The sequence below is a fragment of the Paenibacillus sp. EB106-05-06-XG162 genome (assembly GCF_058791655.1).
This window is the reverse complement of the sequence record NZ_JBYTDT010000003.1, coordinates 1-57,671: the sequence shown is the minus strand read 5'-3', so window position 1 is coordinate 57,671 and position 57,671 is coordinate 1. Positions and strand designations below refer to the sequence as shown.

57 protein-coding genes, 1 pseudogene, 2 CRISPR repeat arrays and 1 other annotated feature are annotated in these 57,671 nt (G+C 42.6%); of the genes and pseudogenes, 50 read left to right on the top strand and 8 right to left on the bottom strand.

The window, feature by feature from the left end; translation table 11 throughout:
* Positions 1-15 precede the first annotated feature (15 nt).
* A CRISPR array of direct repeats spans positions 16-2,901; the repeat unit is 32 nt; unit sequence GTCGCTCCCTACGCGGGAGCGTGGATTGAAAC.
* A gap of 307 nt (positions 2,902-3,208) precedes the next feature.
* From cas3 to AC3WU2_RS08880, 12 genes are all read left to right on the top strand, one after another.
* Positions 3,209-5,401, top strand: a complete 2,193-nt coding sequence (gene cas3, locus AC3WU2_RS08935) for a CRISPR-associated helicase Cas3' (protein ID WP_492453330.1) — start codon at positions 3,209-3,211, stop codon at positions 5,399-5,401.
* Between the two features lie 16 nt (positions 5,402-5,417).
* On the top strand, positions 5,418-6,065 hold the full coding sequence (cas5c, locus tag AC3WU2_RS08930; RefSeq protein WP_492453328.1) for a type I-C CRISPR-associated protein Cas5c: 648 nt from the start codon (positions 5,418-5,420) through the stop codon (positions 6,063-6,065).
* Positions 6,062-7,906, top strand: a complete 1,845-nt coding sequence (gene cas8c / locus AC3WU2_RS08925) for a type I-C CRISPR-associated protein Cas8c/Csd1 (RefSeq protein WP_492453327.1) — start codon at positions 6,062-6,064, stop codon at positions 7,904-7,906. Before cas5c ends, cas8c begins: the two co-directional genes overlap by 4 nt.
* Entirely contained in the window at positions 7,903-8,784 is an 882-nt protein-coding gene (gene cas7c / locus AC3WU2_RS08920; RefSeq protein ID WP_492453325.1) for a type I-C CRISPR-associated protein Cas7/Csd2, read from the top strand. The genes cas8c and cas7c overlap by 4 nt, the downstream gene beginning before the upstream one ends.
* Positions 8,785-8,802: 18 nt before the next feature.
* Positions 8,803-9,498: a CRISPR-associated protein Cas4 gene (cas4, locus tag AC3WU2_RS08915; protein WP_492453323.1), complete on the top strand. Its 696-nt coding sequence runs from the start codon at positions 8,803-8,805 to the stop codon at positions 9,496-9,498.
* Positions 9,483-10,514, top strand: a complete 1,032-nt coding sequence (cas1c, locus tag AC3WU2_RS08910; protein ID WP_492454019.1) for a type I-C CRISPR-associated endonuclease Cas1c — start codon at positions 9,483-9,485, stop codon at positions 10,512-10,514. Before cas4 ends, cas1c begins: the two co-directional genes overlap by 16 nt.
* A gap of 12 nt (positions 10,515-10,526) precedes the next feature.
* The gene (gene cas2 / locus AC3WU2_RS08905) at positions 10,527-10,817 is read left to right on the top strand and encodes a CRISPR-associated endonuclease Cas2 (RefSeq protein ID WP_492453321.1); all 291 of its coding nucleotides are present in this window, start codon (positions 10,527-10,529) and stop codon (positions 10,815-10,817) included.
* Positions 10,818-10,991: 174 nt separating this feature from the next.
* Positions 10,992-13,151: a CRISPR direct-repeat array (repeat unit 32 nt; unit sequence GTCGCTCCCTACGCGGGAGCGTGGATTGAAAC).
* A gap of 818 nt (positions 13,152-13,969) precedes the next feature.
* Positions 13,970-14,140: a hypothetical protein gene (locus AC3WU2_RS08900; RefSeq protein WP_492453319.1), complete on the top strand. Its 171-nt coding sequence runs from the start codon at positions 13,970-13,972 to the stop codon at positions 14,138-14,140.
* A gap of 114 nt (positions 14,141-14,254) precedes the next feature.
* Entirely contained in the window at positions 14,255-15,154 is a 900-nt protein-coding gene (gene aepX, locus AC3WU2_RS08895; RefSeq protein ID WP_492453317.1) for a phosphoenolpyruvate mutase, read from the top strand.
* On the top strand, positions 15,151-16,281 hold the full coding sequence (gene aepY, locus AC3WU2_RS08890) for a phosphonopyruvate decarboxylase (protein ID WP_492453315.1): 1,131 nt from the start codon (positions 15,151-15,153) through the stop codon (positions 16,279-16,281). Before aepX ends, aepY begins: the two co-directional genes overlap by 4 nt.
* Positions 16,282-16,309: 28 nt before the next feature.
* Positions 16,310-17,428, top strand: a complete 1,119-nt coding sequence (locus AC3WU2_RS08885; protein WP_492453313.1) for a 2-aminoethylphosphonate aminotransferase — start codon at positions 16,310-16,312, stop codon at positions 17,426-17,428.
* Complete coding sequence (locus AC3WU2_RS08880; protein WP_492453311.1) at positions 17,428-18,162, top strand: YheC/YheD family protein; 735 nt, start codon at positions 17,428-17,430, stop codon at positions 18,160-18,162. The genes AC3WU2_RS08885 and AC3WU2_RS08880 overlap by 1 nt, the downstream gene beginning before the upstream one ends.
* A 130-nt stretch (positions 18,163-18,292) precedes the next feature.
* Here the strand turns inward: AC3WU2_RS08880 and AC3WU2_RS08875 are convergent, their stop codons facing one another.
* Positions 18,293-19,174 (bottom strand): helix-turn-helix domain-containing protein, encoded by an 882-nt coding sequence (locus AC3WU2_RS08875; protein ID WP_492453309.1) that lies wholly within the window; start codon positions 19,172-19,174, stop codon positions 18,293-18,295.
* Positions 19,175-19,316: 142 nt separating this feature from the next.
* On the opposite strand from AC3WU2_RS08875, the gene AC3WU2_RS08870 reads away from it, so the two are divergent.
* Together AC3WU2_RS08870 and AC3WU2_RS08865 are read left to right on the top strand one after the other, a co-directional pair.
* A complete protein-coding gene (locus AC3WU2_RS08870) occupies positions 19,317-20,048 on the top strand; it encodes a ThuA domain-containing protein (RefSeq protein ID WP_018757266.1) in 732 nt (243 codons plus the stop codon).
* 270 nt (positions 20,049-20,318) lie between these two features.
* Entirely contained in the window at positions 20,319-21,515 is a 1,197-nt protein-coding gene (locus AC3WU2_RS08865; protein ID WP_492453306.1) for a Gfo/Idh/MocA family protein, read from the top strand.
* A 146-nt stretch (positions 21,516-21,661) separates the two neighbouring features.
* On the opposite strand, the gene AC3WU2_RS08860 is transcribed toward AC3WU2_RS08865, so the two are convergent.
* Together AC3WU2_RS08860 and AC3WU2_RS08855 are read right to left on the bottom strand one after the other, a co-directional pair.
* Positions 21,662-23,263, bottom strand: coding sequence for a response regulator transcription factor (locus AC3WU2_RS08860; RefSeq protein ID WP_492453304.1), 1,602 nt, complete (start codon positions 23,261-23,263; stop codon positions 21,662-21,664).
* A gap of 21 nt (positions 23,264-23,284) precedes the next feature.
* The gene (locus tag AC3WU2_RS08855) at positions 23,285-25,003 is read right to left on the bottom strand and encodes a sensor histidine kinase (protein ID WP_492453302.1); all 1,719 of its coding nucleotides are present in this window, start codon (positions 25,001-25,003) and stop codon (positions 23,285-23,287) included.
* A gap of 307 nt (positions 25,004-25,310) precedes the next feature.
* On the opposite strand from AC3WU2_RS08855, the gene AC3WU2_RS08850 reads away from it, so the two are divergent.
* The 6 genes and pseudogenes from AC3WU2_RS08850 to AC3WU2_RS08825 all read left to right on the top strand — a co-directional run.
* Entirely contained in the window at positions 25,311-26,930 is a 1,620-nt protein-coding gene (locus tag AC3WU2_RS08850) for an extracellular solute-binding protein (protein ID WP_492453300.1), read from the top strand.
* Positions 26,931-27,040: 110 nt separating this feature from the next.
* Positions 27,041-27,949, top strand: coding sequence for an ABC transporter permease (locus tag AC3WU2_RS08845; RefSeq protein ID WP_492453298.1), 909 nt, complete (start codon positions 27,041-27,043; stop codon positions 27,947-27,949).
* Positions 27,950-27,965: 16 nt separating this feature from the next.
* On the top strand, positions 27,966-28,880 hold the full coding sequence (locus tag AC3WU2_RS08840) for a carbohydrate ABC transporter permease (protein WP_492453296.1): 915 nt from the start codon (positions 27,966-27,968) through the stop codon (positions 28,878-28,880).
* 299 nt (positions 28,881-29,179) lie between these two features.
* The gene (locus tag AC3WU2_RS08835) at positions 29,180-30,256 is read left to right on the top strand and encodes a lactonase family protein (protein WP_492453294.1); all 1,077 of its coding nucleotides are present in this window, start codon (positions 29,180-29,182) and stop codon (positions 30,254-30,256) included.
* Positions 30,257-30,280: 24 nt separating this feature from the next.
* Positions 30,281-30,550: a hypothetical protein gene (locus AC3WU2_RS08830; RefSeq protein WP_492453292.1), complete on the top strand. Its 270-nt coding sequence runs from the start codon at positions 30,281-30,283 to the stop codon at positions 30,548-30,550.
* 242 nt (positions 30,551-30,792) lie between these two features.
* A pseudogene (locus AC3WU2_RS08825) lies at positions 30,793-30,990 on the top strand (RNA polymerase subunit sigma-70); the annotation flags it as partial.
* Positions 30,991-31,537: 547 nt separating this feature from the next.
* Here AC3WU2_RS08825 and AC3WU2_RS08820 read toward each other — a convergent pair.
* The gene (locus AC3WU2_RS08820) at positions 31,538-31,702 is read right to left on the bottom strand and encodes a hypothetical protein (RefSeq protein WP_492453290.1); all 165 of its coding nucleotides are present in this window, start codon (positions 31,700-31,702) and stop codon (positions 31,538-31,540) included.
* A 265-nt stretch (positions 31,703-31,967) separates the two neighbouring features.
* On the opposite strand from AC3WU2_RS08820, the gene AC3WU2_RS08815 reads away from it, so the two are divergent.
* The 16 genes from AC3WU2_RS08815 to AC3WU2_RS08740 all read left to right on the top strand — a co-directional run bounded on the left by AC3WU2_RS08815 (position 31,968) and on the right by AC3WU2_RS08740 (position 43,773).
* Positions 31,968-33,503 (top strand): hypothetical protein, encoded by a 1,536-nt coding sequence (locus AC3WU2_RS08815; protein WP_492453288.1) that lies wholly within the window; start codon positions 31,968-31,970, stop codon positions 33,501-33,503.
* A 165-nt stretch (positions 33,504-33,668) separates the two neighbouring features.
* Positions 33,669-34,166 carry a hypothetical protein gene (locus AC3WU2_RS08810; RefSeq protein WP_492453286.1) on the top strand — a complete coding sequence of 166 codons (498 nt, stop codon included), beginning with the start codon at positions 33,669-33,671 and terminating at the stop codon, positions 34,164-34,166.
* Positions 34,163-34,435: a hypothetical protein gene (locus tag AC3WU2_RS08805; protein ID WP_492453284.1), complete on the top strand. Its 273-nt coding sequence runs from the start codon at positions 34,163-34,165 to the stop codon at positions 34,433-34,435. Before AC3WU2_RS08810 ends, AC3WU2_RS08805 begins: the two co-directional genes overlap by 4 nt.
* 70 nt (positions 34,436-34,505) lie before the next feature.
* Positions 34,506-34,640, top strand: a complete 135-nt coding sequence (locus AC3WU2_RS08800; RefSeq protein WP_492453282.1) for a hypothetical protein — start codon at positions 34,506-34,508, stop codon at positions 34,638-34,640.
* A gap of 147 nt (positions 34,641-34,787) precedes the next feature.
* Positions 34,788-35,078: a hypothetical protein gene (locus tag AC3WU2_RS08795; protein WP_492453280.1), complete on the top strand. Its 291-nt coding sequence runs from the start codon at positions 34,788-34,790 to the stop codon at positions 35,076-35,078.
* 3 nt (positions 35,079-35,081) lie between these two features.
* Entirely contained in the window at positions 35,082-36,746 is a 1,665-nt protein-coding gene (locus AC3WU2_RS08790) for a recombinase family protein (RefSeq protein ID WP_492453278.1), read from the top strand.
* 13 nt (positions 36,747-36,759) lie between these two features.
* Positions 36,760-37,125: a hypothetical protein gene (locus AC3WU2_RS08785; protein WP_492453276.1), complete on the top strand. Its 366-nt coding sequence runs from the start codon at positions 36,760-36,762 to the stop codon at positions 37,123-37,125.
* A gap of 130 nt (positions 37,126-37,255) precedes the next feature.
* The gene (sigK, locus tag AC3WU2_RS08780; RefSeq protein ID WP_018757275.1) at positions 37,256-37,957 is read left to right on the top strand and encodes an RNA polymerase sporulation sigma factor SigK; all 702 of its coding nucleotides are present in this window, start codon (positions 37,256-37,258) and stop codon (positions 37,955-37,957) included.
* A 384-nt stretch (positions 37,958-38,341) separates the two neighbouring features.
* Positions 38,342-38,812: a hypothetical protein gene (locus AC3WU2_RS08775; RefSeq protein ID WP_492453273.1), complete on the top strand. Its 471-nt coding sequence runs from the start codon at positions 38,342-38,344 to the stop codon at positions 38,810-38,812.
* A gap of 115 nt (positions 38,813-38,927) precedes the next feature.
* On the top strand, positions 38,928-39,410 hold the full coding sequence (locus AC3WU2_RS08770; RefSeq protein WP_492453271.1) for a GNAT family N-acetyltransferase: 483 nt from the start codon (positions 38,928-38,930) through the stop codon (positions 39,408-39,410).
* A 141-nt stretch (positions 39,411-39,551) separates the two neighbouring features.
* Positions 39,552-40,079: an HIT family protein gene (locus AC3WU2_RS08765; protein ID WP_492453269.1), complete on the top strand. Its 528-nt coding sequence runs from the start codon at positions 39,552-39,554 to the stop codon at positions 40,077-40,079.
* A gap of 240 nt (positions 40,080-40,319) precedes the next feature.
* A complete protein-coding gene (locus AC3WU2_RS08760) occupies positions 40,320-40,937 on the top strand; it encodes a GNAT family N-acetyltransferase (RefSeq protein WP_492453266.1) in 618 nt (205 codons plus the stop codon).
* A 263-nt stretch (positions 40,938-41,200) separates the two neighbouring features.
* Positions 41,201-41,677, top strand: coding sequence for a GNAT family N-acetyltransferase (locus tag AC3WU2_RS08755; RefSeq protein ID WP_492453264.1), 477 nt, complete (start codon positions 41,201-41,203; stop codon positions 41,675-41,677).
* 143 nt (positions 41,678-41,820) lie between these two features.
* Positions 41,821-42,345 carry a DUF6886 family protein gene (locus AC3WU2_RS08750; RefSeq protein WP_492453262.1) on the top strand — a complete coding sequence of 175 codons (525 nt, stop codon included), beginning with the start codon at positions 41,821-41,823 and terminating at the stop codon, positions 42,343-42,345.
* An 81-nt stretch (positions 42,346-42,426) separates the two neighbouring features.
* Positions 42,427-43,269 (top strand): tyrosine-type recombinase/integrase, encoded by an 843-nt coding sequence (locus AC3WU2_RS08745; RefSeq protein ID WP_492453260.1) that lies wholly within the window; start codon positions 42,427-42,429, stop codon positions 43,267-43,269.
* 168 nt (positions 43,270-43,437) lie between these two features.
* Positions 43,438-43,773, top strand: a complete 336-nt coding sequence (locus tag AC3WU2_RS08740; protein ID WP_492453258.1) for a hypothetical protein — start codon at positions 43,438-43,440, stop codon at positions 43,771-43,773.
* A 467-nt stretch (positions 43,774-44,240) separates the two neighbouring features.
* Here AC3WU2_RS08740 and AC3WU2_RS08735 read toward each other — a convergent pair whose 3' ends face one another.
* Entirely contained in the window at positions 44,241-44,618 is a 378-nt protein-coding gene (locus AC3WU2_RS08735; RefSeq protein ID WP_492453256.1) for a VOC family protein, read from the bottom strand.
* A 426-nt stretch (positions 44,619-45,044) separates the two neighbouring features.
* On the opposite strand from AC3WU2_RS08735, the gene AC3WU2_RS08730 reads away from it, so the two are divergent.
* The 3 genes from AC3WU2_RS08730 (at position 45,045) to AC3WU2_RS08720 (ending at position 47,354) form a co-directional block, all read left to right on the top strand.
* Positions 45,045-45,935, top strand: coding sequence for a putative RNA methyltransferase (locus AC3WU2_RS08730; RefSeq protein ID WP_492453254.1), 891 nt, complete (start codon positions 45,045-45,047; stop codon positions 45,933-45,935).
* 219 nt (positions 45,936-46,154) lie between these two features.
* Positions 46,155-46,562, top strand: a complete 408-nt coding sequence (locus AC3WU2_RS08725) for a YciI family protein (RefSeq protein ID WP_492453252.1) — start codon at positions 46,155-46,157, stop codon at positions 46,560-46,562.
* Between the two features lie 213 nt (positions 46,563-46,775).
* Positions 46,776-47,354 carry a beta-class carbonic anhydrase gene (locus AC3WU2_RS08720; RefSeq protein WP_492453250.1) on the top strand — a complete coding sequence of 193 codons (579 nt, stop codon included), beginning with the start codon at positions 46,776-46,778 and terminating at the stop codon, positions 47,352-47,354.
* Between the two features lie 152 nt (positions 47,355-47,506).
* Here AC3WU2_RS08720 and AC3WU2_RS08715 read toward each other — a convergent pair whose 3' ends face one another.
* On the bottom strand, positions 47,507-47,830 hold the full coding sequence (locus tag AC3WU2_RS08715; protein WP_492453248.1) for a 2Fe-2S iron-sulfur cluster-binding protein: 324 nt from the start codon (positions 47,828-47,830) through the stop codon (positions 47,507-47,509).
* 286 nt (positions 47,831-48,116) lie between these two features.
* On the opposite strand from AC3WU2_RS08715, the gene AC3WU2_RS08710 reads away from it, so the two are divergent.
* From AC3WU2_RS08710 to AC3WU2_RS08695, 4 genes are all read left to right on the top strand, one after another.
* The gene (locus AC3WU2_RS08710; protein ID WP_492453246.1) at positions 48,117-48,635 is read left to right on the top strand and encodes a GrpB family protein; all 519 of its coding nucleotides are present in this window, start codon (positions 48,117-48,119) and stop codon (positions 48,633-48,635) included.
* Between the two features lie 262 nt (positions 48,636-48,897).
* Complete coding sequence (locus AC3WU2_RS08705) at positions 48,898-49,176, top strand: hypothetical protein (RefSeq protein ID WP_492453244.1); 279 nt, start codon at positions 48,898-48,900, stop codon at positions 49,174-49,176.
* Between the two features lie 156 nt (positions 49,177-49,332).
* On the top strand, positions 49,333-49,968 hold the full coding sequence (locus tag AC3WU2_RS08700; protein ID WP_492453243.1) for a hypothetical protein: 636 nt from the start codon (positions 49,333-49,335) through the stop codon (positions 49,966-49,968).
* Between the two features lie 135 nt (positions 49,969-50,103).
* Positions 50,104-50,308 (top strand) — a binding site (T-box leader).
* Positions 50,309-50,349: 41 nt separating this feature from the next.
* The gene (locus AC3WU2_RS08695) at positions 50,350-51,120 is read left to right on the top strand and encodes a nucleotidyltransferase domain-containing protein (RefSeq protein WP_281478805.1); all 771 of its coding nucleotides are present in this window, start codon (positions 50,350-50,352) and stop codon (positions 51,118-51,120) included.
* Positions 51,121-51,283: 163 nt separating this feature from the next.
* Here AC3WU2_RS08695 and AC3WU2_RS08690 read toward each other — a convergent pair whose 3' ends face one another.
* Positions 51,284-51,781, bottom strand: coding sequence for a hypothetical protein (locus AC3WU2_RS08690; protein ID WP_492453240.1), 498 nt, complete (start codon positions 51,779-51,781; stop codon positions 51,284-51,286).
* Between the two features lie 254 nt (positions 51,782-52,035).
* Complete coding sequence (locus AC3WU2_RS08685) at positions 52,036-52,422, bottom strand: winged helix-turn-helix transcriptional regulator (RefSeq protein ID WP_492453238.1); 387 nt, start codon at positions 52,420-52,422, stop codon at positions 52,036-52,038.
* Between the two features lie 201 nt (positions 52,423-52,623).
* Here AC3WU2_RS08685 and ahlS point away from each other — a divergent pair, with 201 nt between their 5' ends.
* From ahlS to AC3WU2_RS08650, 7 genes are all read left to right on the top strand, one after another.
* Entirely contained in the window at positions 52,624-53,472 is an 849-nt protein-coding gene (ahlS, locus tag AC3WU2_RS08680; RefSeq protein WP_492453236.1) for an AhlS family quorum-quenching N-acyl homoserine lactonase, read from the top strand.
* A 175-nt stretch (positions 53,473-53,647) separates the two neighbouring features.
* Positions 53,648-53,998, top strand: a complete 351-nt coding sequence (locus AC3WU2_RS08675) for a hypothetical protein (protein ID WP_492453234.1) — start codon at positions 53,648-53,650, stop codon at positions 53,996-53,998.
* 142 nt (positions 53,999-54,140) lie between these two features.
* On the top strand, positions 54,141-54,527 hold the full coding sequence (locus AC3WU2_RS08670) for a YkvA family protein (protein WP_492453232.1): 387 nt from the start codon (positions 54,141-54,143) through the stop codon (positions 54,525-54,527).
* 127 nt (positions 54,528-54,654) lie between these two features.
* On the top strand, positions 54,655-55,044 hold the full coding sequence (locus tag AC3WU2_RS08665) for a hypothetical protein (protein ID WP_492453230.1): 390 nt from the start codon (positions 54,655-54,657) through the stop codon (positions 55,042-55,044).
* Positions 55,045-55,338: 294 nt separating this feature from the next.
* Positions 55,339-55,692 (top strand): hypothetical protein, encoded by a 354-nt coding sequence (locus AC3WU2_RS08660; RefSeq protein WP_492453228.1) that lies wholly within the window; start codon positions 55,339-55,341, stop codon positions 55,690-55,692.
* A 145-nt stretch (positions 55,693-55,837) separates the two neighbouring features.
* Complete coding sequence (locus AC3WU2_RS08655; RefSeq protein ID WP_492453226.1) at positions 55,838-56,872, top strand: hypothetical protein; 1,035 nt, start codon at positions 55,838-55,840, stop codon at positions 56,870-56,872.
* A 548-nt stretch (positions 56,873-57,420) separates the two neighbouring features.
* The coding region (locus tag AC3WU2_RS08650) for an IS110 family transposase (protein ID WP_492453224.1) at positions 57,421-57,671 on the top strand (251 nt) is incomplete at its 3' end.

Sequence of the window (57,671 nt, the reverse complement as noted above, 5' to 3'; positions counted from 1 at the left end):
GTTTTCGTTGGTACAGTCGCTCCCTACGCGGGAGCGTGGATTGAAACGTACTAAAACATTAACGTTAGTGGGTACAGCGGAGTCGCTCCCTACGCGGGAGCGTGGATTGAAACGCAAATAGTATGGACGCCGCGGGTAGTGTACCCGTCGCTCCCTACGCGGGAGCGTGGATTGAAACACCTACCAGTGTTGCTGTTTTATAGAAGAACTCGTCGCTCCCTACGCGGGAGCGTGGATTGAAACTTAAAGGTGATCGTGCAGTGAATCGTAATCTAGGTCGCTCCCTACGCGGGAGCGTGGATTGAAACTTGAAGCAAAACAAGCGTAAAGCGGTGATTACACGTCGCTCCCTACGCGGGAGCGTGGATTGAAACGTCACAGCATACATTGGCTGCAAAAATCCCTCGTCGCTCCCTACGCGGGAGCGTGGATTGAAACAATGGTCGTACAAGCAACAGTATTTTGGAAGGGAGTCGCTCCCTACGCGGGAGCGTGGATTGAAACGCCGTCCAACTCAATCTAATCAATCGATTAAATCCGTCGCTCCCTACGCGGGAGCGTGGATTGAAACAGCTAGGCGTTAAGCATACGGAGAAGATCGGCTTGTCGCTCCCTACGCGGGAGCGTGGATTGAAACGTTCAGAAGCTTGTGAAGAAAGGATGCAGTGATCGTCGCTCCCTACGCGGGAGCGTGGATTGAAACTATGATCAGGTCACGCTGTCCAATCTTCGCCGCCAGGTCGCTCCCTACGCGGGAGCGTGGATTGAAACTAGGTCATCCGTCATTCGCGTAACCTGCCCGCGCTCGTCGCTCCCTACGCGGGAGCGTGGATTGAAACAAAGTCCTGTTTCTTAGCGTTACCCCCGAACACGTCGCTCCCTACGCGGGAGCGTGGATTGAAACACCCCGTCGACAATGGCTTTCGTGTACTCACGCGGTCGCTCCCTACGCGGGAGCGTGGATTGAAACTTTTCTACGTCGCAGGGATTGTCGTTAGAAACTTGTCGCTCCCTACGCGGGAGCGTGGATTGAAACGTTAAACCCGTTATATGATCTCTCCCATGACTCAGTCGCTCCCTACGCGGGAGCGTGGATTGAAACTGTCCAGTCCGCCTAATGCTAATGTCCGTTACGTCCGTCGCTCCCTACGCGGGAGCGTGGATTGAAACGTCTACGTTTGGCATGTGCTACACCTCCCTTTTAGTCGCTCCCTACGCGGGAGCGTGGATTGAAACACCCTGTAAGATAAAAGCCGATCCGCCATAGAGTCGCTCCCTACGCGGGAGCGTGGATTGAAACTTTTTTAATTTAAAATTATGGAGGTAATGCGAAATGAGTCGCTCCCTACGCGGGAGCGTGGATTGAAACTCTTTAGCTGCAAGCCCGCTTTGAAGCGCTTGAGTCGCTCCCTACGCGGGAGCGTGGATTGAAACACTTAAGGCAAAGTATCCTGATTTTGAGCAAGTTGTCGCTCCCTACGCGGGAGCGTGGATTGAAACCTTCGGGACGTTTACTGTAATGGACACTGTTTTGTCGCTCCCTACGCGGGAGCGTGGATTGAAACTCCTTAAGATACGTCAAGTGGTGCTCGGGTAAGATGGTCGCTCCCTACGCGGGAGCGTGGATTGAAACGAATTCAGCTTCGTGTCCTCGACAGGAGTACCGAGTCGCTCCCTACGCGGGAGCGTGGATTGAAACTAGATACTTTTCTATTGTGTATACCTTTTGTTCGAGTCGCTCCCTACGCGGGAGCGTGGATTGAAACAATAAATCTATAACAAGCTGTGCCTCTTTCGTCGGTCGCTCCCTACGCGGGAGCGTGGATTGAAACATGTATTGATCATCAGCAAATTGAACCCATTGATTGTCGCTCCCTACGCGGGAGCGTGGATTGAAACACCCCCGTAGACCGCAGTCTTGTCGCCACTCGTTCGTCGCTCCCTACGCGGGAGCGTGGATTGAAACGATGAGTTGTCGAGGAAATATCGTTAATGTTGACGTCGCTCCCTACGCGGGAGCGTGGATTGAAACGCTAAAGAACGGGATTGAGTCGTATATCGACTTGCGTCGCTCCCTACGCGGGAGCGTGGATTGAAACTTGGTCCGACATGGATTACTTTGATTACGACGAGTCGCTCCCTACGCGGGAGCGTGGATTGAAACGACCGTCCTCTAGCATGGCAGGGATTTTATACGTCGCTCCCTACGCGGGAGCGTGGATTGAAACATAAGTACATACGTTCGGTTCATGCGCCGTAATAGGTCGCTCCCTACGCGGGAGCGTGAATTGAAACTTAATCGCGCTTGTATCACCGTAAAAGACATTAGTCGCTCCCTACGTGGGAGCGTGGATTGAAACACACTGGCACCAGCGGTCAGGCACTGCAACTATTAAGTCGCTCCCTACGCGGGAGCGTGGATTGAAACTACATTGAATAACTTTGGTGTCTCTATCCGCTTAAGGTCGCTCCCTACGCGGGAGCGTGGATTGAAACCTAGCAGAGGCCACAGATTTATTTGTACGTAAGAGTCGCTCCCTACGCGGGAGCGTGGATTGAAACTTGTCAATGCGTTTGTGGGCACTGTCCGTGCTGTGTCACTCCCTACGCGGGAGCGTGGATTGAAACCATTTGGAGTGAACCCTATATACGCCGTGCTTGCGCGTCGCTCCCTACGCGGGAGCGTGGATTGAAACTGAACTTGAACTCAAGAGAGTATGTCACAATATTTATAAGTCGCTCCCTACGTGGGAGCGTGGATTGAAACGGCATCCACGTGCCATGGTAGCATATGTAGATGATGTCGTCCCCCACTCGGGAACGTGGATTGAAACTTTCAGTCTCTTTACTTCATCCCATGCAGTTTGCTGTCGTTCCCCACGCCGGAGCGTGGAATGAATCCTTTTATTCAGTGCCGCCTAGAACTACCGAGGATACTAAGGAAGGAGAAATATCTTAGTGAAGGGTCGTCGATGGCGGCTCTTTTTCTATTTCTACATTCCTATATAAGAAAATTCACAATATCGAGATTAATTTTTGTTGAAAATCATCAAATTTTGTTGCTTATTGGTTGGTAAAAACAGGGACCTAGATTATAATTATACATATTATATAACTGCTAGAGTACGGAAAGGAGCGAGATGCAATCTTCTATGCACATAGCAAAGAATCTAATGGTATTACAGAATATCAGCTGTTAAAAGATCATTTGGAAGGGGTAGCAAAGCGATGTAAGAGCTTTGCGGACGTGTTCGGAGCCGGAGATCTAGCGTACTTAGCAGGAATTCTGCATGACATTGGTAAGTATTCAGCTGAGTTTCAGGAGAGAATTCGTGGGAGCAGCATTCGTGCGGATCATTCGACGGCAGGTGCTCAATGGATTATGCGGACAGAAGTACATAAGAAGGTGATCGGGAGCAAATTTGATATGTTTTTTGCTCGCCTTGTCGCTTACGTGATTGCTGGGCATCACGGCGGGCTTCGTAATTATGGAACGACCGATGAGGAAGGCACATTGAAACACCGATTGTCAAAGTCATCGGAGCTTATTCCAGAATGGGCAAAGGCTTGGGATGAGATTGACATTGCTCCAGCTCAGCGATGGAACATTCCCTTGTTTCAAGTGAAGGGACTAACGAATTATGACGTCGCTTGGAAGTATAGCTTTTTTGGTAGGATGCTATATTCCTGTTTGGTAGACGCGGATTCAATCGATACAAGAGATTATTGCAATGATGATGATCGGATGTTAATGAGTGAGAAAACGGCCCCGTCTATGGAGCAATTACTAATAAAATTCAATGAATATATGCGTCGAAAAATGGAGCATACCGAAGATACCGTGGTGAATCGTTATCGTCGACTAATTTTGGAGGCATGTGATCGGCAAGCCGAATCGAAGCTAGGACTCTTTACGTTATCGGTTCCAACGGGTGGAGGGAAAACGTTATCCTCGTTATCTTTTGCCCTGCACCATGCGAAAAAAAATGGATTACATCGAATCATTTATGTGATTCCATTCACGAGTATCATTGACCAGACGGCTAAAATTTTTCGCGAGGCTTTGGGTGCAGAGGTGATTCTGGAACATCATAGTAATTTTGACGAAGAGGAATACCAAGAAAATTACGGACCTGACGAAGTGAAACGGTTAAAGCTAAGCACAGAAAATTGGGATGCATCAGTGATCGTAACGACTTCTGTACAATTTTTTGAATCACTTTTTTCGAATAAAAGAAGCAAATGCAGAAAGCTGCATAACATTGCAAATTCAGCCATTATTATTGATGAGGCACAGAGCATTCCAAGAGGATATGTCACGCCTTGTATACGAGCGATGGAAGAACTGGTGCAATCATATGGATGCTCGGTTGTACTGTGCACAGCTACACAGCCAACGTGGAAAGAACTCGGTACGTCGCCAATTGAAATGATGGATCAACCGACACCCGATCAACTGTTAAAGGTATTTAAGCGTGTCGAAGTCACTGTTCATGGGAACGCTTCCGAAGTGGTATCAGATACGAATGTCATCGAGTGGATGACACAATCAGAACAAGTGTTATGTATCGTAAATACACGTAAACATGCGAAGTTGCTACTTGATCAATTGGAAGAGGAGCAACTATCAGGTGTCTATCATTTGAGCGGACGTATGTACGGCAAGCATCGTATGGGAATAATTGAGGAAATTAAAGATAGGCTTAAGAATTCTCTCCCTTGTCGAGTGATCTCTACACAATTGATTGAGGCTGGCGTAGATGTTGATTTCCCGTTGGTGCTGCGTTCCATGACAGGACTCGATTCGATTGCGCAAGCTGCAGGCAGATGCAACCGTGAGGGTCGAATGGCGATGGGAGAAGTTCGTGTATTCTATCCAGATAAGCATGGGATGCCATCTAAAGGTTGGATGAAGGAAACGGCTATTGAGGCGCAACATGTGCTCCAATATGAACAAGAAAGTCCATTATCTATCACAGCGATGCAACGATACTTTGATCGTATTTATGGTATTTGTGATGGGAATGTGGCTCAAGTCACCGATTCAAAAAACATTATGGCGCTAAGTAAGTCAACAAATCTCGAAATTCCTTATGAGGATATCGCTAAAGGGTTTGAATTTATTGAAGGCAACACACACGCCATTGTTATTCCACATGATGATAAAGCACGTGCACTTATCGATAAACTTGAGGTAACGAAATACCCAATGCAGCTCATGCGACAATTGCAACCGTATACCGTTCAGGTGTATTCCTATGAGCTAATAGAATTCAAGCAGAAGAACTTACTTGCCTCATCTGGAGGCGTCCTCTATTTGCTAGATTTAGCCTACTATAGTGAACGAGCAGGACTATTGCAGCCTGATGGGTTCGTTGAACATGAGGTTTTCATATTTTAATAGAGGAGAGGGTCCTATGGGCTATGGTATCAAGTTAAGGGTGTGGGGTGATTACGCATGCTTCTCACGTCCTGAAATGAGAGTGGAGCGAGTAAGCTACGATGTAATGACACCGTCGGCTGCGCGAGGGATCTTAGAAGCTCTGCACTGGAAACCCGCCATCAAATGGGTTGTTGATCGCATTCATGTGATCAACCCGATTCAATTCGAGAATATTCGGAGAAATGAAGTAGAATCCAAAGCATCGAAAAAGAAAGTGAATATTTATGCCGCAGAAGAGAGGCAGCAGCGCGCTGCATTGGTCTTGAGAAATGTTCAGTACATTATCGAAGCTCATTTTGAGATGACAGACCGTTGTGGAGAAGAAGATACCCCAGAGAAACACTATAACATTTTTTTGCGTCGTGCAAGGCAAGGACAATGTTTTCATCAACCGTATTTTGGAACGAGAGAATTTCCCGTGAAATTTGAGCTCGTAGAGTCTGAAGATGGCATAGGAAAGAGTGTTCACTCGGGAATAGTTGATCTCGGCTACATGTTATTAGACCAAGTGTATAAATTTGATGCGAAGGGGGAGGTCAAGCAAATAACACCATATTTTTTTCGCGCACAGATGGTTGATGGTGTGATCGATGTTCCGGCGTGGAAGGAGGTAAGGCAGTGATTCTGCAGGCATTGCATGCTTATTATCAGATTTTGCTTGAACAGGAAGGGGATCATATGCCGCGAGAAGAGTATTCTTCAGCGGACATAACCTTCGAAATATACTTAGATGAGACTGGCCGTGTAGCCTCGGTTACCCCCTTTGTGAACGACCTCGGGAAAAATATGAAGCGTACCATGATTGTTCCTAAGCAGCCAAAGCGTTCAGGATCAGGGATATACCCTTATTTCATTTGTGAGAAGGCTGAATATCTATTCGGATCGGCGTTGTCGATGCGAGAAGCATGTCGAGACGGGATGATAAGCTTATGGCGTGCTGTTCTAAGTTATGATACATCGAGCTCATATGAGATTCGTGCATTAGAAGCCTTTTTGGATCATCCTGTAGATTCACTTGCGAATCAGTTGCAACAAGTGCTTGGAGAAGATGTGATGGAAGCACTAGGTAAGGGTGGATTGTGCGTTCTAAAATATGCTCCGACAGGGAAGTATTTTCACCAAGATCGCTACGTCCAACAAGCATGGGAGCGTTATTATCGAAACTTGCAGGTAGAGCCAGATGCGGAAGAGCAAATGTGCCTGATTACAGGTGATATGACACCAATGAACCAGATTGCTAGACTTCACCCAAGTATCAAAAATGTCATTGGAGCTCAGTCGTCTGGTGCAACCATCGTATCTTTTAATATCCCATCGTTCTGTTCCTACGGCAAGGACCAATCATACAATGCGCCCACCTCTCAAAAGGCTGCAGATGCCTATGGTTATGTATTAAACCGACTATTAGCAGATCCGAAGCATCGCGTGCGTATGAATGATGCGACAGTTGTTTTCTGGGCAGATACGGCTGCAGAACGGGAGCAGGATTTACTTGCTAACCTATTTGAAGCCTATAGCGATGAAGAGGATGCCGCGGATACGGGCAAGGAAATACAAGATGCAGTAAGTATACGAACACGGTTAAAAGGTGCCTTGGAGCGGGTGCGTCAAGGGCAGGAATTTAGAGATGCTTTCGATGATTTGAAAGTAGATACGAAATTTTATATTTTGGGGCTGTCTCCGAATGCTGCACGATTATCAATTCGCTTCTGGTATACAGGAACGCTAGAGGAAATCGGGGGTAAAGTGTGGCAGCATTATAAGGATTTATCCGTTATCGGGCTTGAGAAGACACCGACCATTCGCCAATTATTGCGCGAAATAGCAGTAGCGCGTGATTGGAAGAATGTCCCGCCGAATATGGAAGGGCAGATTTTTCGATCGATTATGCTCGGGGTACCTTATTCAAGAGCGGTATTTGCTCAGTTGATGAACCGTATTCGTGCGGAGTCGGATGATCCGAAGAAAGGATTATATAAAATCAGCGCCGTTCGGGCAGCGATTATTAAAGCTTATCTTACACGGAATGCGCGATTGAATCAGGATAAGAAAACGGAAGGAGAATTGACTATGGCATTAAATGAACAATCGACTTGTGTGCCGTATCATTTAGGTCGGCTGTTTGCTTGCTTGGAGAAGACACAAGGTGATGCTCTAGGGAAAGGAATTAATGCGACGATTCGAGATCGTTTCTGGGGGGCAGCTTCAGCGACGCCTGCTACAACATTTCCACGTCTCATTAGTGTTTCTAGGCACCATATAGCGAAAGATGATCAGTGGGGATGGAAGAACGATCAGTTAATACAGCAAGTGATCGATGCACTACCAGAGAAATTTCCAAGAAGATTATCGCTTGAAGAACAAGGCATGTTCGCACTAGGCTACTATCATCAGAAACAAAACTTTTATTCGAAAAAAACAAGTGACAACCAAAATGAAGAAGAAAGAGGGATAGAACAATGAGCGAAAAGCTGCCTTTGACTCAAAGATATGAATTTGTATTGTTATTTGATGTAGAGAATGGAAATCCAAATGGGGACCCGGATGCTGGGAATTTGCCACGTCTTGATCCAGAAACGGGCTGTGGTCTGGTTACAGATGTATGTATGAAACGAAAAGTCCGTAACTATATTGAACTCGCAATGGAGAATGAAGCATCCTACGAGATCTACGTGAAAGAAGCAGCGGTACTAAACAATTTAAACAAAGAAGCGTTTTTGAATAATCCCGATATAGATTTGAAGGAAAATAAAGCAGATAAAATGGAAGCGAAGAAAAAAGAAGATCAACAGACGCTCGCGAGATGGATGTGCGATAAGTATTATGATATTCGAACATTTGGTGCGGTTATGACGACGGGGGTTAACTGCGGTCAAGTTCGAGGTCCTGTACAATTCACTTTCTCGAAAAGTATCGACCCGATCTCTCCTCATGATGTGACCATCACGAGGATGGCGGTTACGAATGAGAAGGATGCTGAGAAGGAACGTACTATGGGACGCAAGAGTATTGTTCCTTATGGACTTTACCGAATGGAGGGCTTCGTATCTGCTCCACTAGCGAACCAAACGCAATTCGGACAGGAGGACTTGGAGTTGCTGTGGTCTGCTCTTATGAATATGTTCGATCATGACCGGTCGGCTTCGCGAGGCAAAATGGCAGCACAGAAATTAATCGTATTTGAGCATGAGAGTAAATTAGGCAACGCTCCAGCGCATAAGTTATTTAATCTTGTAGAAGTGAAGCGTAAGCCGGAAGTGGAGATCGCTCGTTCTTTTCAAGATTATGACTGGTCGATTGGACAAGCACCTGCAGGCGTATCTATCAAGGAATTGTTGTAAGGGCGTGGATTGCAAGTGGTGAATGAGGCTGACGATTATTTGATGCTATCGGGTATTCAGCACTATGCTTTTTGTCCAAGGCAATGGGCACTTATTCATATTGAGCAGCAATGGAAAGAAAATGTGTTAACGACAGAAGGTAATCACGTGCATCGGCGAGTCGATGATGTTAATTTTGACGAGACACGTAGGGATTTGCGAGTTGTTCGTTCTGTTCCGGTAGTCTCAGAGCAACTGCGGATCCGCGGTGTCGTGGATATGTTAGAGCTGCGCAGTCAAGAAGAATGTTCGGCGGATACGATGATATTAGAAGGACGGCAAGGACATTGGAAGGTCACACCTGTGGAATATAAACGTGGAAAGCTGAAATCGGATGATCGAGATGAAGTTCAGCTATGTGCACAAGCGATGTGTCTTGAGGAGATGCTCGATATCACGATCTCATCGGGTACGATTTATTACAATGAGGTAAGGAAACGAGAAGAAATTGATTTTTCCACGGAACTTCGGGAACGTGTTCGTATGCTAGTTACAGATATGCATAAAATCTATGAGGAATCTCGTACACCACGAGCTGTGTATAAGAAACATTGTCAACAGTGCTCGTTAGTAACACTTTGTAAGCCCAAGTGGAGCAGTCAAGGTAATAAATCAGCTGCGGCTTATGTGAGACGTTGGATCCTGGGAGGTGAAGAATCATCAGAAGGATGCTAAATACACTGTATATTACGTTGGACAATGTCTATCTGAGCTGCAAAGGAGAGACATTAGTCGTTCGAGCTGAAGGCGTCAAAGAGATACAAGTACCTATTCTTAATCTTGAATCAATTGTTGTATTTGGATATAAGGGTGTAAGTCCTGAAGCGATGAATCTCTGTGTGGAGAATAATGTGTCACTTGTTTTTCTGACGCCTAGTGGAAGATTTAAGGCTCGAGTTACTGGTGAAACCACTGGGAATGTCCACTTAAGACGAACACAGTATCGTTGGAGTGACCGAGAGGATCAGTCGTTACTGCTAGCTAAGCGGTTTTTATATGCGAAAATCGTAAATGCCAGAGTGTCCATTAAGCGTACTTTACGAGATCATCCGGACAAAATCGATATAGATCATTGTAAGACTGCATCATCTTTTCTAGAGAGGCAACTGCAAGAGGTGACAATAAGTCAATCGCTTGATGAACTCCGTGGTGTTGAAGGATTAGCAGCAAGGCGCTATTTCTCGGTCTTACCCGAACAAATTCTTGTGAATAAGCAGTATTTTCAATTCACGGGTCGCGTAAAAAGGCCACCGAAAGATCGCGTGAATGCGTTGCTGTCATTCTTGTATACTTTATTAGCAAATGATGTGACGCATGCTCTGGAGACGGTTGGACTCGACCCGCAAGTAGGTTTCCTGCATCGAGATCGACCAGGGAGAAATAGTCTGGCTTTGGATTTAATGGAGGAATTCCGCGTATACATTGCGGATCGAATGGTATTAACACTTATTAATCGACAGCAAATCTCTCATGATGATTTCATCGAAAAAGAATCAGGTGCGTTTATTCTAACCGATGACGCGCGGAAAATCGTGTTAACCGAGTGGCAGCAGCGAAAGAGGGATCAGATTCACCATCCTTATTTCGATGAGAAAATCGAGATCGGCTTATTGCCTTATTCACAGGCGATGTTACTAGCTAGGTATATGAGAGGGGACTTGGATGATTACCCTCCATTTTTCTGGAAATAGAGGTGAGGGCTTATGATGGTATTGATCACGTATGATGTAAATACGATTACTCCCGAAGGACAGCGTAGATTGAGGCAAGTCGCAAAGACTTGTGAAAATTACGGTCAGCGCGTTCAAAATTCCGTGTTTGAATGCTTACTTGATCCACAGCAATTCAAAGAATTACAATTGACTTTACAACAAATTGTTGACCCTAAGACAGATAGTTTAAGATACTACCGATTAGGTGCCAAATGGCAGGGGAAAGTTGAGCACTATGGTGCCAAGCAGGGTTATAATCCTGAAGGTTTTTTGCTAATTTAGCGTATGCGAACCTGAGGTACACATCAAAACCCAGGGAGGTTCGCAAACCCTTAATGGGATTGGGGTTTCAGTGATTTATTAGGAGGAATGAAGAGGAAATAGCAGCTGGTTTTTAGGGGTTCGCGGAAACCCCCTTGAAAACCTGCGCTGTGTAAGGTTTTATTATGTGTACAGGTCGCTCCCTACGCGGGAGCGTGGATTGAAACTTGATGTAGTCGAATATCACAACGCATTCCCCGGTCGCTCCCTACGCGGGAGCGTGGATTGAAACTTGAATGCCGCAAGCTTGATTTTCGCTAGCCACTGGTCGCTCCCTACGCGGGAGCGTGGATTGAAACTAAAACGTGTATATACTTTACACAATATGTGAAGGTCGCTCCCTACGCGGGAGCGTGGATTGAAACATCATACTACTAGTCTTGATCATAGGTGCCATGTGGTCGCTCCCTACGCGGGAGCGTGGATTGAAACAAGGTGGAGGAACAGTAACTTATCGTGTTGCCGGGTCGCTCCCTACGCGGGAGCGTGGATTGAAACTTGGTTAAGCCATCTCACAACGGGGCAAGAATGACGGTCGCTCCCTACGCGGGAGCGTGGATTGAAACTGCAAGCTGTCGACATAAGGGTATAGCGCAGCTGGGTCGCTCCCTACGCGGGAGCGTGGATTGAAACAACACCAAAGTTGCGACGGATGCAAGGCTGCAATGGTCGCTCCCTACGCGGGAGCGTGGATTGAAACTTTAGACACGCCTATGCCCTCGTATGGCTCTAAGGTCGCTCCCTACGCGGGAGCGTGGATTGAAACCATACGAACGCGGTTCGTCAAGCGGGTCTTATTGGGTCGCTCCCTACGCGGGAGCGTGGATTGAAACGTTACCTCGTACTCTGCAACCGAGCTCACATTACCGTCGCTCCCTACGCGGGAGCGTGGATTGAAACACTAGCGTTCCCGTTTACCGCTGTAGCTTCTCTGGGTCGCTCCCTACGCGGGAGCGTGGATTGAAACCGCAATAGGAGGGGTTAAACATGGCAACAAGGGCGGTCGCTCCCTACGCGGGAGCGTGGATTGAAACATTTTCGTAGGCGATCCGCACGCAAGGGGTACAGGTCGCTCCCTACGCGGGAGCGTGGATTGAAACCCTGGTAGTAAATTTCATAGGATACTGCGTCAATGAGTCGCTCCCTACGCGGGAGCGTGGATTGAAACTACGTGGCCGGACGTGTCAAAGGTTTGTTTGCGGTCGCTCCCTACGCGGGAGCGTGGATTGAAACTATAGAAGGGGAGGAGTAAGTACATGAATCAATTAGTCGCTCCCTACGCGGGAGCGTGGATTGAAACCGGTACAGCCGAACAATCAAGCTATACCGGTTTAAGTCGCTCCCTACGCGGGAGCGTGGATTGAAACAGCGTAAAGGACGCACTGAAGATGACTCAGGGTAGTCGCTCCCTACGCGGGAGCGTGGATTGAAACATATCCAAGATGACATTAAAGTAAGCCCTGTTAGGGTCGCTCCCTACGCGGGAGCGTGGATTGAAACACTGCAGTACCGAGTGAAATCCCAAACCCGTAGGTCGTCGCTCCCTACGCGGGAGCGTGGATTGAAACGGTCTACTATCCAAATGCTGCTCAATCAAATAAGTCGCTCCCTACGCGGGAGCGTGGATTGAAACAAGACGCTCGAACCCCATTCCCGCCATTACCAGTCGCTCCCTACGCGGGAGCGTGGATTGAAACTACGATTTGATTGTTATCTTTTACAATCTGTTGGTCGCTCCCTACGCGGGAGCGTGGATTGAAACTAGCGTTTTGTATTGCCATTCCACTATCATTTTATGGTCGCTCCCTACGCGGGAGCGTGGATTGAAACATCCATACCGTACAACCTCCCAGATCCACTTGAGTCGCTCCCTACGCGGGAGCGTGGATTGAAACCGGAAGAGTACGTTAAGGCGCCGCAGCCGACGGAGGTCGCTCCCTACGCGGGAGCGTGGATTGAAACGATCAACTGTTGCTTAACAAGGTTGAAGTATACGTCGCTCCCTACGCGGGAGCGTGGATTGAAACTTGAATGTGTTTATTGTGTCGTCTTTCAGGTTGTACGTCGCTCCCTACGCAGGAGCGTGGATTGAAACTCAATCGCATTGGATTCTAAAGGAAATGTTTATGTAGGTCGCTCCCTACGCGGGAGCGTGGATTGAAACATGAATGTTGGCTCGAAGTTCAAGCCTAAAATGGTCGCTCCCTACGCGGGAGCGTGGATTGAAACGAAAGAGGAGTTACAGCAAGGGATTAACGACCTCGTCGCTCCCTACGCGGGAGCGTGGATTGAAATTTATGTCTTCGGTGGTCTGGGGGTTAATTAATTTGGTCACTTTTTACGGTAAGCATGTGTCATATATGTAATTACAAGAGGACAACCCTTCCAATGCATCCATCGAGGATACGCCAATAAGCTCACGAACATAGGAATGCAATTTTCTCTGTTCTCTTTGCAGCAGTCTTCCTGGAGAATTTTCCAGACCGTCTTGCTTCGCATGAACAATTGGAGAAGAGTGATCAGATTTATCAATCGATGGTCAACCTTCATGAGACGAATCTATCAAAACTTAATATGCTAGAGACCGACCTGATTTATGATTACCATAAACGTTTATGGCAGGACTAGGGCGGATTAATTTGTTTTTGAAATAGGGTATGCGGAACAATTCGAGGGACCCAAACAGCTTGTGGCTTAAGCAGATTTAGACCCAGGAGTGTACAATTCAGGAAAATATATCGCATCCAGCAATATGATTACCAAACAAGGTTCTAAGCGCCTTCTACCAATAACCTCGATACCAGTGGAGGCTTTTTGCTATACCTAAAAAATGTATACCAACAAACTTTCTTTTAACCAAGTAAGTACAAAAGCTTGAATAACATTAGGTTTTGGTGATTGCTGGTTGTATTGAGCATTCAAATTTGACTCGACGAAATGAATAACTCGATTGTTCGTGTTAGAGCTGAGAGGAACATTCTCCGTGAAGAGGAATGGTCAATTAAGGATGAAGGGTGGACTCGCCGCTCTTCACTTGATCAGACATTCTCAATATCTATCACAATCTATACTGAGGCAGAAAATTCAATCGTGAGTAGAAATGGATGATGAATATGAACAAACTCAAGATCGGGGTCATTGGGCTTGGCGGGATTGCGAATATAGGCATTCTGGCCAGTGAGGATGCGGTGACGATTGGTATGCCGAATATGAATCAATTTTCAGGTTGCTTAAGATGCCATCCAATATCGGAAACGTTCGCGTTAGAGAAGCCGAATGCTTAAATACGCAAGAGGGCGGTTCAGCGGACATGTAGCCTACAACAATTCGAATGAAACGGAATAAGTATATATCACAGATTAATGCATATCTCAACAACGACAGAGAGGATACAGCTGATGAAGAAAGCGTCACAATTCAAGCAAATCGTTCATTCACCACATTTGGATTTTTTGATGGAGGCCCATAATGGCTTGTCGGCGAAAATTGTAGAGGAGGCAGGATTCAAAGGGATTTGGGCCAGCGGATTATCCATTTCCGCATCATTGGGTGTAAGGGACAATAATGAAGCCTCCTGGACACAAGTTCTGGATGTTCTAGAGTTTATGAGCGATGCGACGACGATCCCGATTCTGTTGGATGGAGATACCGGATATGGAAACTTCAACAACGCAAGGCGATTGGTGAAAAAGTTAGAACAGCGTCATATCGCAGGCGTATGTATTGAAGATAAGTTATTCCCGAAAACGAACTCATTTCTTAACAGCGAGGCCCAGCCGCTTGCAGATATTGAAGAGTTCTGCGGCAAGATCAAAGCGATGAAAGATACCCAGCTTGACGACGACTTTATGGTTGTGGCGAGAGTGGAAGCCTTTATTGCAGGATGGGGTTTAGAAGAGGCATTGAAACGGTCAGAGGCTTATCGACAGGCTGGTGCAGACGCGATTTTGATGCACAGCAAAAGTTCGGATATTACAGAAATTGAAGCTTTTATGAATGAATGGGCCGGTAGACATCCGGTAGCGCTTGTACCCACTAAGTACTATTCCACGCCGACGGAGCGTTTTCAGGAACTCGGGGTCAATGTCGTTATCTGGGCAAACCATAATATGAGAGCATCCATTGCTGCAATGCAAAAGATATCCCAAAAAATTTATCACGAAAAGAGCATTGTTGATGTCGAAGGCAGCGTGGCCACTTTAGAAGAAATCTTCCGGTTGCAAGAGGCAGAAGAGCTTCAAAGAGCAGAAAAGAAGTATCTGCCTTCCATGGAAAACCTTTCAGGTGATCTTCAATGATCAATACCAAACGGTTCGGAGAGGAACTGCACAAATTAGGATTTTCTTTTTATACTGGGGTGCCGTGCTCATATTTGAAATACTTGATCAATTATGCGATCAACGAATGTGATTATATTGGGGCAGCTAACGAGGGAGACGCGATTGCCATTGCTTCGGGCGCCTATCTAGGGGGAAAAAGGTCCGTCGTTCTTATGCAAAATTCGGGACTAGCGAACGCTGTATCGCCTTTGGTTTCACTCAATCATCCGTTTCGGATTCCGCTTCTTGGATTTGTCAGTTTACGTGGTGAACCGGGTGTTCCAGATGAACCGCAGCATGAATTGATGGGACAGATCACAACGCAAATGCTGGAACTTATGCAGGTGGAATGGCAGTATTTATCCTCCGATTTGGAGGAGGCCAAGAATCAACTGTTACAGGCCGTTCACGTCTTGGATCAGAATCGGTCGTTCTTCTTTGTGGTAAGAAAAGAGACCTTTGAACAAGAAACGCTGCAAAAACAAGAACAATTCCTGATTTCAAATGAATCCAAACGGATAAAACGCGCAGAGGACCAGTTACCGTCTCGAATTGAAGCATTATCTTGCATTGATGCAATGAAAGACAAGGTTACGATTCAGCTTGCTACTACAGGAAAAACTGGTCGGGAGTTGTATGAAATCAACGATGATATCGGCAATTTCTATCTCGTAGGTTCTATGGGATGCGTTAGCTCCTTGGGACTGGGATTGGCGCTGACTCGTAAACAGAACGATATCGTAGTTATTGACGGAGACGGCTCCGTTCTGATGCGAATGGGATGTTTGGCGACAAATGGAGCGTATGGACCGCCCAATATGCTTCACATTTTGCTTGATAATCACGTTCATGACTCGACAGGGGGACAATCAACCGTGTCCGATCATATCGATTTTGTGGAGATCGCAGCTTCCTGCGGCTATAGAAAATCGAGCTACATTCATACCTTGAGCGAGCTGGAATCGTCCATAAAAGATTGGAAAAGAACAAAAGGATTGACATTCCTTTATATGAAAATTGTCAAAGGGTCCAAGGAAAAGCTTGGCCGACCTCACATGAAACCCTATGAAGTCAAAGAACGATTAAAGACGTTTTTGGATATGTAACCTTGAGGTCAACAAAGGGAGAATAATAATGACGCCCATCAGACGTAACATTTTGTTGAACCCCGGCCCAGCCACAACGACGAATACCGTGAAATTCGCTCAAGTTGTGCCGGATATTTGTCCCCGTGAAGAGGAATTCGGCTTACTAATGGAAGAAGTATCCTCGGAGTTGACTCGTTTCGTGACAGATGAGGATGGTTATACGACTGTTTTGTTTGGAGGTTCAGGCACAGCCGCGGTTGAATCCATCCTAAGTTCTGCCATCGGTGACGATACGGTGCTCATCATCAATAATGGTGCTTACGGAAAACGGATGTGCGAGATTGCCGAAGCCTACGGCTTGCATTACTTAGAATTTCCATGCCCTCCCGACCTGCCTATCGATATGATCGCACTCGAATCTATAGTCGGCTCTCACGCGATTTCGAATCTCGCTGTTGTCCATTTGGAAACAACGACAGGGCTACTAAACGACATCACTTCCATCGGAAATCTATGTAGAAGGCATAACATTGATTTCATTGTAGATGCAATGAGTTCTTTTGGTGCGGTTCCAATTCGAATGGCCGACATGAACATTAGTTTTTTGGCAGCGAGCTCCAACAAATGTCTTCAGGGTATGCCCGGCGTTTGCTTCGTCGTGGCTAATAATGAGAAAGTGACTGCACTAAAGGATAGAAAGCCCAGAAATTATTATTTAAATTTGTATGAACAGCACCGACATTTCGTAGAAACTCGTCAAATGCGGTTTACGCCTCCTGTTCAAACGTTCTATGCGCTTCAGCAGGCCATTATCGAATTGAAACAGGAAGGTGTCATAGAGCGGTATGAGCGGTATAAGAAATCATGGGAAACGATAATCGATGGAATTACGCGACTAGGCCTAACCTTTATTGTGAGTAAGGAACATCACTCCAAAATCGTAACGTCCATTGTCGAACCGGATTGCAGCGGATACGATTTTCAGGAGATGCACGATTATTTATATGATCAGGGTTTTACGATTTATCCCGGCAAGCTGGGTAATCGTAAAACATTTCGGATCGCGAACATCGGGGATGTCTCGCACGAAGATATGACAGCATTCTTAAAATCTCTTGAAAATTACCTGCGGACAATTGATTTCTTTCGAAAGGCAGATGAGTGATGAGCGGGGCAGAAAAAATTAGAAAAAATGAATTTATGAAGCAAGACGATCGGCTCAGGCCGCATATTCCTGTAACATTAAAGGCAACCCCAACAAATTTCAGAGAGCTGCTCGATAAATACAGCGATATCATTTTTAAACCGATTAACGGCAGTCGCGGCAGAAACGTCTATCGGGTAACATCACTTAGAAGCGGTCGATATCGCATTCATCATGAGTCTAACATTGTTCATGTGTATAGCAAAGAAGAAGTCTTCAATCGCATTCAGCTTCACTCCAGGACGCATGATTATTTAGTACAGCCTCGGATTAGACTTGCGAAGATAAATGGCCGGCCATTCGATTTGCGGGTCATTGTTCAACGCAAGAGAAACTCAAAAAAATGGAAAGTAACAGGTAAAGTTGCTAAGGTAGCAGGGAAAGGATATATTGTTACAAATATTACAAGAAGCGGGGGAACTGTTCGTAAAGTTCGGACTGCTATTCGACAAAGTTCACTACAACCTTCCAAGAAACGCAATTTGCTGCCCGCAATTAATCGACTAGCGGTCACAACAGCAAGCCGATTAAAAAAAATCTATCCAAGTCAACGTATTTATGGTCTCGATATGGGAGTGGATAAATCGGGGCATTTATGGATCATCGAAGCAAATAGACGGCCAGCCATGTCTCATTTTCTCAAACTGCGGGACCGCACCATGTATCGACGTATTCGGAGGTGGAAGTCTAAATAACAAATCGGCTATACCTCCTATATCTGTTTACTTAAAGAGGCTGTTGCAAAAGTTCGAATCAGAACTTCTGTCACAGCCTCGTTTGGGTATTTCAGCGTGAGAAAGTTGAGTTCTTCCAAGTCGGTAGGTATCAAATAAGCTCCCCTTTATACTCACTGGGTGACATACCCACATATTTCTTGAAGACCTTGCTGAAATAATAAGGGTCTTCTAGACCCACGAGATAACCAACCTCGCCGATACTTAGATGGGTGGCATCTAGCAATTCCTTCGCATGATTGATCCGAATTTGATTGATATATTTCGTAATCGTATGCCCCGTCACTTGGCTGAACACGCGATTCATATAGTCGAAGTTGCATGCGAATTCCTGCTCAATATCAGCTCCGGTAATTTTGCTCGCATAGTTCAAATGAATGAAGTCTAGCAGCGCATTCAGTTTGATTAAAGACTTCGTGTTCTTCTGATGGTTGCTCTGAAGCGCCGTCATCAAATATTCTCGCGATATCTCGATGTAGAGCTCGGATACGCGCATGGCTGTCAGCGTCCGGTTGTAAGAGCGGCCGTGATAGAGCTGCACCATCTCGCTTAGGACATGGTAGAAATGCTGGAGTCTTGAGCTCGTCACAAACCGAACATATTTCGGCAGATAGCAGATGGATGGTTCTATGGGCGTTCCGGCCCCGCCTTCCTCGAGAAGAATACGTCTTGCAAGAGTATGGAGATCCTCGACTTCAACGGATTGAATCTCTGGATGCGTAAAATGAATATAGTAATAGTCGCAGGCGTGCTTCGCCGTTCCCTCATGCTCAAGGTTCGGTTCCAGCATGAAGGAGTCGCCTTTTTTCAGAATATATTGAACGCCGTTCTCCTGGATATGCATCTCGCCGCTCTTCATGAAGTAGAGGATATATTCATTCACATTGCGTCTAAAATGACGCCACGGCGTCTTATATGATACATAACCGACAAGTTTGATCGTGGACAGTGTGTCCATAGGAATTGCAAGCATCGATACTCTCCTTCATTCATCCAAAAGTCGCTTTTGTACAAAAGTGTCTTGATCCGACATTCTCAATTATTCTATCACAACCTATACTAAGGTAGAAATTGTTATAGGTTCGTTGGATCACACTACCTTAGGAGGATTAATTATGGCACACATTCAAGTTACCGTATGGAATGAATATCGACATGAACGTCACAATGAAGTGGTAGCAGGTATTTACCCGGAAGGGATTCATAACGCGATTGCCAGCTATTTGAAAAAAGAAGATACATTCGAAGTGAAGACAGCTGTTCTGGATGACCCGGATCATGGGCTAAGCGATGAGACGCTCGCGAACACGGATGTATTGATTTGGTGGGGGCATATCGCTCACCAAGAAGTACGTGACGATATCGTTGAGAAGGTCCGCAGCAGAGTGCTAGACGGCATGGGATTAATCGTGCTTCACTCCGGTCATGCCTCCAAAATATTTGAGAGATTGCTCGGAACAAAGACAGGTGCGTTAAAATGGCGTGATGACGGCGAGAAAGAACGAATCTGGGTCATTGAGCCAGGTCATCCGATTGCGGAAGGGCTCGGCGAATATATCGAAATTCCAAAAGAAGAAATGTACGGCGAGCGCTTCGAGATTCCAGCACCGGACGAATTGGTGTTCATCTCTTGGTTCGAGGGCGGCGAAGTGTTCCGCAGCGGCTGCTGCTATCGCAGAGGCCAAGGGAAAATCTTCTATTTCAGACCGGGTCACGAGACCTTCCCTGTGTACCATCAGCCAGAAGTCTTGAAGGTGATCTCGAACGCAGTCCGCTGGGCAGCTCCAACGCAAGCGCCGAACGTGACTTATGGACGCGTAGATCCAATCGAGAAAATCGGAAAGTAGAAAATCTTCATAGGGACTGCCCAAGCTCATCCATCGATGACCTAAGGGCAGTCCTTTTTCTATATGGACCATAAAGTCATGCGAGAAATGATGATTGATTTCATCATTTATAGCGATTTTTTTGTTCTTTTTTTTGATGTAAAAGAAAATTTTTGTGACAAAATTGAAGGAATGAGGGGTGGTCATCAGGAATATTTTAGAGGATGAATCAGAGACCTAAGGGTCAGGTGGCCTTTGGGCATAATCATGAAGGCGATGGAGGAGATCAGCATGAAGTCGAAAATGAAAATCGGCGTGATTGGATTAGGCGGACGAGGCATCGGGATGATGCAATTAATGCTGCATATGGATGATATCGAAGTGGTTGCGGTCTGTGATCTGTATGAAGATCGCTGCGAGCAGGCGGCGAAAATCGTGGAGCAGTCGGGACAACCGCGTCCGATGACGACGAAGGATTATACAGAGATTGTAGAAATGCCTTCGGTGGATGCGATCGTGGTCACCACCTCGTGGGCGGACCATATCCATGTGGTGGTCGCCGCGATGGAGCATGGCAAATACGTGGCCTGCGAAGTTGGCGGGGCATATTCCATCCAGGAATGCTGGAAACTGGTTGAAGCCTATGAGCGCACCAAAGTGCCTGTCATGATGCTGGAAAATTGCTGTTATGGGCGAACAGAGCTGATGCTCCTGCATATGGTGCAGCAGGGCGTGCTTGGGGAGATTGTTCACTGTACAGGTGGATACATGCATGATTTGCGCTATGAGATCGCCTATGGCAAGGAGAATCGCCATTATCGCTTGAACAATTATATTCACCGCAACTGCGATAATTATCCGACACATCAGCTCGGACCGATTGCCCGCATCCTCGACATCAATCAGGGTAATCGGATGGTATCGCTCGTCTCCGTCGCGACCAAGTCGGCAGGGCTTCATGATTACGTTAAAAACGTGAAAAAGGACGAGAAGCTCGCGAAGGTGAACTTCCTGCAAGGCGACATTGTGACGACGACAATTAAGTGCGCTCGCGGCGAGACAATCACGTTGACGCTCGATACGACGCTGCCACGGTATTATTCGAGAAACTTCTCGGTTCGCGGAACGAAAGGCATGTACACGGAGGATAACGATTCGTTGTTCATCGAAGGCGTACATAACGAGTTCGAGGGGGATTGGCGAAGCCAATGGGGAAATATCGAGCAGTATCGGGAGAAATACGATCATCCGATCTGGGAGATGTATCAGAAGGAAGGCATCAAGCAGGGACACGGCGGCATGGACTGGCTAGTTCTACGAGACTTTTTCGACAGCGTGCAGCAAGGAACACAGACGCCGATCGATGTCTATGATATGGCGAGTTGGATGAGCATCTCGGCGCTTAGCGAGAGTTCCATCACCACGGGCGGTCAGGCGGTTGCGATCCCGGATTTCACGAATGGTAAGTGGATGAATACCAAACGTTAGGCAAGTGAGATGTGTATCGGAAAGCAGCTGCAACCCATTTGAAGAAGATGGTGCAACTGCTTTTTTTTCTTGCATTTTATCGTTTGGTGCGCTGTCGAAAAGCCGTAGCAAAAACAAGCTATAGTTTATTGCAAATAACAATTAACTTATTTTATGTCTGTGAAGTCTTTCTTATATTCATTCGGTGTACAGCCGACATCTTCTTTGAAGAGCTTGGAGAAATAAGAATAGTTCGAATACCCTACTTTTGTTGTGATTGTAAATAGAGGTAAATGCGTTGTTTCTAACAAATGCTTGGCAGCGGAAATTCGGACCTGAATCACATAATTTCCGAGGGAGATACCTGTTTCTTTCTTAAATAGCCTTGCGAGATAGTCGGGATGGAGATAGACGATTTCAGCCAGATTGTTGCGTGTGAGATCGTCACCGTAATGGGAATGAATATATTGCTTGATTTCGTCGACAACAGATTTGGGTTGTTCGGCGAAGTTCCTGTATTCCATCGCGGTATTCACTAGATAGGTAAGGTATTCCTCCATATCCTCGATCGAATACAAGGAATGCATGAATAATTGGTCATTGGTTTTCCCTGTGTATAATTTATGAGCTTGAATCCCTTTGTTTTTGAGAAAAGAATATACGAGCTGCACCATATCCAACCGGAACAAGCTAAGGCTCGAGGTTCCAAGCGAGTTACGATACAACATATCACTTAAATATTGGGTTGTTTCTTGCAGAAAAGCAGTGGATTTGTTCTGGTTCAACAGCTCTTCTAAATGGGCCAAGTTAGGAGGGATGTAGCCCACTTGATTTTGATTGTAATATTCTACGAAAAAAGTTTGATTTCGAGATTTCGTCATCTCTTCATTCATGGTTAACAATTGCTTGATGATCAGGCTGATTCCCTCAAGTCCTCTAGATAAGCCGACATTGCAGCAAACATCGCATTTCAGATATGGGTTCGCTTTCAGTATGAATGAAGAACAGAGTTCTTCAAGCATTTGTGAATCGGGGGAATGATCCCATTTGAATATGACGATCCAATTGTATTCTTTGTATTCTAATAGGGTCTCAATTGAAAAATAAGGGCTCTGAAATAGTTCATGCATCACATTGATCAGCGCATAATCGAAAAGTCCTTTTTCTTCTTTTCCCATGCTCCCAGCGTAAGGGAAGATATTGAATAATAAGGGCTGGAAGATATCAAACGGCTGATAGGACAGATTATTATCTTCGATAAAATTGAGTATCGCTGATGATTTCATCGGATAAGAGGTACTGCTATTGATGAGTTTACGCCAAAAATGTTCAACGATTTTTGGTTGATTTTTTTGCCAAAGCGTGCCTTCCTGTATCGATTTTTCATTTTGTTTATCTTCTTTTGCTCTTGTAACAGCTTTTTGAATGATAAGCATCAATTTATCAAATTCGATCGGCTTGAGGAAATATTCAAAGCTTTGCAATTCAATAGCCTTTTGCGCATAGTTGAAATCTGCGTAATTCGTCAGGAATATAGCTTGAACGCTGTAATTCTCTCCACGAATCCACGCCAGAAGCTCCAGTCCGCTTCCTTGAGGCATTTCAATATCGGAAATCAAAATTTGAACAGCATGTTTTTTGAATATTTCGCGTGCTTGAGCTACATTGTTAGCGGTATAAATGTTTTCAATCCCGAGTGATTTCCAGTCGATTTTTTGTTCGAGTGCGGATACGACAAAGTAGTCGTCATCAACAAGTAACACATTCATATACTGCTCCCCCATTCATAGTTACTTCGGTAGATCCGGAAGGTATAAGATGACGCAAGCCCCGCCACCCTCTATATTAGAGAAGCTGACTCTTTCTTTATTAAGATAGAGGTATTCGAGTCTCTGCAGGGTATTCATAATGCCGATATGTGTACCATCGCTTTGCTCTAGGTGCTGTCCTGCATTCAATTTCGCTAGGATGGCGGATGGAAACCCAGGGCCGTTGTCTGCAATTTGGATGACGGTCATTTCTTCTTCTATAATGCGATCAACTTTCAGTATGATATGGACTTCATGATCTCTTGAAACCGCATATTTCACCGCATTTTCGATGAAAGTCTGAAGTACAAGCGGTGGGATTTGCACATCACTAGCCTCATCAGCATGTTCAATTCGATATATAAATGCATTGCGGTAACGGCTTTTTTGAATTTCAAGATAGATTCTGACATGTTCAATCTCATCTTTCAGGTTTACGAAATTCTGATCATTCTGGAAGATATACCGAAAATATTTAGAGGTCGATAATGTCATATGTTCGATTTCCGCAAACATTTGCATTTGAGCCATACTGTAGATCGTCGTTAGACAATTCAGAAAGAAATGAGGTTTAATTTGGAGCTGCATATAATTCAGTTGTATGTTTTGCTTCTCTAACTCACGTTCGTAAATATCGATTTTATACTGTTTGATTTGATCAACGAGATGAAGAAACTGCTTATTGGCTTTCTCCAGTTCGATGATTTTGCTGCCTTTCATCTCCATCGGATCGCCGCCGTCGTTCCAGAAGGTGAGGTTATAGGAAAATGTTTTAATCGGCGTCAACACTTTTTTCTTAAAATAGAAGAGCAGGAAACAAAGATTGCAGGCGATAATAACAGCAAGAAGGACAATAAGCAGCTGGGCAATCATGATCTTCTCGAAGGCTCCGAATTGAATGACGAGCTTGACGTAGAAGGAAGCATTCGTGAATTCACCGTTTACGGTGGTTCTCGTCTGGACAAGATTCAGGAGCGTAGGCTTATCCGGCTGGCTGCTAATCGCTTTTCCATTGTTGGATATGGGACTCGTGATGTTCTGCTCGGACTCATCAATCAAGGAGACAAAACCATTCTCGCCAAGATTGATTTGCCGCAAAGGGGAAATGAGCTCATCCGCAGGGATCATGCTAATCATGTAACTGTTTTGATAAGGTACGATATTGATGATGTAATACGTGTTGTTCACTTGCATCGAAGTCCATCTGGAATAAAACTTCTCATATACATCTTGATCTTCGAGATGGGACACAACCTGTCTCTTGAGCTCTTTAAAATCTGAATAGGATAGGTTCATCGGTGAGCAATTCAGAAAAAGCTGCTGATTCTCTAAATAATAGAAGAAATTAAATTGCTGTTCATAGTTTTTTTGCAGTTCTGTAAATCGTTTGCGGATGTTCTCGTTCGCTTTTAGAAACTCGATGCTGTTCATGTCGCTGTGATTCATCGTCTTCATATTTTCATCGTTTGCAAGAGTCCATCCCATATAATGATTAATGTAGGAAAAATCATGATTAATGCGGTTGATATACAAATCGGCCGTGTCCTGTAAACTTCGAGTGGACTGTTGCTTCACGATGGAAATCGTAGCTACACTGATAATGAGGTCTAACAGGAGTACGATGAATGAGATTATTAAGATAATCTGGATATAATGCCGCAGGGGATATATTTTGCTGTTGGTATTTGTGCCAGATGTCACGACAACGCGTCCTTTCAAGTGGATCCATATTATGAATGCGCTTTATTGTTCCTGTTAAAAGTATTATAAAACTTCTGCATAGAAAAAACAGAGAGAGCGAAGTGATTTCACGTCAAAGTCTGAAAATCGCAAGGAAAAGTCTGAATACGACAACAGGTAATCATTGAATATGAATATGAGCTCTTTTTTTTGTTATGTAAGCGGATTCAGAAGTCTGAATAATGGCTTGAAAGTGTCTGAATTACCGAAACGAAAGAAGCTATGATAAAGATGTTCATAAATGAGAAATGTTGAGGGGGAATCGGGAATGGGCAAACAGCCACAAAAGCCTTGGTATCGAATAATTACCGCGCTTCTTCTTGTAACGGCATTGATTGGGAGTCTTGCGGCATGCAGTGGTGAGAAGAAAGAGGAGAGCTCTACGAAGACGAATACAGAGACGGAGACGGGCAATATGAACAAAGAAGGCCTGCCGATTGTGAAGGAACCGGTTACCTTAAAAGTATTGACCGTTCGTTGGGGCAATATGGGGGACACGTTTACACAGAATCAGTGGCTTAAAGACCTGGAGAAGAATACGAATGTGAAAATCGATTGGCAGGTCATGTCATCTAATGACTGGGCCGAACAGAAATCGATTATGTTAGCCAGCGGCACACTTCCGGACGTAGTGATCGGCAACCAGACCTTCTCAGATTCCGATATCGTTAATAACTTGAGCTACTTCCGACCCTTAGACGATTACATTGATCAATATATGCCAAATTTGAAAGCCGCGATGGAAGAAACACCTGATATGAAAAAGATCAGCACCTTCCCGGATGGGAAGATCTATTCGTTGCCTGCACGATTGCCATCTCGTCCGAAGAGTTCGCGCCAACCGGTCATTAACAAAACATGGCTCGATAAATTAGGGCTGAAGGCTCCGACTACGGTTGATGAACTTTACAATGTCCTCAAAGCTTTCAAAGAACAAGATGCAAATGGAAATGGCAAGCATGATGAAGTTCCTTATGTTGAAGCAAGTAATGACATGATCAGTCCATGGGGGATTGCTGATCTGAATACGAACTTCATGATCATTCAAGATGGAAAACCCGTATACTATCCGACCACAGATGCTTATAAAGAAGGTCTTAAGTGGGAGAGTAAATTGTATGCAGAAGGTTTGATTGACAAAGAAGTATTCACGCAGGACGACACGATGAAAATGGCGAAGTTCCAGAACCCGGATGCGCCAATCGTAGGTTTTACGTATCAATGGACACCGGATGCGGTATTCGGCAAATGGGGAGATCAATACGAGACCATTCCTCCGATTGCGGGTCCGGACGGTAAGCGCTATACGATCGGGAATCCAGTGGGGATGAATCTATCTCGTAACGAGTTCTTGATTACAACATCGAATAAGTATCCGGAGATTTCTGCACGGTGGGCAGATCAATTCTATACGAATGAAGCAAGTATTCAGAACTTCTGGGGTGCAATTGGAACCGTTATTCAGAAGAATGACGATGGTACGTATACGCTCATGGATCCACCAGCAGGTACGAGCGCAGATGCCTGGTACTGGGATCAATCGCTTCGTGATTTCGGACCGAAATATGTAAGTCCATCCTTCGAGAAGAACATCATTCTAAACCCGAAGGCGGGAGACGGTCTGAAATTACAACTGGATAAGCTGGGAAGCGATTACGTAACGACGCCGTATCCGAACGTGATGTACACGTCGAAGGAATTCGAGGAACTGCCGACCTTAACCACGGATATTGACACCTATGTGAATACGATGCGGGCCCAATTCATTACGAAGGGCAATATTGACGAAGGCTGGGATGCGTATGTCAAGCAGCTCAACAATATGGGTCTTGAGAAGTTAATCCAAATCCGTACGGATGCGTATAGTCGTTACACGAGCGTTAAATAATCATTGCTCTTTCTAGATGCCGCTTCGCAGCGTTTCCTGTGAGGCGGTATTTTTACAAGAATGTATGCCGCTATAGGAAGTTAACAGATATGAAGGAGGGGTATGTTCAAATGAATGCAGGGCGGACATTCGGACAGGTCAAACGAAATTGGGGACTGTATTTATTGCTGCTTCCCGCGGTGGTGCTTACGTTGTTATTCGCGTACAAGCCGATGTACGGGGTGCTTATTGCCTTTAAAAATTACAGCCCTGCGCTGGGGATTACAGACAGCCCTTGGGCGGGATTTAAGTATTTTGAGAAGTTTTTTAATTCCTATCAATTCTCAGCAACCATTAAGAATACGTTGATCATCAGCTTGTACAGCTTAATTACATTTCCAATTCCGATCATGCTGGCACTGGTGATCAATCATATGAGACCCAACCGGTTTCGGAGGTTCTTTCAGACGATATCGTACATGCCTCATTTTATTTCGACGGTTGTTATGGTCGGTTTGATGATGATTCTGCTCTCGCCAAGCACCGGGTTACTTGTCAATTTGTTCGGATTGTTCGGCAAAGAGGCGCCGGATCTGATGGGGTCTGCAGGTTTATTCAGCAGTGTCTATGTCTGGTCTGATGTGTGGCAGCATGTCGGGTGGGACAGCATTATCTTTATCGCCGCATTGTCTGCTGTAGATCCAAGTCTTTACGAGGCTGCGACCGTAGATGGTGCGAGCCGCTGGCATAAAGTTCGCTATATCGATATTCCGATGCTCATGCCGACAGCGATTACCTTGCTGATTTTACGCGTCGGTGGATTGCTTGGGGTTGGTTTTGAAAAGGTGTATCTAATGCAGAATGACCTAAATATCACCTCAAGCGAAATATTGTCTACGTATGTCTACAAAATCGGTCTGCTCAGCAGCCAATATAGCTTCTCTTCGGCGATTAACTTATTTAACACCGTCATTAACTTTATTCTGCTGATCTTGGTCAATCAATTGTCCAAAAAGGTTAGCGAAAACAGCTTGTGGTAGAAGGAGGGGGAACAACATGGAAGCTGTAACGAGTACGCGTGTAAGAAAAATAAAAAATAACCGATCATCAGATAGCGTTATGGAAGTGATCATATACGTATTTGCAGTAGTATTTCTGCTCATCTTGATTTATCCGTTGTATTTTATCGTCATTGCTTCATTCAGCGATCCCTCTGCCGTGGCAGGCGGGCAGGTGTGGTTGTATCCGAAAGGGTTCACGTTCGATGGCTACAGGGAATTATTGAAGCATGATAACATCTGGATCGGGTATCGCAATACCATTCTGTATACCGTCGTGGGAACCGTGATCGGGTTAGTTGTCAATATTTCAGCAGCTTACGCACTGTCGAGAAAGGACCTTGTCGGACGGAAGTTTTTATCGCTGTTTTTTATTTTCACGATGTTCTTCAGCGGCGGGTTGATCCCTACGTTTCTAACCATACGAGATTTCCATATGTATGATACCTTCTTGGTTATGGTCTTGCCTTTCTCCGTTATGGTATACAATATGATCGTCGCACGGACCTTCTTCCAGTCGAGTATCCCAGGAGATTTGTGGGAAGCAGCGCAGATGGATGGTTGCGGCAACCTGCGTTATTTCATTACGGTCGTTCTACCATTGTCTAAGGCCATTATCGCGGTACTCGGCTTATGGATTGCCGTCGGCTACTGGAATTCGTATTTTAACGCTTTGATTTATCTGAAAAATCCGAACCTGTATCCACTTCAGTTGATATTACGCAATATTCTGATCACCAACCAAATGCAGTCCGGGATGGGATCCGGCGAAGCCGCGCAAATCGCAATGCGTCTTGCTAACATGATGCGTTATTCCGTCATTATCGTTGCCACCGTTCCGATCCTTTGTGTATATCCCTTTGTACAAAAACATTTTAACCAAGGGGTGATGATCGGCGCAGTGAAGGAGTAGAAGCTTGCATAAATAAACCGGTAGGGGTAAGAAGTATTGAAAACAGCATGTGTGTTAGAGTTTGTTAATGGATGGGAAGCTTTGTTGTTCGGAAAATTGTTCTCCAAATTGAGATATAGTTCATACTATTAGGTCAATCAGATACATATCTGGTTGGCCTGTTTGAGCTGATTGAGGCAATGCTTTCTTTTAACTGATGTTATCGATAAGTTGACCTTCTTGATTTTCCTCCTGTATCAAGTGTAAAGTTATGAAACAGCAACATACATACTATCGATGTACTGAAGGAGGTTACCTCAATGGAACCACGCATGCTCGTATTCGTAGGATCCTATGCCGAAGCGGATGCTCCCGGCGTATATGTGTATTCATTTGACGAAAAGTCTGGATCGTTGACCCAGCTGGATGAAGTGTCGGGATTGAAAAATCCGACCTATGTAAATGTAGATATGGATCATCAAAGGCTGTATGCCATCGCCGAAAATGCAACGGAAGAAGGCAAGAAGATCGGAGAGGTCGTCAGTTACTCGATCGATACGGTGAGCGGTAAGCTGAATGTGATGAACCGCGCGAAGTCACTGGATGCTCCGCAATGCCATATTCAGCGGGACCAGCATAGCCGCTATCTGATCGTATCCAGCTATCATGGGGGATGCGTAGGGTTAGTCGCGCTTGAAGCGGATGGACAAGTCGGAGCGCAGCTCGACGTACAGCAGCACCACGGTCACGGGCCGCATCCGAATCAGAGTCAACCGCATGTGCATTCGGCGTTCTTTAGTCCGGACCAGCGTTACCTCTATGTGTCCGATCTGGGCATTGATCGCGTGAAGTGTTACACGATTGATTCCGATCGTAACGTTCTCGTACCGCAAGGAGAAGCTGCGGTTCCGGCAGGTTCAGGTCCGCGACATCTGACATTCCATCCGAATGGCAAATTCGCTTATGTGATTAACGAGCTTAGTTCCTCCGTGAGCGTCTTCGCTTATTATTCGGAATCGGGCGAGCTGAGCTTGATCGAGACCGTGTCCACGCTGCCGGATGATTACAGCGGCGAGAATGGCTGCGCGGAAATTGCTATTTCTGCCGATGGACGCTACCTATATGGATCGAACCGCGGACATGACAGCATCGTCGTCTACGAAGTTCATCCTGAATCAGGTACCTTGACGGTAAGCCAGCATGTATCGACCGAGGGCCGTCATCCGCGCCATTTTGCACTAACGCCAAGCGGGCAATATGTACTCGCAGCGAATCGCGACACGAACAATATTGCCGTATTCCGCGTCGATGCAGCGACAGGGAAGCTGAACTATACCGGGCAATCGGTTGAAGTTTCCAAACCGGTATGCGTCCAGCCGGTATATTGTAATGCCTAATTATATGAACGAAGAGATTGGTTGTTGTGCAAGATACGCCGTCGCCGTTTCAGTTCTCGCTGTGACGAAGTTCGACGTACAAGACGGCATGACACTGTAGTTACAGACGGTGTTATCGAAGAGGAAGGCCAAGTTCGCCATGTGCGGGCTTGGCTTTTTTCGTTGTTTGGGCGCTCCGGCGGGCCGCGATGTTCTAACGAATCGTATGAACGCTATTTGAGCAAATATGGGGTGATTTTCACGCTAACGAACTCCAGCGGCGTTATTGTGCTCAGAACGGACGATTTTGTGTAGTTTTGATGGGAATAGCGCTCGTGGAGTTCGTTAGAATTTTTCAGGGCATCATTCGGCGGAATAAGGCTTCTGGGATTCGTTAGCAGCTGCTCGCACGTTACAGCGCTTTTGGCCGACGCTACGGGGGAGCGCTGGAGGATACTATTTTCCCGCGTACAGGCACAGATAGGCTCCCGCCTACATAGAATGTAACGATCTCAGTCATTCGGATGGAGACCGTGCACGTCTTAGGAGGTGGAGTAATGCTTGGATTTTTGTCAACGATCGCCATGTTCATTAAGCAGCTTTCTCTGTTGGTATCCTATGTTAAAAATAACGCGTTCCCCCAGCCATTAACCGAAGAGGAAGAGATGAAGCATCTGCAGCAGATGGCGGAGGGCAATGCGTATTCGCGGAATATGCTCGTGGAACATAACTTACGGCTCGTCGCGCACATCGTCAATACGATATGAACACGAACTGATGTAATATGTAAGAGGAATTTTGAAGATTTTTTCTTTGGCGGACAAGTTATACTAACGATATTGGGCCTCTCAGATAAAAAGGATAACTGTCTGATTAGCAATGATACGATTCAATGGGGCAATATCAGCGGGTGTACCTTTACGGGACATACTCATGGTAATGCCTTTTCCTTTTACGGTTATTCTGAACCTGAGACGTGTAGACGCTACCCTAATCACTATCCAGCATCATATGAATAAGTGATGTATGCTTACGATGACTCAACATTGCAATCCCTCACATTGCATATTCTGTTGCGCACGCATGTGATTATTCGTCTGTTCCTTTCGAAGCAACACTGTGGTCTTCGGTAACTGTAGTGAAATATATGCTAGATGCATAGTTACCGAATCTTCTCGACTGTAGGTTTTTAGAGTTGAATCCAGCTTTCCAGTGGATTAGGTGGCACGAGATATTCGCACGCACTATTCCAAGCCCATGCACAAGACCGCGATACCGTTATACGCCCCATCGGACAAAAACTCACGGTCCCACCTCCTGGGATTGTGCCATAGCTGTGCTGCTTATCAACAAGCTGTTCATATCGATGAATCTCACCTCATCGATAGAATCCCATCCAATTTTAAGATGGGTATGATTCTGTAGTCCAAACTTCTCCATGACTTCCCTCACTAGTATACCTGCCATTCTCATTCATCTTTGTTTACACTGATAACTTACTCTTGTTGACAACGTAAAAACACCTCCATGTTTTATGACATATGCAATTTCCCTTGAAGGTGTTTGTCTCACGTTAAGGGGTATGGCTCATTAATAAAGTGATAAAGCGCATTAGTTAGTTGTAGATTGGTTAGAATATTTGAGATAAAAGGAAAATCAAGTAAATTGTCGAAATAAAGAATTAACTCAACTGATTAAAAAATCAAGTAAATAAACTATGAAGGTGATTTTTGTGATTGTAGACATCTTAGTAGGTATTTTAGGTAACACGGCATACGATACTTTGAAGAGATTATTTAAACAATTTGGTGTTAAAGAGGATCCTATAATTCAATTATTTATAGATTCTGTCAAGTCTACCTCGATTAATTTTTTTAAGACCTATGGTGATACATACGGGACTAGTCATAGTAGTTTTCTTTCAATAGAACAAAATTGGGAAGTGATACTTCAAACTGTATTTTATGGAGCTTGGGAGATAAACGAAAATAGTTTTGTTTTAAACGGATTAGGACTAAGTAAAAGTGATGCTTTATTCGGTGCGAAAAAATTCGTTGAAATGTTGAACATAGAAATGAGGAAAAACCAAACATTAGATAAGATCCTAACTGAAAAGAAACATATCATTGAAGAAGCTAGATACAGAAAGGAATCTGATCAAAAGCTTTCTGTAATAATGGATACGCTTAGCTCAAAGCAATTTTCTCATTCAAACTTTCCAACACTGCTCGTCGATCAGAAAATTAAGGATGAGTTGAAAATACTCTGCAGATCTCGCTTTTTTGCAGAGTACAATACAGTTCAGTCGTCTGTAATATTCGTACAAAAATTGATTGATGGAGAACTTTCTGGCGGAACTAATTCTGAAAAAAGTCGAGCATTGGCTTGGTGTGCACGCCTTTTATCGTCTAATGGGGAAATGGTTAAAGCTACAGAATGTCACGAACTTGCTAAATCTCTGGGAAATTGTCCTGAAATCGATATTGCGAAGTCTCTCATCATTTCGAATAATGGCGACAAGAACTTAGCTATGAGTACTCTAGCTGGAATAGACTTACCTATATCTCGATCTGTTTGTCTGTTTGTTGTAATTCATCATGAGGGGGCTGAGAGAGCCATTGACTGGCTTGAAACAGTAGGGTTATCAGCTAAAGATTTGGACCCATATGGTAAATACTTGCTTTTAATGCAGTGTATTAACCTATCCAATTGGGATACAGCAAATCAAATTATAGATATGCTAACCGTTGAGGATTTGGAAGAGTGTCCAATCCTTCATCATATGCGCGGAGTATATTATCTCCAAAGTACAGTCCCGTCCGAATGGCGATCATCTGTATTCAATCAGATACCTTTTCAAGCTGTAGACTTTCCACTTGCTGCGGATTCAACTGCGATCCATACTCGTCGGTTAGCACAAACTTGTTTTACTGACGCTGCAGCAATTGCGAGTCAACTGAATTGTTTCGGTACAGCAGCAATAGACGAGGAGTACGCACTTTGGCTCGAACTGAGAGACCCTGATAACTGTGATTATGGAAGGAGAAAACTTGAGTCCAAACTTCATGATCCTAAAACTGCACTTCGCCTTGTTCGTCTTGCCGTTCAATTTAAAATCAAATTGGATTTGAAAGCTGTTGAGAAGGAAATTGAACGTCAAATTGCACTTCATGGTGGAATTACACAAGATGCAGCGTTTGCCCGTTTTGCTCTAGTTTTTACGAAGAAGACCCCAGATGAAGCTGTGAATTATATTACCCGACACTAACTTGTCCAGTTTTCATGCATTCGTTTGGTACCAAGGTTTTTCTTTAAAGGATCCCCATATTAAAAAGGATGTCACACCTTTAATATTATTAAGTTACAACTACCAATTGGTAGTTGTAACTATTCGGTTTTAGCAAAAGCCTATGCTAATTCCAGGTGATGTGCCTTGGAATTAAAAAAAGGGGAAGTTTACTGGTTCGAGCAACATAGGGATGAAGCATTAAAATTTTTATGTGGAAAGAAAACTGAAAAAGAATTAATGGATTTCCATGAAAATAATAAATCAATATACAAATTTACATTGCGTGCGTTACAACAGATGGAGATGAGATATCTTAGTTTATTTTTAATGAAATTATCAAAAAAAGAACATCGAAGGTTATTTTTAATGGATCCTGATTTTTTGGGACTAAATTATAAAGAACTTGAAATGATTCTTGCTGTCTCAGCAAATAAAATAAATAAATTCCGAAAATCTGAAAATAAAACAGATGAATATGGATATCGTTTTCTGATACATGTAGCCTTAATTTGCAGAGTGCCCTTCCATTGGATAGTAATGGATAAAATACAATCAAATTATGAATGTGATCCCATTCTTTATATTGAGATTCCCACATTAACGAAAAAAAGTTTATTAATTATTTGGATTGCAATTTATTGAATCCAAGACGAAGTGTTGAAGGAATTGCCCTCGTAATTGGTAATTATGAAATTCGCATTAGAATGGAAATGAAATACGGGCAAGTTAGTATTGAAGTTCTAAATGGTTTCGAGTGCCAAGATGCAAAGGAAGTTTTCGAAAAAGTTTTGGAACCATATTCACCTTTAAAGGGGATGATGTCTACAGTCATCATTGGAAAAAAAAATTTTGGATACATTGTGAAAAATAAGGATGAATTGTTTACAAAACCACTCTATTTTAATCAATGACTGCCAATTGGTAGTTCAAAATTTGTATAGATAAAATTTGTTAAACCTCCTACTAAAGGAGGTTTTTTTGTTGGAAGAAAAACGGAAACGAGTTTTAGAACTAATTGAAAAATGGTTGAAGGAAGAGGAGGAAAATGGAGAAAAACTCGACGGGGAAGCCACAGAAAATAGAAAAGGAGTTGATGTCGAAAAAGACGAAGAATAGCGCAACAGAAGCAAAGAAAAGAGTAATCCAATTTATCATCAGAAAACTCCTTTTCGAACCGACTGAGTGAAGTCGGTTTATTTTTTAATTTATTGGGAAAAGTATTAATGCGAACAAACGTTCCTAATGATAAAAAGAGGTGTTTAAATGAAACGCGGGAAAGCAATCTTAACGAAGTTAGGGATTCGTTATCAAAGTGAATTGTATTCATGCCGGCAAGCAATCAGTGATCAATGGTTTGCAAAGGTTGATGAAGTCGGAGAAATTGAAATTGAGATATTTTATTATCCAAATAATATGGAAAGTATTTTTTTGGAATCTGGATCTGGTTGTATTGATTGTAATAAATTGCAGCCAAAGAGAATTTATGCGGATGATGAAAGGGAGTATCATAATCGTCTTAAAGAAATTCTTATTCTTAGAAAGAATGGTAAATAACAAATGAAGGCAGCGATATATGCAAGGGTCTCAACGGGTATTCAAGTCGACGGAACGAGCTTAGATGTGCAAGTACAGTTGTGTGTTGAAAAAGCAAACGATCTTGGCTTTACACTTGATAAAATCATCATTTATCGCGAAGAAGGTGTAAGCGGTGAAGATTTAGAAAGATCAGCTTTAAATAAAATGAGGGCTGAAATATCTAATGGTGCTATTTCACATATTGTAGTTACTCATCCTGATCGACTTTCTAGAGATCTTACGGACAAGCTTTTAATCTGTAAAGAATTTGAAGCAAATAATGTTAACCTTGTTTTCGTAGATGCTGAATATAAGACCACGCCTGAGGGGATGTTGTTTTTTAACTTGATGAGTGTAATTGCACAATATGAGCTGCAGTTGATTAAAAAACGAACTGTACGTGGCAGACTTCGCGCTGTAGAGAAAGATAAAAAAATTATGCCAATGCGTGTTGCCCCGTTCGGATATGATTTTATTAATCAAACACTTGTGATTAATGAGAATGAGGCTGAAGCTGTTCGTAAGATTTATGAATGGTATGTATTAGAACATTTAACGCTTCGGCAAATTGGCGAAAAGCTAGTTCATCAAGGTGTTGTACCTAAGCGAAGGGAAAGTAAGTGTTGGAGTGCAAGTTCCATCCTGAGAATTTTGAGTTCAGAAGTGTATATCGGAAGATATTACTACAATAGAAGGAAGTTTAAAAAATTGAGGGGAGAAAAAACAAAAAACGGTACTCCAAAAAAGTCTTATGAATTTAGGCCATCTGATGAATGGATCCTTGTTGAAATTGAGCCAATCATTGATGATGTTATGTTTAAATTAGCTCGTGATCAGAAAGAAAAAAACAAGAAACTTTCAGGAAATAAAAAGTATGAGTATCTTCTTAAGTCAAAGTTAAAGTGCGGATTATGTGGTAGAACCTGGGACTGCACGACCTACTCGGGGAGAGTCGATAAAGAATCGGGAAAAAGATCTAAATATTCTTGTTATCGGTGTCCCAATCATATTCCTAGACAATATGGAGAGGGTGTTGAAAAATGTCCTTCAAAAACAATTAGAGCAGGGCTTCTTGATCAATATATTTGGAAGTTATTAATGGAGGTTTTATCTAATCCGGAAGATTACATAAATCAATATAAGGAAACCTCAGTAGAGATAATTGATGAATTGGTGAATACAATTGATTCACTAGAAAAAGAATTATTGATAAAAGCGAGGGAAATTGAAAAAATAAAAACTTTATTTAAGAGTGATGTAATAAATGAACAGGAAATGCTTTCAGATTTTTCCAAAGTAAACTCCAATCGTGAAGCGATTCAAAATGAAATTGCGAAATATAAGAATCAAATTAAGTTATTTCATGAACAGGAACTATCTAATGAGAAAATACAGGGTGTGTTGGATAAGATCCAAGAGTTCATTGATAATGAAGGTTGTATTTTATCGTTGAGCCAAAAACGGTACATTCTTGACAACTTGGTTGATGAGATCGTAATTAAGTATCAAAACGAGGAAGTTATCTTAACGTTAGTTGGGCACTTGAGTGAGTTATCTAATATGGAGGGGATATTCTATCAGAAGAAATTTCAGCTTACTCAAATAAAACCTAGAAATGAAAAAGTGATTGTTGAACTGTCTAATTAGAGGGGGCGTTTTCATGGATGAATTAATTGATGAAATTGAACAAATGATTGAATCACTAAAAAGCAGAATTGATAGAAATAAAAGAGTACATGAATTTTCATATATGGACGACACAAGTCATTATTACCGGTTAATGTTTATGTGTTGTTCATTGGAACGGTGGGAGTCAGTATTGAAGATGATTGTACGTTATCGGAATAACAGATGTACACCAATTGAAAAGAAAAGTGATAAATTTACGAAAATAATTGAAGTTCAAGTAAAAGGAACCCCAGGCTTTGTAACTAAACAAACAATAAATTCCATGATCGATTACATGAAACAATTAGAATGGAAGGTTGATTCTTTAAATGGGATCTGGAAGGACAATATAACGTAATAGACAGACTATGAATTTTATATAAAAAGCTTTTTATAGCTGTACAGGCACACATAGGCAGTCGCCCACATAGAATGTATCGTTCTCAATTGCACAGATGGAGAACTTGCATGTCTAAGGAGGTGGAGTAATGCTTGGGTTTTTATCAACAATCGCGATGTTCATAAAACAGCTTTCTCTATTGGTGTCCTACGTTAAAAATAATGCTTTCCCTCAGCCTCTGACCGAAGAAGAAGAAATGAAGCATTTGCAACAGATGGCGGAGGGTAATGCGTATTCACGAAATATGCTTGTGGAACACAATCTTAGACTTGTCGCCCATATAGTAAAAAAATTTGATAATACAGGGGAAGATCTCGAAGACCTTATCTCGATTGGTACGATTGGACTCATTAAGGCCATCGAGAGCTTTCAGCCGAATAAGGGCACGAAATTAGCCACTTTTGCTGCTCGTTGTATTGAGAACGAGATCCTAATGCATCTCCGTAGCTTGAAAAAAACTCGTAAGGATGTTTCCTTACATGATCCAATTGGGACTGATAAGGAAGGCAATGAAATTACGTTAATTGATATTCTCGGCTCCGAAGCCGACGACGTTGTAGAGAAGGTACAGCTGAAAATCGAGAAATCGAAAATCTACCAAAACCTCGAGATCTTGGATGACCGAGAAAAAGAGGTCGTCGTAGGCCGCTTCGGGCTCGAAGCAGGCGGCGAGGAGCGTACGCAGCGGGAGATTGCAAAGGAGTTGGGCATTAGCCGCTCGTACGTGTCACGGATCGAGAAGAGGGCACTGATGAAGCTTTATCATGAGTTTTATAAGGCGAAGCGGTGAATTTTTGTATGATCTAGAAAAGGCGTGCCGGATAACGGACGCCTTTTTAAGTCTATAAATCGCATGTGTGTGCAAAGGTATACTTTTGATGCATATGAATAAACGGTGAATCACAAGAACATATATACTTTGGAAAACGACAAGAACATGGATACTTGACCGAATAGATAATTATCTGATCATTTTTGATGGTTGAGTGGAGGTACTCGAATCACTGCAGCTTCTCATCTGTCATTGAACTACTATGAAAGAACGGATTAACTTTCATTCTCTGTGGTGCCAAGCGTTCTGCGAGGCATGGATGGCTAACGGGCAGGTTAGTGCAGCAATAAGGTGTACCTGTTACAATTAATAAAGATGCATTTTAAAGGAACAGGTGGTCTTATGAATAATCCGGCTCTGAATCTTGATACTGAAATAAAATCTTTTAAGAAATGGGCAGACGGAGTAGCTGTTAAACATGGAGAATGGGAAACCGATTACCTTCATTGGGATAAGATCTACCTTGCTGTAGACGAAGTGTTAATACAAGTACCTATTGATGAATGGAATGCGGATGCTTATGAGTTAATACTCTACACATTGGCAAGAGATAACGAGTGTGAAAATGTAATACATTCACTAACTGAATACCCAAGCGTTTTAAGAAGCCTTGCATATAAAGCCTTAATGTATGAGGATTATGAAGCACGGTGGCAGGTAGCCTACGCACTTGGAGAAATTGCGGATACCGATAACAACGTTGATGAACTTTTAAGAATGTTTTTACAAGATAAACACGAATACGTCCGAAGAAGAGCTTCGTTTTCGATAGAGAAAAGTATAGAGGACGATTCAACTAAAGGGACACGATAGTTAACCATGACTAGGCTGCCATCTCGATTGGCAGTCTTGTTGCGCTAAACGGCAGTTTAATTCAAATATGTGGTAAAATTAATCGATCATATTCATTCTTTCGAAGGGGCTTATTATGAACGTTGTGAGTGCTACAAAAGATGATCTGAACGGATGGTTGGAATTGGCTGCTGAAGTAGAATACTTATTTGGTCCTATGGTAAGCGATCCAAAATTTATTCAGGCAATAGAGAAAAATATTAACCAAGGCAGTGCAATCTGTGTTAGGGAAAACAATGGAGCTCCAGGATCTTGCTTACTCGGTGGAATATTATTCTCGTCAGTAGACTCACCAAGCTACAAGATCGGATGGTTAGCTGTTTCCTCTCGAGCGAGAAATAAAGGCATAGCAACTGAACTATTGAAACATGTACTGAAAGATGTTAATGTCCCAGCTGAAATATCAGTTACTACTTTTGGTGATGATATCCCAAATGGGCAGCCTGCAAGACGGTTATATCAAAAGTTCGGGTTTACACCTCAAAAAGAACCGATCCCGAATGGTCCTGAAGGCGGTAGTCGTCAAAAATTCAAGCTGGTAATCACACAACAGGATTAAGCTAACGGTCAATGAATCATGGAGCAGTTTGCGATCCGCAACTGTTCCATTTTAATTGCACTACTATGAAAGAACGGATTAACTTTCATTCTCTGTGGTGCCGAGCGTTCTGCGAGGCATGATGGCTAACGGGCAGGATAGTTGAACAAAAAGGCGAATGAATTGTATAAATACACCAAAAATCTGCAACTCGAACGATTGGCAGCTTGTGATTTGATGGAGCTAGCGAAGAAAAAACGGGGTGAAGGGTATATGGAATGCTTGGGATGTAGGATTTCAAATGGAATTGAACCTAATCTGAATATTATTTATAAGAACGAGCTTATTACTTGTGTACTTGATATTGCTCCTTTTAATGAAGGTCATATTCTTATTCTTCCTAAAAAGCATTATTGGGATGTTGATGAAATCGACCAAGAAACTGCTTATAACATCATGGATACCTCTAAAATGCTTTCAACTGTCTTAAAACGCTTGTTTAAACCTGATGGTATAAGCATTTGTCAAAATGGCGGAAAATTCAACGATTTGACGCATTACCACATGCATCTCATTCCAAGATACGAAGGCGATGGTTTCTCTTGGAGTGAACCGTTGCATCCACATGATGCAGAAAAACGGCTGCCACTAACTAAGGAAAAAATCATTAAAGCATTATTTGAATCCTAACTGAAAATTCAATTAAAGAAAATATAAGCTATAGACCACGAATCAGTTCACCATAACACCTTTCTAAGATGAAGTTGTTTAAAGCTAAAGGGACACGATAGCATCATGACGAACAGGCAGCCGGCATAATTGGCTGCTTGTTCAACTATCGGGCAGTAATGCAAAAGAAGGATTAGTAGGAACTAATGTGGAACTTATACTGGTGTAACCAAAATTTACCTAAAGGTGCTGTGAGGGCAAATGACAACCGAAAAACGTAAAAGACCGCTTTTTTTGGTTTTACCACTCAGTCAACTATACTCCCCGCCAAAAGCCCCAGAGCTAAATAAAGACTATCTTTTGAGAACTTATCAAGTAGGGGACGAAGCAAATTTAGCTAGGTTATTAGGGTCTCAGGGATGGGCAAATGATGAGACACATATAAAGGAATTTTTAGACCTTGTCATTCCCGAAGGTTTATTTTTTGCAGTGCATAAAACCACGGGTGAGATTGTAAGCACCGCATCAGCCCTTCACCATCCACTATCTCCACATTGGCATTTTCGGTTTGGATCCGAAATTGGTTATGTTACTACATTACAGGAACACCAAGGAAAAGGTGTTGGATATGCTATCTCAGTTGCAGCAACGAGACGACTTATAGAAGCAGGTTATAAGAACATACGAGTAGGTACAAATGACCATCGCCTTTCTGCCCTAAAAATATATCTGAAAATTGGCTTTGTTCCATTCCTCTACACAGAGGATAGTCAAGAGAGATGGAAGGCAGTATGCAAAAAACTGAACTGGTCTTACACTCCAAATGATTGGGTTATTCCAGAAAGTTTAGTATGCCAACGGGACACTTTAATTCAATAAGATTTTTGGAGGCAGCCGACATTTTATATCGGATGCCTTTTCTTATTAACGGGCAGGTAACGTTAATAAAAAATAAAAATCGGCACAACTATGTGCCGATTCACCAATTACCATATGCCAGAAAGGATACACCTAAAAAAGTCATGGATACATAATATTCTATAAAAAAATTCAATATAAGTCTATAATTTTTTGGTGAAAACTGTAATATTATTTATGCGACCGCGGCGCAAAACGATAATTGATAAAGGGAGAAGACCTGAATGATTACTCTCAGAAAAATAACGTTGGAAAACAGACGCGCCATATTTAACTTGGAAGTATCTGAAGAACAGCGGCGCTTTGTTGCGTCCAATCTATCAAGTGTAGCTTTGTGCTATGTCCTTGCAACCAATGGGGGACATCCAATTCCATTTGCCATTTATTCGGATGGGCAACCTGTCGGTTTTGTTATGTTGACTTATGGAATCACAGGATACGACCTCCCGTCAATCGCACACGATAGCTATTGTATTTTACGACTGATGATTGACAAGAACCACCAGAACCGAGGCTATGGTCAGGAAGCCATGAGAAAAATCTTGGAGTTTATCCGCACATTACCGGCTGGGCCTGTACATTACTGTTGGACTTGTTATGAGGCCGATAACTTCGTCGCTAAAAAGCTTTATGAAAGTTTCGGCTTTCGTGAGAACGGCGAGATCATCCACAACGAACCAATAACCGTATTGAAACTCTGATTTACCTTGAACTAACGGAACATGATAGATTAATAAAATAGCTAAAATGCGGCTGCCGGCATGGATCGGAAGCCGCGTTTAGCTAACAGGTAGGATAGTTAAAAGATTAAATAGAATAACGGTATATGAAAGGGGAGAAATTAATGCTATATCACTTTAGTGAGGATGATAGTATCAAAATATTTGTTCCCAAAGAAAAACAAAATCGCCCCGATTTACCTGCAGTAGTGTGGGCTATTGATGAAGAGCATGAGTTTACATACTATTTTCCCAGGGATTGCCCGCGGATTGTATTGAGAAGAGACGAAATGACAACAGATCAACAAATGCAACTTTTCTTTAATAACACGACTGCCAAAATTATAGTTACAGTAGAAAGTGATTGGTATACACGTATATCAAAGCAAACCATGTTTAGAAACAGCTTTGAGGATGAAAGTTTTGAACTCTTTGATAAAACAGCTGGTTATTATATCTCTCATCAAGTAGTTGAACCCAAGACAGTACAAGTATATGGAGATCTAATAGAGAGATTAATTCAAAAAGGAATTGAATTAAGATTCACAACAAATTTATATCCGCTTAGAGATGCGATTCTAGCTTCCGATTTCAAAGGGTTTGGCATACATAGATTTAATAATGCAAAAAACAATAATTCATTAAGCTAACGGGGCACGCTAGTTAGATAGATTAAAACCTTCCATAAGAAGCAAAACTAGATTTAATAGCTCTTATGGGAGGTTTTATTTATGATTTTAAGTGAAGTATGCCGACTGTATGAAGCTGATAAACGTATTCAGGGCTTTAGTCCAAGTACATTAAAAGCCTATGCCTTACAGCTCAAGATGCTGTTAAGAGAACTCGGAGACCTGGATATTTCTAAGGTTACACTTAACTTGTTGAAGGAATACTTAGCAAAGCAGTCCAGTCGATTGAAGCCTAGCAGTTTAGGACATCGCATCCGTTTTGTTCGTTCCCTATTTCGCTTTGCCTATGAAGAAACATATTTAACCTCAAATCCAGCATTGAAGTTACGCGAACCCAAAATGGACAAGCGTATTCCTAAGTTTTTGATCGAGGAAGATGTCATTCACTTGAAAATCTCTTGCCAGTCCCTGAGGGAAAGGGCACTTCTGGAGTTTCTCTACAGTACCGGCTGCCGGGTTGGAGAGGTGGAGAAGTTAAACATTGAAGACCTGAACTGGGAGAACTGCTCCGCTATTGTAAATGGCAAGGGTTCAAAACAGAGAGAGGTTTACTTTACAACCGAGTGTAAAGTGTGGATGAAGAAGTATCTCGCGAGCCGCGAGGATTCCTGTAAGGCTTTATTTGTAACCGATACACATCCAACAAGACGACTGGCTATTCCGACGATCAGGTGGGCATTAAAACGGCTTGCTGATAGGGGAGAGCTCGAAGCAAATGTATATCCGCATCGCTTTCGTCATACCTATGCGTGTCAGCTTCTTGATAACGGAGCGCCATTAGATTTCATTCAAGGTATGTTGGGGCATGAAAAAGCATCAACTACTCAAATTTATGCCCAGCTGCGCGGGGAACGCCGACGAGAACTCTACCGTCGGTTTTTTTAGCATTTCTGTAATATTGAGTATAGATGAAATGCACCTAAGAAAACTGTTACTCAACTAAAGGGCAGGTTAGTTAAGTAGGAATAAGGTAAAATGATATTTACGGAGGAAGATATGTCTTCATGCGAACCATAAGTGGTGATGCAGTAAAAAAAAGGAGGGCAATGCAGAATGGAATTCAAATTTGGGGACGCTGCAATTATGCTACCCCCGTTACACATTACGATTATCGCAATAATTATTATTTTCTTTTTAGTAAGGTGGAGCAAGCAATTAGAAACAAGACGTTTTACGGTTTTCTTTTACTTTTTGATTAGCACTTTCATTACTCCAATTTTTTCTCGCAGTACAACAGAAGGTGTCTTTCAGCTATGGATTCCCTTGGGATTTATAGTGGTTTTCTTGTATTTGTTTCGCAGCAAAAGAAATCATCCATCTAAAATGAAAGCGAGTATTTTAGGACTTTCCATAGCATTATATCAGTTAATTCTTCAATATGTCGGGTAGATTTTGATATTCCACTAACGGGACACGATAGTTCAATAAACTTAGTGATGCAGACATTATGATAGATCCAGCAGACTGGAGGGATTGTCATAGCGGGAATCCAATCCCCACCGGAGACGAAGAGAACCCTAGTAAGGCATAACAGTATGTAGACTTCTAATATAGAGAACGGTGTAACCAACTCCATCGCTCTGTATTTTTTATGCTCCCAAGTCAACAGCGAGTCAAGAAGCAACTCCTGAAAGTACTTACAGAGCGCTTCGAGCCAAACGCGCATTCGTATGCCAAACAAACCGCTGTACACACAAATAAAGGGCCGGGACGCCCCACCATTGTGGTGTTGCATACCACAACCCTGAGTTATCAAGTCAACAATTTAACGGTACAAATGTGCCATTCAAAGTGAATTCAACAAAAAGAGGGGCTAACGCCCCTCTTTTTGTTGAAGATTGGAGGAGGCGCAGCGATCACGCTCTCCACACACATATCTTGTTGTCGTCCGGGTCGTTGAGATAGAAACACCACGGCCTGCCGTCATCATCATGCGCATACTGGATGTCGCCGACTTCGACCCCGTTGTCTTTGATTATCTTATGTAGCGCTTCCATATCGTTCCTATCGACGATGAATCCAACTACCTCGTGCTGTCCGCCATGGAAATACTGATTCCTCTTGATTTCACCCATTGCTAAATTGATGAAAAATTTAGCTCCCGAATCGGCTTCCAACATCGCGAAGCCGTTGCCGTTGTTTACCACGGTCTTTAAACAGAAATTATCTTCATACCACTTGATGGAACGTTCCATATCGGTCGATAGTAGCTCGTTATACGATCCTTTAATCATAGTGAAACCTCCAGTTTATAGTGACCAACATTTCTATTATATACCATATATTGCTATGATTGTGTAGACCGCGGTGGGAGAAAATGACGTAAACTTTCATGAGGAGGAATTCACACTTTAACGATTCCAATGCCATGGCGGTAATTAGAACCGCTGCCTTTGTTAAAACGGGCAGATTAACGCAATGGATATAGTTGATCATGCAAGAAAGAACCAGCGCTACAGTGAGAGCAGAATATGTTATAATAAGAGCGTTTTAAATACCATTACAATGTAGGAGAGTTACTCTATGATCATTAAATTCATTCGTTTAAGGTAATGTAAGGTACAGATCACTTAACCCATTCATTTTTTAAAAATGGCTTTGGGTTTATTTGACTGTGCCTTTTTTCATTCACCGATTACGAATGAATGGGGTGCTTTTTTATGTCCAAACAAAGTAAAAAGATAATAAGTGCAGCTATTATTACACGATATCAAGAGATTTTTAGATGCCCGATATGTTTCGGTCAGATGCAAATGAACAATTTACAAAGTTTGATTTGTAGCAATCGGCATTGTTTTGATGTAGCGAGGCAGGGATATACAAACTTATTGTCACGAGCCATTAAAACTAAATATGATAAACGAATGTTCGAATATAGAAGAGTGACTTGCCAAAACGGTTTTTTTGATCCTTTAAATGCTGCGATAAGCGATATAGTAATCAAACAACTCCGGGCCAATGAACAAACAAGCATACTAGACGCAGGGTGTGGTGAAGGCTACCATTTAACGAAGATTCAGGAAAGAATATTACGAAATACACGAAATTCTCTTTTGGCTGTCGGAATGGATATTTCTAAGGAGGGGGTCAGTTCTGCTTCAGCCGAGTATTCCAATGCTATTTGGTGTGTTGCAGACATTGCGAACTGCCCATTTGCTGATCATCAATTCAATGTCATTCTTAACATTCTATCTCCGGCTAATTATTCGGAATTTCAAAGACTGATTGCGGAAGATGGTATGGTTATAAAGGTTATTCCAGGGCAGGATTATCTTAAAGAATTAAGAGATATATTTTACAAAGGATCTAAAAAACAGGTTTACTCGAACAAAAATACTCTGGATCATTTTCATGAACATTTTGATGTAACAGACGTTGAAAATGTTCGATATCAGGTATTCTTGGATGATACTTTAATCGAACCTATACTGCGAATGACGCCTTTATCCTGGGGGACAACAACGGCACATTTGCTGAAAGTTCAAGAGATGAATTTAAAAATAATCACTATAGACTTCACGATTTTGATTGGAAAGAAGCAGCCTGAGTGATATAGGTCGCTAAGCTAACGGGGAACGATAGCTTAATAAATAAACAAAAACGCGGCTGCCGGCATAATTGCAGCCGCGTTGCGCTAGCGGGCAGTATAGTTCAAATTTGGAAAAGATTTTTTAAGATTTTTTATTCAGTTTGTCGATTTTGATTTTCATAGAGGTCGAATATGCTGGTCTTCTAAAAGGAACTTGATTCAAAAACAAGGAGGAAGATTTATGCTATTTATGCTGATTGTCAAAACCACGAATGAAGCCGGAGATCTCCCGAGCTTAGAGCTCAGAGAAGCCATGACGAAGTACAATGAGGAATTAGTTAAGGCTGGCGTGCGGGTTATGGCTAAAGGACTTCATCCAAGTTCAAATGGGATTCGCCTTTCGTTTCCGAAACCAGAGGAAACGCCGGTGGTTACGGATGGCCCATTTACGGAATCAAAAGAATTGATTGCCGGGTTCATTCTAATTGATGTGAAGTCGAGGGAAGAAGCCATCGAGTGGGCCATGCGGATGCCGGACCCGATGGGACATGGGAAAGGTCAGATTGAATTGCGTCAAGTAATTGAGAATCCGGAAATGTATACAATAGAAGCTGAATTACGCAAGAAATCAGAAAAGAAAACCATGTGACAACCTATGGAACCCATCGTACCATTGAAGGAATCTGGACCGTAGAATCGATTTCTTTTGTACATCTTCCCTGGTCATGGGAAATCCCCCCTTGAATTGATTCTAACTGTTATATTGGGAGATAAATTGACGATAGAGCTGATCGAGCTTTATATTAATGATAGAATCTCGGAGTTAAGAGAGGCTATTAATGGTAAAAGGGGAGATTAAGCAATGTCAATCGTTTCCGAGTTGTTGCAGTATAACCGTCAATTTGTCGAGAGAAAGGAATACATGGACTATTTAACAGACAAGTACCCAGATAAGCATATAGCGATTCTCACCTGCATGGATACCCGGCTCGTTGAACTCCTCCCCAAAGCATTGAATCTTCGCAACGGGGATGCCAAAATTATTAAAAATGCCGGCGCCATATTGACTCAGCCTTTCGGAAGCGCAATGCGAAGTATTCTAATCTCCATTTATGAGATGGGCGTTAAGGAAGTGCTGGTCATTGGTCATCATGGCTGCGGCATGACCGGACTCGATACTGCTGGCTTGGTCGATAAAATCAAGGCTCAAGGCATTTCGGATACTATACTAGAAACAGTTGAAAGATGCGGAATCAAAATGGAAAAATTCCTTAAAGGGTTCGAAACGGTTGAAGAGGGGATTATGCAGAGTGTCGAGATCATTCGCACCCATCCTTTACTTCCAAAATCGATTCCGGTTCACGCATTTGTGATGCATCCAGATACGGGCGAAATGGAGCTCCTCTCGGAAGGCTACGAATACCTGCAGAAGCATGTCTGACAGATCCCCATTTCGGCCAGTCTATGTTTGTTGAGCTGCTGACGTTTCATAAGGCTAGGCTGGGCCAAGGCCATCCATTAAAAAACCACGCTGAGCACCTCATGCGAGATGCCTCAGCGTGGTTACGAGCCCGGAAGCCGGTTCGCGATCGGTTAGTCTTGCGGCCGATTGCCTGGCTCCAGGCCGGATGACGATACCGTCATCAACGGTTTTACAGTAAGATCGTTATGTACTCGAATTTGGCACGATAAGCGGATGTTCGATTCCGTAATGCCTTTGGCCTGCAGAAGAGCGGCTTCCGCTTCTCCAACCGGACCGGCGTCTCCATCCACCACTTCGACACGGCACGTCGTGCATTTGGCGTTGCCGCCACAGCGGTGCAATATGTCTACCCCATTATCCTCCAGGGCAAGCACAAGTTTAGTACCTTCTGCAATTTCATAGGAGCCTCTTCCTTCAATTTGAATCGTCGGCATCTTGGACTTCTCCCCATTCCTAATTTGGTAGCTGCGCAATCAAAGGCTTGTCATGCGCAATACCACTAATCATACTATCCAAAATCGCAATCTGTAAACAACCGAACGCGTCACTAGATAACCTTTGGTATTGCTACTTCATCACGGTTACGTACAATAGCGGCATCGGATTAAATCGAGGGAGTTCAACAGCAACAAGAAGGTAGCCGATTATCGAGCGGTTGTTTTTTTCGTTATACGAATTGGCAGGATAGCCGAAGACTTAAAAATGCGAGGAGGAAAAAGAATGAAAGTCACAGTTGTAGAATACGATTCTAATTGGAAAAACGAGTATCTAAAAGAGGAAATAGCGATTAAGGAAATCCTTCAAGATGATTTGGTGAATAGTTTCCATATCGGGAGTACGTCCGTTCCCAATTTAAAAGCAAAACCGATTATTGATATTTTGCTAGTAGTCAACGATATCGGAAAACTGGATGTTTACTCTGCCCAATTCGAAAACCTTGGCTATGAGGTAATGGGCGAATTCGGAATGAACGGGAGGAGGTACTTCCGTAAAGGCGGAGATGATCGTACTCATCAAATTCACGCTTTCCAGTACGATTATATTCAAGAAATCGAAAGGCATTTGTCGTTCAGAGATTATCTTCGTGAGAATCCGGAAATATGCAAGGAGTACGGAGATTTAAAAAGCAAATTAGCTGACAAGCATCCTACAGACATTGAAAGCTACGGCGACGGCAAAGATGATTTTGTTAAAAAAATCGAAAAGGAAGCGCTCAAATGGCATTGGGAAAATCGCTGAAAATATAGCATGCTTAATATTGCTGTAAGACTAAAAGTCGGCCTAAATGGGTCGACTTTTTAGTATGGCGTTTATTCGGGCGGTTGAAGAAACAGGCTTTTATTCGATTTGAAACAAAGAATGAGTTTCAACACTCAACCTGGATCATTCCCGCATGTTAGCCATCAGATTGAGCTAACGGGCAGTTTTGCGGAACCAAAACCTGTAAATATCAGTATACATAGTAGAATAAAAATTAGATGAGAGAGGAGTCAGTTGCGTAATGAATGAAATGATAACAGCAATCAAATCTCAGTGTGAAAAACTTTCTGAAGATGAGATGAAAATGGTAATCGATGGGCTATCATGTGGTTTTGAGAGGCGAATTCAAAATTTGCTCTCAGAACTCACAACATTTAATCAAGATGAATTAGTTGTTGCTAGTAATGTAATAAGTGGACTAATTCTTACTAAAGAGAATGTACCTAACAACATAGAAGCGTATGTACAAGTAAAGGATCTTACCAACAAAATTTCCTTTGGTCCGATGACAAAAGATTAAGCTAACGGGACACGATAGCTCAATAAAGACAGATGAAGGCAGCCGGCTTCTTGTGATCGGCTGCTTTTCTCAACTAACGGGAAGGATTCTTTAATAACTCGGCGAATATGAGTAACGATACTTTGAGTGAAATAATGCTTATAAGGGGGCTGTGTGATGGAGAGTACACAAATTAAACAAATCACGCACGATCATCGAAAGATATTTCCACAAGTTTACGCAGTCAAACCAGGACCGGTACATTTTCAGCAAATACCGAGTTTGAGCTATGTTTCTCAAGAAATGAACACTACTTTCCACATGAATTGGGCTGGACACCCTGAACCCGTGGATGAAATGTGGATTTTGTCTAAGATTGTGAATCAACTGAAAAGAATATCGAAAGAGTCCTTGGGCTACAAATTCCAACTCATGCCTCACGAAATTATCTGGCATAACTCTAATGGAAATAATATATATTCTGTAACCCAAATGATGCAGGTTCCAGATTGTATCACTTTGGATATGTTCGATGAGGCGAAAGCTTGTGTGCAACGCAATTTGCGCGGGAAAATCATTCCGGAAACGAAGCTTATAACCAAAAATCCGGTTCTCTGTGTGCAAAAACTCCATGTTGGACCTTATAGCGATAGTCTGGTAACCCTGAAGGAAGTCCATGATTTCGTTATGGAGCAAGGCTACAAAGTAATGGGGGACCGCAGAGAAATATATCTTACTCCTGCAATGGCAGATTGTTATCCACCGGAAACATGGAAAACGATTGTCAGAGTTGAGGTCGAAAGACTGAGCTAACGGGACACTATAGCTTAATAAACAACTAAGACGCGGCTGCCGGCATCGATCGGTAGCCGCATTACGCTAACGGGCAGTTTTCTTGAGCAAGTTGTTGACTAAGGTGACGGGAAAGAGTAATATTTAACCAATATCCGTAAATCAATGATGGAACAAAAGTAAATCATTAAACTCTTCACAGGAAAGGGTTTCATGACTGAGAAAACCCTAGAGTACTGATTGAAAATGCCAGTTCCAGAGTATGGCTAATACCCATCGGTTTGACCCGTTATAGTCAATTAAGGTGGCTGTGTGAAAATACAGCAACCTGGGTGGTACCGCGATTAATATCGTCCCAGAGCATTTTGCTTTGGGGCGTTTTTTATTTTGGGAGGAATCTATATGATATTAGAAAAAGTTATAAATAGAATTGTAATACAAAGTGAATATAAGGATTTTGTTGATAAGTATATAGATAATATACTTACCGAATTTAAAGGTAAGATTCATAGCATTTATATGTGTGGCTCGATTCCAAAAGGAACTGCTAAACCTTTTAAGTCAGATGCAGACTTTACTATTGTATGTGTAAATCCCAAAGATATTGATTACGAAAGATTGTCAAATATTAAAGACAGGCTTTTGGAAGAATATCCAGTAGTAACTAAGATTGATACCACAATTTGCTCGATTGACGATGTATTAAGTAAACCAAATGATTGGGGTTTTTGGGTAAAGATAATTAGTGTTTGCATATATGGTCATGACGTTGGTGAAAAAGTACCACCGATAATTATTTCTCCAGAGTTCATTTTAGACTTAAATGCAGAGACCAAGAAGGAAGTAGATCGTAGACATAGTTTACTTTCTAATGCTAGTGATAACACAATGAAAACTAGATTAATTAAAGGTTACTCTAAGAGATTAATTCGTGCATTATACTCTTTGGTTTTAGAAGATACAGGTGTATGGCAAGATGACATTATTAAGATGAAGAATGCCATATTAAACTATTGTGAGATTGACTCCGCTTTAATTGATTATCTGTATGCTTGTTACTTGGATAGTAATGTACTTGTTGAAGAGTTTCTGGGAATTGCAGATGAAGTATATAGCTATTTTGAGAACTCCTTAAATGCAATGGCTGTCCGGGTCACTCTGAGAAGCGAGTGACCACATCCAGCCCCCTAAGCCCGTCGGGACGTCACTGCATTAGGTGTTCGGCAAGCCTCACAACTATAAGCAGCGACTCTAATTAAAACATAAGACTATTGAGCTAACGGCGAACGATAGAACATTGACAACAGGCTGCCGGCACATTCGGCAGACCGTTGAGTTAAGGATTAGAATTAGTTTTTTTGGACTTCAAAAAATCCAGCATTTGTTTTTGTTGTTGTTCTGAAATCGAAAAATATTGGTTCCCAGTTAAATATTCTGTATTTTCAAACGAACGTGGTACTTCTGTACTTTCAACAAATCCTGCAGGTGCTCCTTCTCTTAGCCACACAAGATAGTTGAATCCGTTTCTTTTTATGGAATCAATACGGAACCAATAATTTGGTTTACCTGTTTTACTATCAACCAGTTGTCTTTCATTAAATGGTTGTAGAATTTGTTGAATCGTTTTTCTTTTTTTCTTGTCACTGTCAGTTAACCATTTCGATTTGGGGTCTATAGTCCAACGTGCTATTAGATTATATTGAGAGTCGAAAATGCGAACATCGAAAACTTCGTTACCCAGTAGGGTTGGGTATTTATTTATGTAGCTAAGAGTACACACGCAGATAACAGTAATAAGCGCAAATATTCCCAATATCCAAAACCATTTTTTCATCGTAGTTCCCATCTTTACTTGTAATGTTTGTTCCTGCATTTTACTGGTAGTGACTTTTATATTCAAGGCTAAATAAATGGGAAATTACTCAATGATTTTTGGGAAATGATATCTCGACGATTACGAGCGCTTTCAGACATAACGGGTTTTAAGCTAACGGGACACGTTAGTTGAACAGAGCGAGGAGCAGTTTACTACGGCAACTGCTCCTTGTTTTTATTAAGCTAACTGGCAGGATAGCTCAATTATGATAGTTAATCATCACTGTAAGTTAGATCGAAGTTGACTCTTGCTGCTTCGACACGTACATAATTTTCTCTTCCCCATTGCCGTAGCTCTCTCATCGGCTGGAGTAAAGATTCCCCTAGAGGAGTGAGTGAATATTCAACCATTGGAGGAACCGATGGTGTGATATGACGTTGGACCAGTCCATCGCGTTCAAGCTTACGTAGGGTTTGAGTCAGCATTTTTTTGGAAATACCCTCGATTCTTCTCGCCATTTCCCCGTAACGGATGCTTCCGTCTTCCATTGCGTAAATGATGAGCGCGGTCCATTTATTAGAGATAATATCAAGCACTTTACTGTAGCCACACACCGCAAGCGCGATGTTGGGGTGTTTTAGTTTGACCAAAGATGTCAAATGATTTCCCTCCTCTGCACCTTGAAGTTCCCAGGACACTTTAAAGTGCCTACTTACGTAGGTTTAGTTTATGCATTATTGTATGACTATACCAAGGGCAAAGCAAGCATTGAGCTTTACGCCAAAAGCGCCTGATTCATTACGAAGGCTGACATTTTGAACAGGATGATAACTAAATTAATCTAGTGGGAGGAAATGAACATGTCGAATATTATAAAGCCCCGCCCTAAACTGTATGTGATGGATAACGGCCGTATGAGCATGGATAAAAACTGGTTGATTAACATGCATAACCCAGCCACGGTTAGCAATCCTAACGCGGCGACGCAGTTTGTGGAATTTCCGATTTATACGGTGTTGATTGACCATCCGGAGGGGAAGATTCTATTTGATACGGCTTGCAATCCGAATTCCATGGGCGTTGAAGGACGCTGGGCGGAAACCACCCAACAAGCGTCCCCTTGGGTGGCGTGTGAGGAATGTTATCTGCATAACAGACTAGAGCAGCTCCGCGTAAGACCTGAGGACATCCGATACGTCATTGCCTCTCATTTGCATCTGGATCATGCGGGTTGCCTAGAGATGTTCACGAATGCTACGATAATCGTCCACGAAGATGAACTGAATGGCACACTGCAGAGCTACGCCCGTAATGAAAAAGAAGGGGCCTATGTTTGGGCAGACATCGATGCTTGGATCACAAACCATTTACAATGGAAAACGGTCAAACGCAATGAAGATTATCTCGATCTGGCTGAAGGAATCCAAATTTTAAATTTTGGAAGCGGACATGCTTGGGGTATGTTAGGCTTGCACATTGAAATGCCCGAAACAGGCGGGATCATCCTCGCTTCGGATACCATTTATACGGCTGAGAGTTACGGTCCTCCAGTTAAGCCACCGGGCATTATCTATGATTCAATCGGTTACCGGAACACAGTTGAAAGAATCCGTACGCTGGCTACCCGAACAAACTCCCAAGTGTGGTTCGGACATGATGACAATCAATTCAAACAATTTCGCAAATCAACCGAAGGATACTACGAATAATTATCAATAAGTAGATCATCCCAAGGTTAAGCTAACGGGACACGTTTGTTGAATAGCCAGGGAGTAGATTACTGCGGTAGCTGCTCCCTGTTTTCATTGAAGTAACGGGCAGGATAGCTTGATTGAAGTCGCGAATAATATAAAAAATAGATTTTGAAAAGTGAGCAGATTCTGAATGAAATTCAACATATACAAAGCAATCAGCAGTCTCAGAATTAACAAATTTGTTCCACAAATGTACAAAGGACTCCTACCGAAGGTTTTTCCAGAAGGTGAGTACACTATAATTGTATTTTCTGCTTCAAAAGATGAAGCGATAATATCAAAGCACGTTGAAAAGGCATTAAGGAAACTTTCTGAGAATCCAAGCAACTACATCCTCATTTTCGCAGAAGGATTTACTATCGGGGCTGCTAATTTATTAGATGATCTTGGGATAAAGTATTTTGCTTTACACGAACCAGATTTTCGGACAGATCGGCAATATAATGATAAGAAAAACCATCTGGATCCAGATATTAAATAAGACAAGTTGCTGAACTAACGGGACACGATTGTTGAATCATGGTACAGGCAGCCGGTCAAACGATCGGCTGCAGTTTCATTAATGTAACGGGCAGTTTTACGTGGTATTATAGGAGTAACTGCACAGTAGGAGAACAGTGTTTATGATTGAAAAAATAAAGACGTGGGCTAAGCATTTAAAAAGAAAGGTCTTTGTACTTTATTTTGCATATAAGGATAACCGCACTCCTTGGTATACAAAATTATTTGCCATATGTATTGTTGCCTATGCCTTTAGCCCAGTTGATTTGATTCCAGATTTTATCCCCATACTAGGTTATCTAGACGATGTGATATTAGTTCCTCTTGGTGTTACGCTTGCATTGAAATTGATACCTAAAACGATAATCCAGGATTGTACAGTAAAAGCCGAGGAACGAATAAAGCATGGAAAACCGAAAAATTGGCTTGTAGGAAGTTTAATTATTTTTGTATGGCTAGTGGTCGTACTGTGGATTTTTATTGCCACATATCGGTATTTGTTGAACTAACGGGACACGATAGAGGAGCAGAATGCTGCGGCAGCTGCTCCTCTTTTATCGAAGTTAAGTTATCGGGCGATTGTCTAGGTCCAATACATTACACCCTCCATATGATAGTTCGAAGGAGTGATGTAATTTGGCGAAAACAACACAACCGATAACCATTGGAGCAAATAGTATAGCAAAGATTGGGAATCGTTTTTTTCTAATTGTTGAGGTGGAGGCAAAAGCACCTGGAGTTGAAATTGATCCTGTATTCGGTGTTCGAACGACTGCAAAACAAGCAGGAAGTCTCATAAAAGCAGGTGTTATGCGTACGATATTTAAAAAAACTCCTCCAAAACCGAGTCGTACTAAGAAAGTAGAGTTAAAAGGCGTACTGTTTGCTAGTGGTCAAATTTTTTCGGTATTTGACGTTGAAAACACGACTGATGTTTCTGTACTAGTAAGAATCAACCGTGAACAAGCAAATAGGCTTATTCGCGGTGGTGCTCGCATCATCAAAGTTGTAAGGAAGCCATTTTAAAAATTAAAGCTAACTATGGTATAGTCTCCATAAGAACTGAACACTAATAATTGGTCGGTGGTTTAAGTAGAAAAATAATTATGTGTATGCAAAATAGTCGTACTTTATTAAGCTAACGGGACACGATAGTTCAAAAATCACCAGAAGAGGCTGCCGGCATAAGACCGGCAGCTTTTGTTGCGCTAACGGGCAGGATAACGCAACAAATTAGTTTCCCTTTCGTTTAATAATATGTGAACTTTATTAATACTCGAGGGAGGGATTCCAATAAAAGGATTTCTAATGTGTTTATTCATGGTTATTTTTTTATCTGGTTGTTTAGATAGCTCCTCTATTTTATTTACTGGTGAAAGTAAGAACTGGTCAGCAAGCTATGCCGTTACGAACCTCAATGGTGAGATTCAAAATTACACATTAACATTAACATACAAAGGGGATAACCCTTCTGAAGTAGGTAAAGTCAAATATAAATTTTCTGTATCATCAGGGGGAGGAAGTGGAGAAACAGAATTGTCAGGGAACAAAGAAATCATCCATAAATCTATGAGTAATGGTGCTGTTCCGCAGAAAGACGAAATAATCGATGCTACAGTCGAGTGGAAAGGTATAAAAGAAGAGCTACAGCTTTCAACAAACGGGACACTATAGCTTAATACATAACTAAGACGCGGCTGCCAGCATAAATCGGCAGCCGCGTTGCGCTAACGGGCAGGATTGTGTAATTCTTTTGTATTGACGAAAGAACAAACGTTCTCTAATATTAATGTTAAAATAATACATTGGAGGAATCTTAATGAAAGAGGTCGATGCACAGTTGCAAACGCGTGCTTGGAGCTTGGTAGATGATTTGGACCAATTTGACCTTGGTGATTCAGATGCACATGTAAGTGAATGGCGCAACATTAAAGCTTTAAATTTAAACAAATCCGGTGTTGCCGCTTTTTTAAAAAAAGATATCAAACTACAGTCATTTCGCTTACAAGCATATGTTGCGATTCCAGAGGCACCAGGATTTATTGGACTTACCTTTGGTGCGCGTGATTCCTCTAATTACGAATTGATATATCTGTCTCCCGGCAATAACGATGGTTATGGAGAAATTCAATATGATCCTGTTATGAACGGGTCTACAACATGGCAAATTTATAATGGTCCAAATTATTTAACGAATGCACCTTATATCGTAGGAGAGTGGGTTAAATTTACTGTTGAAGTCCATCACAGAATGGCGAAAGTTTATATTGGTGAAACTTCAACTCCTCAAATGATCATTTCTAATCTTCAACATGGGTCTGTAGAGGGTAGGATTGGCATTTGGGGATACTTGCCCGTATTCATTCGAGATTTATCGATAGAGGATCTATCAGTTCAGTCTTTTTATGAAGATGAAGTTAACCAAATAAACAGTAAAGGATTTGTAACAGATTGGCTTGTTTCAGATCCTTATTTTGATGAATCACGTAAGAGTGAGTTAAACTGGACGAAAACTGTGACTGAAGAAAATGGTACATTAAACTTAAACAGACTCTTTGCATCTGTAAAAGATTCAATCGTTCAAGTGAAAAGTTCAGTTTCAGTGCTTAAAGAAACTCAATCAATAATATCTTTTGGTTTTAGCGATCATCTTAGACTTTGGATTAATGAACAAGAAATTTATCAAGGATCTTGGTTGTGGAATCCACCAGTGAGTGATGGTCGGATCCGTCCAGATCATATCTCTATTCCAGTTAGATGGAACTCAGGCACTAACTCAATTCGTGCAGAAATCACTACAAGCGAAACTGTTTTCGGTTGGGGGTTTTGTCTAAAAACAGGGATTCAATCTTAAGCTAACGGGACACGATAGTTCAATGCTCAAAGGCTGCCATATGGCAACCTTATCTCAGCTAACAAACTTAAAGCTTAATAGGACGGTGGTTTGTATTGAGAAAACTATTGAAAATACTCGGAATGGTATTCAGTATAGTTACTGTTGTTATTGCAATATCTTTTTTTATAGATAAAGATCAATTAAGACTTTCATGGATGATGGTTACAATGAGTTGTTCATTGATATTTAATAGTGGAGCTTCTTACTTAACAACAAAAGATAAGCAAGGGCTGCTACCTATAGGAGTCGGAATTATAATATTAATATTTTGGATAAGTCAGTAAAAACCACAATGTCATTACGCTAACGGGACACTATAGCTTAATAAAATAACTAAAACGCGGCTGCCAGCATTTGATCGGCAGCCGCGTTGCGCTAACGGGCAGCATTCCTATTATGAAGAAATACGAGGTTTGAGAAATAAAAGGACTCCTTGGTATGATGTTTATGGGTCCCAGATGCTGGCCAGCGTCGGATCCAAAAACAAACCAAGGAGAGACTACAAGATGCATTCTACTCAAAATGAACGAATTAATCAAATCACTTCTTCTACCCTAATTGTCGGTGTAGACATCGCCAAATTTAAACATGTGGCTCGCGCACAAGACTACCGCGGAGTCGAGTTCGGGAAGCCAATTGCGTTTGAGAACAATCGGGAAGGTTTTGAATTGTTCGTGAGTTGGTTTCAGAAGATTTTAACCGAGCAAGGTTTCAAGAACGTCATTGTTGGTATGGAACCAACGGGTCACTACTGGCT

Coding starts and splice junctions, on each gene's coding strand:
- AC3WU2_RS08700 (WP_492453243.1), top strand. CDS start 49,333: ATGGAGAGTACACAAATTAAACAAATCACGCACGATCATCGAAAGATA.
- AC3WU2_RS08695 (WP_281478805.1), top strand. CDS start 50,350: ATGATATTAGAAAAAGTTATAAATAGAATTGTAATACAAAGTGAATAT.
- AC3WU2_RS08790 (WP_492453278.1), top strand. CDS start 35,082: ATGAAGGCAGCGATATATGCAAGGGTCTCAACGGGTATTCAAGTCGAC.
- AC3WU2_RS08670 (WP_492453232.1), top strand. CDS start 54,141: ATGATTGAAAAAATAAAGACGTGGGCTAAGCATTTAAAAAGAAAGGTC.
- AC3WU2_RS08660 (WP_492453228.1), top strand. CDS start 55,339: ATGGTTATTTTTTTATCTGGTTGTTTAGATAGCTCCTCTATTTTATTT.
- AC3WU2_RS08845 (WP_492453298.1), top strand. CDS start 27,041: ATGAATGCAGGGCGGACATTCGGACAGGTCAAACGAAATTGGGGACTG.
- AC3WU2_RS08655 (WP_492453226.1), top strand. CDS start 55,838: ATGAAAGAGGTCGATGCACAGTTGCAAACGCGTGCTTGGAGCTTGGTA.
- sigK (WP_018757275.1), top strand. CDS start 37,256: ATGCTTGGGTTTTTATCAACAATCGCGATGTTCATAAAACAGCTTTCT.
- AC3WU2_RS08795 (WP_492453280.1), top strand. CDS start 34,788: ATGAAACGCGGGAAAGCAATCTTAACGAAGTTAGGGATTCGTTATCAA.
- AC3WU2_RS08835 (WP_492453294.1), top strand. CDS start 29,180: ATGGAACCACGCATGCTCGTATTCGTAGGATCCTATGCCGAAGCGGAT.
- aepX (WP_492453317.1), top strand. CDS start 14,255: ATGAAGAAAGCGTCACAATTCAAGCAAATCGTTCATTCACCACATTTG.
- cas7c (WP_492453325.1), top strand. CDS start 7,903: ATGAGCGAAAAGCTGCCTTTGACTCAAAGATATGAATTTGTATTGTTA.
- AC3WU2_RS08735 (WP_492453256.1), bottom strand. CDS start 44,618: ATGATTAAAGGATCGTATAACGAGCTACTATCGACCGATATGGAACGT.
- AC3WU2_RS08690 (WP_492453240.1), bottom strand. CDS start 51,781: ATGAAAAAATGGTTTTGGATATTGGGAATATTTGCGCTTATTACTGTT.
- AC3WU2_RS08675 (WP_492453234.1), top strand. CDS start 53,648: ATGAAATTCAACATATACAAAGCAATCAGCAGTCTCAGAATTAACAAA.
- AC3WU2_RS08745 (WP_492453260.1), top strand. CDS start 42,427: ATGATTTTAAGTGAAGTATGCCGACTGTATGAAGCTGATAAACGTATT.
- AC3WU2_RS08870 (WP_018757266.1), top strand. CDS start 19,317: ATGGCACACATTCAAGTTACCGTATGGAATGAATATCGACATGAACGT.
- AC3WU2_RS08740 (WP_492453258.1), top strand. CDS start 43,438: ATGGAATTCAAATTTGGGGACGCTGCAATTATGCTACCCCCGTTACAC.
- AC3WU2_RS08750 (WP_492453262.1), top strand. CDS start 41,821: ATGCTATATCACTTTAGTGAGGATGATAGTATCAAAATATTTGTTCCC.
- AC3WU2_RS08865 (WP_492453306.1), top strand. CDS start 20,319: ATGAAGTCGAAAATGAAAATCGGCGTGATTGGATTAGGCGGACGAGGC.
- AC3WU2_RS08770 (WP_492453271.1), top strand. CDS start 38,928: ATGAACGTTGTGAGTGCTACAAAAGATGATCTGAACGGATGGTTGGAA.
- AC3WU2_RS08705 (WP_492453244.1), top strand. CDS start 48,898: ATGAATGAAATGATAACAGCAATCAAATCTCAGTGTGAAAAACTTTCT.
- AC3WU2_RS08775 (WP_492453273.1), top strand. CDS start 38,342: ATGAATAATCCGGCTCTGAATCTTGATACTGAAATAAAATCTTTTAAG.
- AC3WU2_RS08725 (WP_492453252.1), top strand. CDS start 46,155: ATGCTATTTATGCTGATTGTCAAAACCACGAATGAAGCCGGAGATCTC.
- AC3WU2_RS08715 (WP_492453248.1), bottom strand. CDS start 47,830: ATGCCGACGATTCAAATTGAAGGAAGAGGCTCCTATGAAATTGCAGAA.
- AC3WU2_RS08875 (WP_492453309.1), bottom strand. CDS start 19,174: ATGCTTGCAATTCCTATGGACACACTGTCCACGATCAAACTTGTCGGT.
- AC3WU2_RS08885 (WP_492453313.1), top strand. CDS start 16,310: ATGACGCCCATCAGACGTAACATTTTGTTGAACCCCGGCCCAGCCACA.
- ahlS (WP_492453236.1), top strand. CDS start 52,624: ATGTCGAATATTATAAAGCCCCGCCCTAAACTGTATGTGATGGATAAC.
- AC3WU2_RS08785 (WP_492453276.1), top strand. CDS start 36,760: ATGGATGAATTAATTGATGAAATTGAACAAATGATTGAATCACTAAAA.
- cas2 (WP_492453321.1), top strand. CDS start 10,527: ATGATGGTATTGATCACGTATGATGTAAATACGATTACTCCCGAAGGA.
- AC3WU2_RS08760 (WP_492453266.1), top strand. CDS start 40,320: ATGACAACCGAAAAACGTAAAAGACCGCTTTTTTTGGTTTTACCACTC.
- AC3WU2_RS08850 (WP_492453300.1), top strand. CDS start 25,311: ATGGGCAAACAGCCACAAAAGCCTTGGTATCGAATAATTACCGCGCTT.
- aepY (WP_492453315.1), top strand. CDS start 15,151: ATGATCAATACCAAACGGTTCGGAGAGGAACTGCACAAATTAGGATTT.
- AC3WU2_RS08840 (WP_492453296.1), top strand. CDS start 27,966: ATGGAAGCTGTAACGAGTACGCGTGTAAGAAAAATAAAAAATAACCGA.
- AC3WU2_RS08730 (WP_492453254.1), top strand. CDS start 45,045: ATGTCCAAACAAAGTAAAAAGATAATAAGTGCAGCTATTATTACACGA.
- AC3WU2_RS08755 (WP_492453264.1), top strand. CDS start 41,201: ATGATTACTCTCAGAAAAATAACGTTGGAAAACAGACGCGCCATATTT.
- AC3WU2_RS08720 (WP_492453250.1), top strand. CDS start 46,776: ATGTCAATCGTTTCCGAGTTGTTGCAGTATAACCGTCAATTTGTCGAG.
- AC3WU2_RS08880 (WP_492453311.1), top strand. CDS start 17,428: ATGAGCGGGGCAGAAAAAATTAGAAAAAATGAATTTATGAAGCAAGAC.
- AC3WU2_RS08860 (WP_492453304.1), bottom strand. CDS start 23,263: ATGAATGTGTTACTTGTTGATGACGACTACTTTGTCGTATCCGCACTC.
- AC3WU2_RS08900 (WP_492453319.1), top strand. CDS start 13,970: ATGAACAAACTCAAGATCGGGGTCATTGGGCTTGGCGGGATTGCGAAT.
- AC3WU2_RS08710 (WP_492453246.1), top strand. CDS start 48,117: ATGAAAGTCACAGTTGTAGAATACGATTCTAATTGGAAAAACGAGTAT.
- AC3WU2_RS08820 (WP_492453290.1), bottom strand. CDS start 31,702: ATGGCAGGTATACTAGTGAGGGAAGTCATGGAGAAGTTTGGACTACAG.
- cas5c (WP_492453328.1), top strand. CDS start 5,418: ATGGGCTATGGTATCAAGTTAAGGGTGTGGGGTGATTACGCATGCTTC.